The following is a 57671-nucleotide window of genomic DNA, read 5'->3' on the forward strand; positions in this document are numbered from 1 at the left end:
CACGGTTCGCCAACGCAGAACACGTCCATGTTGCCGACTTTCATGTTGGCGACCATCTGCGGCGGCGGCACGACAATGGTCGAGACGTCCTTGTCGGGATCGATGCCGCCGGCGGCCAGCCAGTAACGGAGCCACAAATCATGGGTCCCGCCCGGGAACGTCATGGCGGCCTTGATTTCCTTGCCGACCGCCTTCTTGGCGGCGAAGGCGTCCTTCAGCTTGGAGGCGTCGAGGCCGACACCGGTGCCGGCGTATTCCTGCGCAACCGAAATGCCCTGGCAGTCGTAGTTGAGCCGCGCCACGATAGCCATCGGCATCGGCTGGTTGTTCTGCGTCACCTTGCCGATGTGCATGAGATAGGGCAGCGGCGTCAGGATGTGAGCGCCGTCGATGCCGTTGGCTTCGCCGCCGAGCATCAGATTGTCGCGCGTCGCGCCCCAGGAGGCCTGCTTGAGCACCTCGACGTCGGGCATGCCGAACTTGGCGAACAGCCCCTTCTCCTTGGCGATCATCAGCGGCGCCGCGTCGGTCAGCGCGATGAAGCCGAGCTTGGCGCCGGTGACCTCCGGAGCGGTCGTGGCGGCATAGGCGCCCGAGGGGAAGAGCTTGCGGGCCGCCACGAACAGGCCGGCCGTCATGGCGCTGCTGACAAGAAAATCGCGGCGCGTCACATCCTTGAGCGATGTTCCCGTCCCGATCCATTTCCCTATTTTTTCTTTCATCGTGATCTCCGGTTGAACGCTTCGTCGAGTGGCCCAAAACAAAAAAGCCGCCGTCCAGGCCTCGCGCGTCCGTACATCCGGGATCGCGTCGTTGACCTGAGCGGCAGCTTTGCCTGTGGCGCCCGCCATTGGACGCCTGTTCCGTGACCCGGGAAGGGCCTGGCTAATTCAAAGCAGGAACCGTGCCAGTTCTGAGTGAAACGAAAAACCTAAATGAAATCAACATTACGCGCCAGACGCCGGCACGCGAGGCGACATCGCAAGCAGGTCAAAGATTGTTCATTACAGCAATCGCACGCACATTTTTTGTGCAATGCACAAGAATGGCGCGAGAATGATCAGGCTTCCGCGCGAGCGGCTTTCTGGCGCGCTATATAGCCGTCGATCTCGTCGGGGTCGAAGGTCTGACCGTCGAAGAAGCCGTCTGGCCCAAGCACCAAGCCTGCCCCGGTCGCACCGACAGCCGTGGCGACCTTAAGCGCGCCCTCGACCTTCGCATTGGCGCCGGGAAGTGCAACGCCAAGCGGCTTTAGCGCCGAGCGGTAGAGGTCGGGACGGTAGCAGTCACGGGCGATAGCAAGGTTTTCCGGCGTGTGCTCGACATGCCCCCAGCGCACCATCTGCGTATAGAACCACAGCGCATGGCTCTTCCACGGAAAGTTCGCCGCCTTGTCGAAGGGCAGGAAGAAGTCGTCGACATCCAGTTCGGCGCCGCCGCCCAGTTCAAGATGGCCGGTCAGGATCGGCATCTGGACAGCTGGTGGCAGGCCGAGGAAGCCAGCTTGAGCCATCACACCAGCCAGTTCGGCGTGGTTGCCCCGATCCTGGCACCAGCGCGCCGAATGATGCAGCGCGCGCAGCAATGCTGCCAGCGCGACCGGGTTCTCCTGCGACCAGGCCTTGCGCACGCCGATCACCTTCTCCGGACTGTTGCGCCACAGCAGCGCCTTGACGGTGACGATATGGCCGGTGCCGGCAGCGACCGAGGCGCTGTTCCAGGGCTCGCCGACGCAGTAGCCGTCGATCCGCCCAGCGGCCAGCGCATCGGCCATGAAGGGCGGCGGCACGATGACGATCTCGATCTCGCGCTCCGGATCGATGCCGCATCCGGCAAGCCAGTAGCGCAGTTCGTAATTATGCCCCGAATGCGGGTGCACCACGGCAAAGCGCAGCGGATCGCCGCCAGCCCCGGCGCGCTCGCGAATGAAGGCACGAAGGGCTGCGCCCGCGCGCGCGGGCTCGAGATCGGGTATGGCGCCGTGTGCCGCCATGCCTTCCCAGACGGCGTTGGAGATGGTGACGCAATTGCCGCCAAGCCCGAGCGAAAACGGCACGATGGTCTCGGAAGCAAGCGGCGTCAGCCCGAGATTGCAGGCGAGCGGCATCGGCCCCAGCATGTGCGCCAGGTGGAAATGGCCGATGGCGATGCGGTCGCGGATGTTGGCCCAGGAGGTCTCGCGGTGCAGTGTGAGATCGATGCCCTCGCGCGCGGCAAATCCAAGCTCACCCGCCGCAACCAGCACGGCACTGTCGAAGAGCGGCATGAAGCCGGCGGTGATCTGGTGCTCGGCGCTCATGCTCATTCGTCCTCCGACGGCCCGAGCAGCCCGGCGGCAGTCACCAGGCTCTGGGCAATGTCGCCGATCTTGCGGTTCTGGTTCATCGCCGTCTTGCGCAGCAGCGTGTAGGCGGCCTCTTCGGTCAGGCCGCGCGACTTCATCAGGATGCCCTTGGCACGGTCGATCACCTTGCGGCTCTCAAGCTCCCCTCGAACCTCTTCCAGCTCGCGCGCCATGCGCGAGAAAGCGTTGAAGCGGCTGACCGCCATGTCCAGGATCGGCTTGACGCGCTCTTGCCTGAGGCCGTCGACGACATAGGCCGAAACGCCGGCATCGACCGCCGCTTCGATCGATGCCTGGTCCGATCGGTCGACGAACATGGCGATCGGCCGCTTCACCGCACGCGACAGCTGGAACATGTTTTCCAGCATGTCGCGGTTCGGGTTTTCCAGGTCGATGACGATGACGTCCGGCTCGATCTCGGCGATGCGCCGCGCAATGCCGGTCACGTCGTGGATGACGGTGACCCGCTCGTGGCCGGCCTCGCGCAAACCTGCCTCGATGATCGCGGCGCGGATACGGTTTTCGTCGATGACCAGGACGGCGAGTGAGCTGCGGACCATGCGTGCATTGTGGGCAAGGTCGCAAAATTGTGCAATGCGGCATGGTCACAGGCTCCCGCCGCGGAGCAACCGACGACCGACAACGACCCGGTCTAGGTGGTCGGGACAAGGAATGCAGCGCAACGCTGGCACTGGTGATGACAGCCTTGCCGGTCGCCTGGTGCCCTACCCAACGGTCTAGGTGCGATGAGACTTGCACCGCAACATCGGCTTGTTAAAGGTGGGGGCAACGACGGACATAGCTGTCCTTGCTCGCCGATCTGACCGGAAGGTTACCGCACGATGCTGCTCATGAAACGACGATTGGGGGCCAGGGAGCCGGCGCGCCCAGCACGGCGTCCCGGGAACCTGACGGCGATGTTCGTCCTGATAGCCGGGCCACTCGTCCTTGGCATCGCCCTCCTGTTGGCTGGTCCGGCACAGGCCCAGGCACCGGCCGCCGTCACGCCCGACAAGGTCAAACAGCTGTTCGAGCTTCTCGACGATCCGTCGGTGAAGGCCTGGGTGGCCGAGCAACGAAATCAGGGCGCAGGATCGACGGAAGCGCCTGCCGAGACTAGCGCTCCGCCGGCCGACGCCGTGGCCGCACCGGGCCAGATGAATACTATGGCGTCCTCGACGCTCGATCGGATCAAGCATCACATCGAAAAGATCGTGCGAACCTTGCCTTCGCTGCCGGACCAGTTCGCGCGCGTCCGGGCCAATACCATGGACGATATGTCCAGCAAGGGCCCCGTCAGCATATTGGTGCTGATTGCGATCTTTATCGCTGCCGGCCTGGCGCTCACCTGGGCAATATACAAGCTCACCCGTCCATTTCGTCTTTGGATCATCGCGCAACCCAGAGATACGCCCATCGGGCGGGCCAAGAAGATCGGCGGCCGCACGCTTTATTCCAGCATGATGATCGGCTCGTTCGCGCTGGGCAGCGCCGGTGCGTTCATGCTGTTCGACTGGCCAGCGCTCATCCGCGAGATTGTGCTGACATTTCTGATGGCTGCGGTCTTTACGTGGGCTGTGCGCCTATACGTGATGGCCACACTCGTCCCTTCTTTCATGGAGGTCGAGCACGCCATCGAGGTTCGTGCCCTGCCGATCACCAACGGAGCTGCTGACCATTGGGCTTATTGGCTGCCCCGGATCGTCGGCGTTTTCGCCTTCTTCGCCGCCGCGTTTGTCCTCTTGCCGGGTCTCGGCATAGACCAGGACGGAATGATGGTCCTGTCCGTCGGCGCCGATTTCATATTGCTGTTGCTCTTCCTGCTGGCCATTTGGCGTCGGCCAAGAACGCAGCGAGACGGCGCGCGCCACAGCGGTCACACGGCAGTGACATGGTTGTTGACGGCTTATTTCGTCGTTCTGTTCCTCGAACGCATTGCCGGCCTCTACACATTCTTCTGGTTTACCTTCACCGCATTCTTCCTGCCTTTGGCAATTGTGCTGACAGAGCGCGGGGTTAATTTCGTCCTGCGGCCCGGTTCGGAAGATGCGGGCCGGCCGACGATCCCGGCGGTGACGATCGCTGTCATCGATCGCGGTATCCGGATGATTTTCATCCTCGCGGCGGCTTACCTTCTCGCACGCGTACTGGGCCTGGACATGCAATCCATGCGCGGCAGCGATACGACCACCATGCTCATATTGCGCGGCTTGATCAACGTCGTGGTCATTGCCCTTGCTGCCGATTTCGGCTGGTCGATCATCAAAGCCTTGATCGAACGAAAGCTGGGCGTCGCGATACCGCAAGCGGTGATGGGCGAGGAGGACATCCTCACCCTCGATCCGCATCAGGCGCGGCTGCACACGCTGTTGCCGATCATCCAGAACATTCTGCTAGCAGTGATCATCGTGATGGCGGTGCTGATGATGCTCGCTTCGATCGGAATCCAGATCGGCCCGCTGATCGCCGGCGCCGGCGTCGTCGGCGTCGCCGTGGGTTTTGGCGCGCAAACCATCGTCAAGGACGTGATCTCTGGCGTGTTTTATCTGCTCGACGATGCTTTCCGTGTCGGCGAATACATTTCATCGGGCAGCTACAGGGGTACGGTGGAGAGCTTTTCGCTGCGCTCGGTGAAGCTGCGCCACCATCGTGGTCCGCTGTTCACGATACCTTTCGGTGAACTCGGCGCCGTGCAGAACCAGAGCCGTGACTGGGTCACCGACAAATTCAACATCACCGTTGGCTATGACACCGATATCGACTTCGCCCGCAAACTGATCAAGCGAATTGGCCTGGAACTGGCGGATGATCCGGAGTTCAAACACTGGGTGATCGAACCGATCAAGATGCAGGGGGTGCAGGAGTTCGGCGAGTACGGCATCGTCTTGAGGGTCAAGGTCACGACCAGACCTGGAGGCGCCTTCAGCATGAAAGGCAGGTTCTTTTTGCGCCTCCGCCAGGCCTTCAAGGAGCAGGGCATCGAACTCCCATTCCCGACCGTCCACGTCCAGGGGCTGCAAGACCCGCATGGGACAGAGAATGCGCCTTTGGAGATCACACCTGAATTACGAATGGCCGTCGCCCAGTCGCACACCAATCGGCGCAGAAAAAAAGCGAGCACAACGGAGTAGGACGCTGTGATACCGGCCGGTCGCAACACGGCTTTCCGCGCGAGGCGTGGACCCACGACACCACGCTAGTCGGAACTGCCGATAGCGGTGACGCGATCGCCGCCAACCAGCACCAGCGTGGCGTTCCTGAGGCCAGGCTTAACGAAAAGGGCAGATACGTTGGCCTTTCCGCGAGGCTCAAAGCGCAATCCAGGCGGTCTTGAGGTCGATATATTTTTCCAGCGCATGCAGCGACTTGTCGCGACCGAAGCCGGACTGCTTGACGCCGCCAAGCGGCACGGTGATATCGGCTCCGCCATAGGTGTTGACGTGGACGACACCGGCGTTGATGGCGCGCACCATGCGATGGGCCGTGGAAAGATTGGCGGTCCACACCGCCGAGGCAAGTCCGTAGACGGTGGAGTTGGCGAGATGCACCGCCTCCTCCTCGGTCTCGAAACGCATCACGCCGAGCACAGGTCCGAACACCTCCTCGCGCGCCAGCTGCATCTCTTGCGTCACGTTCTCGAAGATCGTCGGCGCCATGTAGCTGCCGCCGGTCTCGGTCAGTATCCGTTTGCCGCCGGCGACGAGACGGGCGCCTTCGGCTTGCGCCATGGCGACGAAGCCGAGATTCTTGTCCAGCTGTTCGGCGCTCGATACCGCACCGACATCGCTGGCGAGATCGAGCGGGTCGCCGACCTTCAGCAGCGTGGTTGCCGAGACAAGTTCGTCCATGAAACGATCATAGACCGACGACTGGACGAGCAGACGCGAGCCGGCAACGCAGACCTGGCCTGAATTGCGAAAGATTCCGTTGGCCGAGACGACCGCCGCCTGCTTCAGGTCCGGAGCGTCGGCAAAGACGATGTTGGGCGACTTGCCGCCAAGCTCGAGGAAGACCCGCTTCAAATTGGAACGGGCGGAGTATTCGAGCAGCCGCCGGCCGACCGGCCCCGATCCGGTAAAGGCGATGGCGTCGACATCCATGTGGAGGCCAAGCGCTTCGCCGGCGACAGCACCATGCCCGGTAACGACGTTGAACACGCCTTCGGGAAGTCCAGCCTCGCTTGCGAGTTCGGCCAGCCGCAGCAAGGTCAGCGAGGCGATCTCCGGCGGCTTGACGACGACGCTGTTGCCGGTGGCCAGTGCGGGCGCAATCTTCCAGGCGCCGATCATCAGCGGGAAGTTCCACGGCACGATGACGCCGACGACACCGAGTGGCTCCCTGTGGATCAGCCCGAGCACATTGTCGGCCGTCGGCGCGATCTCGCCATAGACCTTGTCGATCGCCTCGGCGTAGTAGCGGATGGTGCCGGCCGCCGACAGCGGCTCGGCCTTGTAGGCCATGCCGATCTCGGTGCCGTTGTCGCGCACGCCAAGCACCGCCAGCTCATCGACATGTTTTTCGATCAGTTCGGCAAATTTCGTCAGCACCTTCTTGCGAAAGGCAGGGGCGGCGCGCGACCATGAACCCTTCTCGAATGCTTTTCGCGCCGATCGGACCGCGCGATCGATGTCGGCGGCATTGCCGTCGGCGATGCTGGCAAAAGGGCGGCCGTCGATCGGCGAAATCACCGCCAGCGTCGCGCCGCTCGTCGCTGCGGCCTGTACGCCGTCGATAAACAAGCCCCGCTCGCCGATCTCCGTCTTGCGCAGCGCGTCGATGGCATTCTGGCTGATCATTGGTGGCGGACTCCCAGGGAAACATACAACGTGGTTGGCGCGCGGAATTCCCAGCCGCGAAACACCGGCACCTTGCCCGGCACCAGGCTGAGATCGGGGAAGCGCAGGAGCAGCAGCCTTAATGCAAGGCACATCTGCTCGCGCGCGAAAAACCGGCCCGAACAGAAATGATGACCAAAGCCGAAGGCGGCATGATTGCCTTCCCTGCGGTTGATGTCGAAGCGGTCTGGATCGGCAAAGCGGCTCTCGTCGCGGCTTGCCGAGGAGACAAGTGCAGCGACCGCGGCGCCGGCAGGGATGGTTACGCCGCCAAGCTCGACCGCCCGCGTCGTCTGCCGCGTCTGGGTGCCGATCGGCGCCACCCAGCGCAAGCCTTCATCGACAGCCCTGGGCACAAAGGTCTCGGGATCGGCGAGCACCTGCCGCAATTGTTCGGGATGCGCAAGCAGGCCGGCGAGGATCGAACCGGCACCATGTCCGGGCTCCTGCATGCCGCCAAGCAGAATGACCTTGATGCTTGGCATCAAGAAATCGATCGGCCGCGTCGTGCCTTCCGGCATGCCGTCATGCAGCATATGCGATAGCGCCGAGTCGTCGGGTGCGCGCGCAAATCTATCCAGAGTCGGCCGGATGGCTGCGCCGACCTCGGCGCTGATCGCGTCGGCGATCTCTTGCCGCTTCGGGTCGTTCTCGAAATTGATGGCGCCCTGCGCAAGGCCATAGAACCAGCGGCGCAGCGTCGGCATGTCGATGTCGGCAAGGCCAAGCGAGCGCGCCAGGCTGAGCGTCGACACCGGCTCGAAATAATCCGCCATCAGCTCGGCGGAGCCTTGTTCGGCGATCCGGTCGAGAAAAGGTTCGGCAATCGACCGTACGAGATCGCCGGCATAGGCGGCGACGGTGCGCGGCCGGTATTTCGGATCGACGCCTTGGCGCAGCTGTCTATGCGTTTCGCCGTCGGTGGTCAGGATGGTCGGCTTGCCGAACGAGCGTTCGACCGGAGACGTACCGACGACGGCGGAGAAGATGTCGGGTGACTTTGCGACGGTCTCGACGTCCTTCCAGCGGGTGACGAACCAGAGATTGACCGCCGGCACGAAAGCGACAGGCGCGCTGCGCCGCAGTTTCGCATAGATCGGATACGGATCGGCTTCCAGCGCCTCAACGGTGATGCTCTCGGCAAAGCTCAACGCCGTTACTCCCTTGCGATGGAAAGGGGCGGCGCCGAACGCGCTACCCCCTTGTCCTTTGTCCTAGTCCTTCAGCGGCACGCCGAGATTTTCGAAGGCAACCGGATCCCGGCTCTTCAACGCACCGGCAAGCAGCAGGCCGACCACCGCGGCAATCAGCACCAACCCCGGCAGCAACGCGCCGAGGAAGCCGCTGGCGCCCGACAGGCCACCGAAATTAATGACGATCAGGTAGATGATGACGACGAAAGCGATGAAGGCCAGCCCAGGCAGGATGGTGGTCTTCAGCGCATTCTCCTGCGTCGACGGGTTGGCGCGGAAGTACATCACCACGGCGAGCGAGGCCACCGCCATCATGACGATGACTCCCAGCGTCGCGACATTGGTCAGCCAGGAAAACAGCGCCAGAACCGGATCGAGGCCGAGTATCGCGAACAGTCCGATGACGATCGCTGCCAACACGCTCTGGATGACGGAAGCGACATGCGGGCTCTGGTGCACTGAATGCGTCACGCCGATCGCTTCAGGCAACAGCTTCTCGCGGCCCGAGACGTAGATGTAGCGGGCAACCGCGTTGTGGAACGCCAGCACGCCGGCAAACAGGCTCGACACGAACAGGATGCCCATGGCGTGCGACAGCATGGTTCCGGCGTAGCGGTCGGACAGGCCGAACAGGAAAGTCGTCGGATCCTGAAGCGCCTGCAGTGCCGGCAACAATTTGTCGACGCCGGCGCCGACCGCCATCAGCCAGGCCGTGACCATGTAGAAGACGCCGATCAGCAGCACGGAGAAATAGGTGGCGCGCGGAATGGTCACCTTGGGGTCGCGGGCTTCCTCGGCGTAGATCGTCGTCGCCTCGAAACCGATGAAGGCGGCGAAACAGAACAGGATGGCGATGGCGGGCGAGCCGCTGACGATCTGGCTCCAGCTGAACGGCGCCGCAGAGAGACCACTGTCGCCACCGGTCTTGAGGATGGCGAGGTCTAGCACCAGCACAACGATGTATTCGCACAGCACCAGCACCGTCAGGATCTTGGCCGACAGGTCGACCTGGCGGTAGCCCAACACCGCGACGATGGCAACGGCGATGAAGCTCCACACCCACCAGGGCAGGTCGATGCCCCAGCCGGCGAACAGGCCGGCGGTCGCGGCCCCCAGCAGGCCCATGACCCCGATCTGCATGGCGTTGTAGGACAGGATCGCGATGATTGCGGTTGCGCCGCCGGCAAAACCGCCCAGCCCGCGCGCGGCATAGGCATAGAAGGCGCCGGCATTGCCGACATGGCGCGACATGGCGACGTAGCCGACCGCAAACAGCAGCAGCAACACGGTCACGATAAGATAGGTGCCGGCAAAGCCCGCCCCATTGCCCATAAGCATGCCGAGCGGCGTGCCGCCGGCGACCGCGGTGAGCGGCGCCGCCGCCGAAATCACCATGAAGGTGATAGCGCCGACGCCAAGACTGTTCTTGCGCAGCCTGTTGGCGGGCACCTGTTCCGAAACTGCTGACATTTGTCCCTCCAGTCTTACGAACCCCTGGGTTCGCGGCCGCTCGGCCTGTTGCCTGAATGCCATCGGTTCATTATTTGAACCCTTATTTTGAATATAGACTTGCAAAGAATGCGGATGCCTGTCAAGGTAATTCACACATTAAGTTTCTATCCGAGCGGGAGGCAGGATGGGTACGGTCGGCAAGGCGATTTCACTTCTGGAGCTGTTCACGGCGGACGAGCCCGAGCTCGGACTTTCCGATCTCGCGCGGCGGTGCGCCTTCGACAAGGCGACGACGCGGCGGCTGCTGATGGCGCTGGGCGGCCATGGCTTCGTCGAGCAGGATGCCGGCACGCGGCACTATCGCCTCGGCGCCGGCCTGTCGCGGCTGGCGCGTATCCGCGAAGCCTGCTTCCCGTTCCTGCAAACGGCAATTCCCGTGGCGCAGGATCTGGCGGGTTCGACAACCGAGACGGTGCATCTGTCGGAATTCGGCGTCGACAGGCTGATCACCGTCCATGTCGAGCATTCAAGCTGGGCAAACCGGGTGAACATCGATGTCGGCCAGCTTCTGCCGCTGCATTCCACCGCCTCCGGCATCGCCTATCTCGCCTTCGCCGACAACGCGACCGTGAAAGCATGCCTGACAGGTTCGCTTGAGGCCTTTACCGATCATACCCTCGTCGAGCCGGCCGCCATTTCAAAGTCGATCGGCGAGGCGCGCGACCGCGGCTATTCGATCTGCGACCAGGGCCATGAGGACGGCGTGATCGGCGTCGCGGCTGCAATCCGCGCCGCCAACGGACTTGCGCTGGGGACAATTGCGGTGGCAGCCCCGAAGGCCAGGACGACACCGGCTGCGATCGTGGAACGAGGGCTTGCGGTTGTGACCGCGGCACGGGAGATTTCGATGCGCCTCAATGGCGAAAACCTGCAAACCCTGAGGAGGCAGGCCTGATGTCTGTAAGTATGGCAACGCCCCGCATCCTGGTCATCGGCACGGGCGACACCAAGACCGACGAACTGCTGTTCATGAAAGCGTGCATCGAGGCATCGGGTGGCCGCGCCGTGATGATGGATGTCAGCGTGCTGGGCGACCCCGCCTATAGTCCCGATCACGACAAGCATGCCGTTGCGCGGGCCGCTGGCGTGACGATGGCCGAAATCGTCTCGAGCGGCGATGAAAACACCGCCATGACATTGATGGCAGTCGGCGCCGTTCAGCTCGTGCGCCAGCTTCATCAGCGCGGCGAGATCGACGCCTTCATCGCCATCGGTGGTTCGATGGGAACCGATTTGGCGCTCGATGTCGCGCTGTGCCTGCCGCTCGGCGTGCCGAAATTCGTCGTCTCGACCATCGCCTACTCGCATCTCATTCCGCCCGAGCGTGTCGCGCCCGACCTGATGATGATCCTGTGGGCAGGCGGGCTCTACGGCCTCAACACCATCTGCAAGCTGGTCCTTTCCCAGGCCTGCGGCGCGGTCGTCGGTGCGGCGAGGATCGTGCTTGCATCCCGTGCTTCCGCCACGGCGGTCGGGCCGACCATCGGCATGACTTCTCTGGGCAGCAGTTGCCTGCGCTATATGAAGACGCTGAAGCCGGCGTTGGAGCAGCGCGGCTATGATGTCGCGGTCTTTCACACCACCGGGATGGGCGGCCGGGCCTTCGAATCGATCGCCAGCCAGGACCATTTCTGCGCGGTGTTCGACTTCAGCCTGCAGGAGATCACCAATCATCTTGCCGGCTCGGTCGTCAGCTCCGGCGCCGACCGGCTCGAGAATGCCGGCGCCCGCGGCATTCCGCAGATCGCAGCCCCTGGCGCCGTAGACATGGTCGATTTGCCGACCTGGCAGGCGCTGCCGACAAAGTTCGCGCAGCGGCCATTCCATGCTCATAACAGGTTGATCGCCTCGATCACCGTCGATGCCGACGACCGCCGTGAAGTCGCCAGGACCATCGCCGCCAAACTCGGTGCGTCGAAGGGGCGCTCCGCTTTCATCCTGCCCTCCGGCGGCATCCAGGAATGGGATGCGCAGGGCGAGCCGCTGTACGAACCCGAAGCCCTCGCGGCGTTCACCGATGAGATGCGCAAGGCCATTCCCGCCGGCGTCGAGTTCCACGAGATCGACGCCCACATCAACAGCGACGAGTTCGTCGGCAAGGCGCTCGAAATCTTCGACCGCTGGGTCGAGGAAGGCATCATCCCGCGCGGCATGCCGGCCAAGGGAGTGGCTGCGTGAGCGCTGTTCCTGCCCAGGCGCTCGTCCTCGATTTCGGCGGCGTCGTCACCCGGACCCTTTTCGAGACCCATGCCTTGACCGAACAGGCGCTCGGCCTCGCGCCGGGAACGCTGCAATGGCACGGGCCGTTCGACCCGGATTCAGATCCGCTGTGGCGCTCCATGCAGGCCGACGAGATCAGCGAGCGCGATTATTGGCGCACCCGCACCAGCGAAGTCGGCCGGCTCGTCGGCGAGGACTGGCAGGCGATGGAGACATTCGTCCAGCGCGCACGCGGAGCCGAGCCGGAAAAGATCGTGCGGCCCGAAGCCGTCCGCGCCATCCGGACCGTGCATGCGGCGGGATTTCGCCTGGCGATCCTGTCCAACGAGCTAGATCTGTTCTATGGCGCCGGCTTCCGTCAGCGGCTGCCGCTGCTCGAGCTGTTCGACACCATCGTCGACGCCACCTATACCCGCATCCTCAAGCCCGATCCGCGCGCCTATGCCTTGGTGACCGAGGCGCTCGGCCTGCCTGCCGGCGCCTGTGTGTTCGTTGACGACCAGCAGCGCAATGTCGATGGCGGCCGTGCCGCCGGCATGCGCACCGTTCATTTCGACGTCGCGCGGCCGGCACTTTCCTATGCCGAGGCCCTCGGCCATTTCGACCTCATCCCCTGAGACATTTGCGGAGCCTTGCGATGCGCGACATCAATTTCCTCACCGAGAAAAACGCCAAGCCGATCTGGCATCCGATGGCACACCCGGCCGAGATGCGGGCCAACCCGCCAAAGGTGATCATGAAAGGCGAAGGCGTGATGGTCACCGACATCGACGGCAACACCGTGCTCGATGCGGTTGGCGGACTGTGGAACGTCAATCTCGGCTACTCCTGCGACCCGATCAAGAAGGCCATCGCCGACCAGCTCAGCGCCCTGCCCTACTATTCCGGGTTTCGCGGCACGTCGACCGGCCCGTCGATCGAGCTCGCTTACGAACTCAGCGAATGGTTCGAACCGGAAGGCATGGTGCGGACCTTCTTCACCTCGGGCGGCTCGGATTCGGTCGAAACCGCACTGCGGCTCGCCCGCCAATACTGGAAGATCCGCGGCCAGGGCGACCGGACAAAATTCCTCGCGCTGAAGAAGGGCTATCACGGCACCCATTTCGGTGGCGCGTCAGTCAACGGCAACGCCAATTTCCGCCGCAACTATGAGCCGCTTATGCCCGGCGTCTTCCACATTCCCGCACCCTGGACCTTCCGCAATCCGTTCGATGAGACCGATCCGGCGCGGCTGGCCAAACTGTGCGCCAAAGCGCTGGAGGATGAGATCGCCTTCCAGGGCGGCGACACCATTGCCGCCTTCATCATGGAGCCGGTTCTCGGCGCCGGCGGCGTCATCGTTCCGCATGACAGCTTCATGCCGCTGGTGCGCGAGATATGCGACCGCCACGAAATCCTGCTGATCGCCGACGAGGTGGTCACGGGCTTCGGTCGCACCGGCGCCTGGTCGGGTTCGCGGCTATCCGGCGTGAAGCCGGATTTCATGACCATCGCCAAGGCGATCACCTCGGGCTATTTCCCGCTCGGCGCCACCTTGATCGGCGCCAAGGTCGCCGACGTCTTCGAGGCCGACAAGACCAGCTTCGGGGCGATCGGTCATGGCTATACCTATTCCGGCCATCCTGTCGGCTGCGCGGCAGGGCTGGCTGCACTTGCCGAGACCAAACGGCTTCGCCTGGACGAGAACGCAGCCGCGCGCGGCATCGAGCTCGCGGCGACGCTGGAGGGGCTAAAAGCCAAGCACGCGATCGTCGGCGACATCAGGTACAAGGGCCTGATGGCTGCGCTAGAGCTGGTCTCCGATCGCACGACGAAAAAGCCGGTGGACAAGAAGACCATGGCCGTGGTTTCGGAAGCCACTTACGACGCCGGCGTCATGCTGCGCGTGTCCGGCAACAACATCATCCTGTCGCCGCCGCTGATCATCGGCGCCGCCGACGTGGCAAAGATCGGCGAGGCCATCGATGCAGGTCTGTCGAGAACCTGATGGACCCGCTGACGCAATGGAGTTTGGTACGCAATGACCCAATCTGAGAAGAACCCGAGCGAGGAAGCGCTCGTCAAGCGGCGTGCCCGCCTGCTCGGCGCGAAATCGCAATTGTTCTACGACGAGCCCGTGCACCTGGTGCGCGGCGAAGGCGTCTGGCTCTACGATGCCGACGGCCGCAAGTATCTCGATGCCTACAACAACGTCGCCCATGTCGGCCATTGCCACCCGCATGTGGTCGAGGCCTTGTGCCGTCAGGCAAGCCTGCTCAACACCCACACACGCTATCTGCACACCGCAATTCTCGACTATGTCGAGCGGCTGACGGCGACCTTCGATGCAAGCCTCGCCACCGCAATCCTGACCTGTACCGGCAGCGAGGCCAACGACATCGCGCTGCGCATGGCGCAGGCCGCCTCCGGCAATATGGGCATCATCGCCACCGACGCCACCTATCATGGCAACACGGCGGCGGTTTCGCAGCTCAGCACGCGCATGCCTCCGATCCGCGGCCGCGCCCCCCATGTCAGGCTGGTGCCGGCCCCCGACAGCTATCGCCATCCCGATGCGATGGCCAATGGCAAGGCCTTTGGCGACGCCGTGCGTCAAGCAATCGCTTCGCTGGCACAGGACGGCATTGGCCTGTCTGGCATCATCTTGTGTCCGCTGCTCGCCAATGAAGGTTTCCCGGCTCTGCCCACCGGATTTTTCGACGACGCCTTGGCGGCCGTGCGCGAAGCCGGTGGTCTGGTCATCGCCGACGAAGTGCAGCCCGGCTTCGGCCGCACCGGCAGCCATTTCTGGGGCCATCAGCGCGCCGGCTTCGTCCCCGACATCGTCACCATGGGCAAGCCGATGGGCAATGGCCATCCGATCGCGGCCGTGGTCACCACCAAGGAGATACTGGCGACCTTCCGCGACGCTTTCCGCTACTTCAACACCTTTGGCGGCAACCCGGTCTCCTGCGCGGTCGCCAATGCCGTCCTCGACGTCATCGAACAGGAAAACCTTGTCGCCAACGCGCAAGACGTCGGCGCCTATGCGCTTGGCCTGCTGCGCCCGCTGGCCGATCGGCATGAGTGCATCGGCGAGGTCAGGGGGGCCGGACTGTTCTTCGGCGCCGAGCTGGTCCACGACCGCGACACGCGCGAACCGGCGCCCGACATTGCCGAGCAGGTCGCCAATCGCATGCGCCATCGCGGCGTGCTGATGGGCAAGACCGGCATCCACGGCAATGTGCTCAAGATCCGCCCGCCCATGCCGTTCTCGCGTGACAATGCCGACTTCCTGATCGGCCTGCTGGACGAGGTGCTGGGCGAAGTCGGCGGAGTGCCGGCGTGAATTCTGTTTCCACCCAATCCGAGCCCGAAACGGCAGCCGATGTCACGGAGCTCGCCAGGCGTGCGCTCGAACATTGGGGCGTCCGCAACTCTGAGCCGGAACTTCTGAAGCACCGCGAGAACGCCGTCTTCCGCGTGCGGCTGCCGGATGGCCAGCCGGCAGCCATGCGCATCCACCGGCTCGGCTACCACACGGACGCCGCGCTGCGTTCGGAACTGCAATGGATGGGCTTCCTGCAATCCGCCGGCGTCGCCACGCCGTCTTGCGTCGCAACACAGGCCGGCGATCCGTTCGTACTTGTCAGCACGGCCACCTCGGCGCAGCCCCGGCAGGCCGATTGCCTGAGCTGGCTGGAGGGCCGCGCCGTGGGCGCACGCGGCGTGCCACTGGTCTACACGGCCGACCAGTCGATCCAGATCTTCACGGCGATCGGGCGGACCATCGCCCATATGCACAATGTCACTGCCTCGTGGGCGCCGCCCGCGGGCTTCGCCCGCCATGCATGGGACTTCGACGGCTTCTTCGGTGCGAACCCGGTCTGGGGCCGGTTCGAGACCTCGCCCTTTCTCGATGGTCCTCGCCGCGCGCTGGTCTTGCAGGCGCGCGAGAAGGCAGTGAAGGCGCTGTCGGAACATGAGCGCAGCGCGCGCAATTTCGGCATCATCCACGCCGATCTGGTGCGCGAAAATGTGCTCATTCATGATGGTGCGGTGCGCATCATCGACTTCGATGATTGCGGCCATGGCTGGCACATGTACGACCTTGCCGTCGCCCTCTACCAGAACCGCGAGGAGGCGATCTACCCGCTGATCGAAACCGCTTTGCTTGACGGCTACCAGCAAGAGCGTGCGCTGATCCCGCAGGACATCGCCGCATTGCCTCTATTCGCCGCCTTGCGTGCCTTCGCGTTTCTTGGCTGGGTGCAAAGCCGCGTCGAAGGCGACATCACCAGGGATGTCGGCTTGCGCATGTCGACCATCGCAGCCGATGTGGTGATTGACTACTTGCGCGGCGAACAGCCCAACTGACGAGCTGATGAGAGCCATCAGCTCTTGGCGAAATGGATGCTGACCGTTCCCGAGCTGCCGAAGTCGGCGACGATCGTATCGCCGGGCCGCGCCTCGACCGGGCGCACAAACGATCCGGACAGCACCACCTCGCCGGCCGCGATGGACATGCCGTAGCGGGCGAGCCTGTCCGCCAGCCAGGCAATGCCCATCGCCGGATGGTTGAGCACGCCGGCGCCAAGCCCGGTCTCCTCGACCTCCGCATTGCGCGAGACGATGGCGCCGATCCAGCGCATATCGGCTTCATCGGGTCGTTGCGGCCGGCCGCCGACGACAATGCCGGCATTGGCGGCGTTGTCGGAAATCGTATCGAAGAAAGTGCGCGCCTTCTTTGTCTCGGCATTGACGCGTTCGATGCGCGTGTCGAGGATTTCGAGCGCCGGCGTGATATAATCGGTGGCGTTGAGCACGTCGAAGATGGTCACGCCTGGGCCCCTCAGCGGCGCCTTCATGACGAAGGCTATCTCGGCCTCGACGCGCGGCTGGATGAAGCGGCCGACGGGTATCGTCGCGCCGTCGTTGAAGAACATGTCGTCGAACAGCACGCCCGAATCCGGCGTGTCGATTGCGAGCGCATATTGCATCGCCCTCGATGTCAGGCCGATCTTCCAGCCCTTCGGGGTCAGCCCGGCATCGGTCTTGCGTTTCACCAGCGCTGCCTGGACGCGATAGGCGTCCTCCATCGTTGCCTCGGGAAAGTCGAGGCTGAGCAGACGGATCTGGCGGCGCGAACGCTCGGCTTCGAACAGCCTTGCCGCGGCATCTTCAACTTGCTCGGGGGTCACGATGCTACCTCGTCGACGACGCCGTTGCGGAGCACGCCGATGCCGTCGGCTTCGACTTCGATCACGTCGCCCGGCTTCAGCCAGATCGGCGGGTCGAAGCGGGCGCCGGCGCCGGTCGGCGTACCGGTGACGATGATATCGCCTGGCACCAGCGTGGTGAAGGTGGAGACATAGGCGATGATCTTGCGGAACGAGAAGATCATCCGGCTGGTGCGGTCCTGCTGGCGCAATTCGCCATTGACGCGGGTGGTCAGCGCGATGTCGGCAATCTGCGCCTCGTCGGTGAAGGGCACCAGCCACGGACCGAGCGAGCCGGTGCGATCGAAATTCTTGCCCTGCGTGACGTTGAACTTGGCGTGCCGTACCCAATCGCGAATGGTGCCTTCGTTGCACAGGGATAGTGCCGCGATATGGTCAAGCGCATCCCTCTCGGCGATGCGTCGTCCACCCTTGCCGATGACGATGACGATCTCGCCCTCATAGTCCAGCTGGGGCGATTCCGGCGGCCGCACCAGCGGCGCGTCGTGGCCGACGAAGGAGCGGGGGAAGCGGATGAACAGCGACGGGTTGGAAGGCGCGGCCTGGCCGTCCTTGTACTCTTCGTTGCGGTCCGGGTAGTTGACGCCGACGCAGATGATCTTTTCCGGCGACGGCACAGGGATTTCATAAGCGATGGCGCCGACTGGAAAATCGACGGCGTAGGCTTCGGCCTCTTCCGCCAGCCGCCGTAGCACGCCGGCCTCGATCACTTCGCGCAGCGTCGGCCACTGGCTGTGCCGCGCCGACAGGTCGACGACGCCCTTATCTGTGACCACGCCATAGCGCGTCTTGCCGCCGACGGTGAAGGTGGCGAGCCGCCCATGTGCAGTCATCCCGGTCTCCGTCAGGTTCGCGTCTGTGGTCACGGTGCGATGATCGGCGACGCCGTCAAATCCGGTTGGCGTGCGGCCGCGCCGGCAAAGGTGCTGCCCTCCTCGAACCAGCTTTTCGGCGCCGGCGCGCCCCATAGCGTCTGGCGCTGCGGGTCCTTGAGGTCCCATTTGATCGGCTCCAGATCCGGATCGACCGTCTGGTAGTCCGAGCAATAGATCTCGATGCGGTGATTGTCCGGGTCGCGGACATAAAGGAAGAAGGCGTTGGAAATGCCATGCCGGCCTGGGCCGCGCTCGATGTTTGCGAGGTAACCGGTCGTCGCCATCAGATCGAGCAGGTCGATGATGTTGAGCGGTGTCGGCACCCAGAAGGCGACGTGATGCAGGCGCGGACCCACACCGTTGGTGAAGGCGATGTCGTGGACACCGCCCTTGCGGTGCGTCCAGGCCGCCCACAGCTTTCCGCTACTGGCATCCTCGGTGTATTCGGTGACGCGGAAGCCAAGCTCGTTGTAGAAGGCGACGGACTCGTCGACATTGGGCGAGAAGCAGTTGAAGTGGTCGATGCGCAGCGGCTTCACGCCCTTGTAGAGCGCATATTTCTGATGAATCGGCGGCAGCCTTTCCATTTGGGCAAAGAACTCGAGCGGAATGCCGTGCGGGTCGCGGGTGCGGAAGGTGCGCGACTGGTACGGTCGCTCGACCCACTCGACCGGCAGGCCTTTTGCCTTGAAGAAATGCTCGGCCTTGTCGAGATCCTCATCCGAAAAAACCTTGAAGCCGAGATCGCGGGCTTCGGCGCTGCCGGCCTTCTTCAGCACGATGCAGTGGTGTCCGCGCTCTTCCAACGCCCTTAGATAGATGGCTTCCGATGTCTCGTCGGTAACCTGCAGGCCGAGCGTGTCGACATAGAAGGCGCGGGATTTCGCAAGGTCGGTGACCGCCAGTTCGACATGGCTGAGGCGCACGATGTTGAAGGCGGGATAGAGGTTTGGTTTGGGCAGTGGCATCCGATGTCCTCCGGTCAGCCGCCGAGTTTCTGGATCGCGTGCGCTGAAGTGGCGAAGGCGATGTTCTTCGTCTCCATGTAGAAATCGAAGGAATGGTCGCCGCCGTCGCGGCCGATGCCGGAATTCTTGACGCCGCCAAACGGCGTCGGCAAATGCCGCACATTCTCCGAATTGACCCAGATCATGCCGGCGTCCAGCGCATCGGTGAAGCGGAAGGCGCGGGTAACATCCGACGTCCAGAGATAGCCGGTCAGGCCGTATTGGGTGTCGTTGGCCAGCGCCAGCGCTTCGGCCTCGTCCTTGAAGGAAATGGCGGTCAGCACCGGCCCGAAAATCTCTTCCTGGGCAATGCGCATCCTGTTGGTGGCGCCGGTAAACAGCGTCGGGCTGACATAGCAGCCACCGCCCGGACCGGCGAACTTGCCGCCGCCGGCGGCTACCACCGCGCCTTCCGATTTGCCGATCTNTAGCAGCCACCGCCCGGACCGGCGAACTTGCCGCCGCCGGCGGCTACCACCGCGCCTTCCGATTTGCCGATCTCGATATAGGAAAGCACCTTTTCCTCGTGCACCGGATGGATCAGCGGGCCAACCACCGTTTTGGGATCGAGCGGATGGCCAACCTTGATGCGCTTTGCCTTCTCCGCAACCAGATCCGTGAATGTGTCGTAGACCGAGGCTTCGACCAGAAGCCGCGACGATGAGGTGCAGCGTTCGCCGTTGAGCGAGTAGATCATGAACACGGCCGCATCCGCCGCACGTTCGAGATCGGCGTCGGCGAAGACGATCACCGGGTTCTTCCCGCCCAGTTCGAAATGCACGCGCTTCAGCGTATCGGCGCCTTGTTTCATGATCATCGAGCCGGTGCGGCTCTCACCGACAAAACCGATCGCCTTGATGTCAGGGTGCTCGGTCAGCGCCTTGCCGGCGTGCTCGCCGAGGCCGTTGACCAGGTTCCACACGCCTTTCGGCAGGCCGGCCTCCTCCGCGATCTCGACCAGCAGGCGAGCGGTCAGCGGCGAAAATTCGGCCGGCTTGTGGACGACGGTGCAGCCTGCCGCCAGCGCCGGCGCGATCTTCCATGTCGACAGCATGAACGGCGTGTTCCACGGCGTGATGATGCCGACCGGGCCGATCGGCACGCGCGTGGTGATGTTGACCTGGCCTGTCGTGCGCAGCGTCTCGCCGTCGCGCGCTTCCGGCGCGCGGTCGGCGAAGAAGCGGAAATTCTCGGCGCCGCGCAGCGCGGCCTTGGCCATGAATTTCAGCGCCTGGCCGGTGTCCATGCACTCGACGAAGGCGATCTCCTCGGCGCGCGCTTCGATCGCATCGGCTATCTTGTGCAGCAGCTTCTTGCGCCCGTCGCCCGGCATGGCGGCCCAGGCCGGGAACGCCGCCTTTGCCGCCTTGGCGGCGCGGTCGATATCGGCGGCACTGCCACGCGCGACCTTGGCCAGCGGCTTGAGATCGACCGGCGACATGCTCTCGAAGGTCGAGCCATCCACCGCCGGCACCGCTTCGCCGCCGATCTGGTTCAGCACGCCGTCGCGCTTGAAACGGGCCAGATAGGCCTCGGCCTTTTTCAGATTGCCTTCGAGGTCGGACATATCAGCTTCCGTCACTTGCCGCGCAGTCGCGGATGGATTGCGTTTTTCTTCCAGCTCAGTACCGGGTCGATCTCCCTGATCTCCAGGGAAAGAGCGAAATGCGGGGTCTCGAACAGGGGGCCAAGGTATTCGCTCACCGCGGCGAAGACCGCCTCCCCGGTTCGTTTCTTGTCCTGGGCGCTGCGCCCGGTTCCAATGCGAAACGACATGTCGAGGAAAGCGTTTTCCGGCAGGCTGTCGGCGACGGCATAGGCTTCCGCGCGGAAGGCCCGCACCCGCACCGCGCCGGTTTCGAACAGCCCGGTGCCGAGCACGGTGCGCAACACCAGCGCGCACAATTCGCTCATGTCGACCTTGGCATCGAGGTTGGCCGAATACTCGATGGAAAAGTGAGGCACCGCGTCTCGTTCCCCGGATTGTTCCACTGTTGTAGTTAACGCGTTAATTACATGCAGCATCACTGAAGTCAAGCCTTGCATCCAAGTTGAGGCGACGATACGGGATGGAAAGGTCAGGTTTTGGCGTGCGGTCCCGCCGACCGCCCGCATCATTGGGGACGCTGCTTCTTGCTGCCTGAAAACACCCGTCGTTCTCTGCCGATGGCGCTGCTCCATGCCCGCGAAGTGGTGATGGCGCGGTTTCGCCCTATGCTGGCGGCGCATGACGTGACCGAACAGCAATGGCGTGTGCTGCGCGTTCTGAGCGAGGCCGGCCCTGTCGAGGCGACGGAACTTGCCGATCGCGCTTCGGTGCTGCCGCCCAGCCTGACACGCATCATCAAGACGCTCGAGGGCCGAAAATTCATCACCCGCAACAAGGCGGAAGGCGATGGCCGCCGTGTCGTGCTGACGATCGCCCCGGCGGGCTCCACCCTTATCGATGCCTTGTCGCCGGAACGCCTCGTCATCTACCGCGACATCGAACAGCGCTTCGGACATGAGAGGCTGGAGCAATTGCTCGATCTGCTGGAGAGCCTGATCGCCGGCGAGAACTGACTGCTCCCGCTCAGCCGCCAAAACTGCCAAGCCGCGTCGGCTGCGTGTAATTGCGGTCGACATAAAGCAGCGCCGAGCCGCCGCTGCCGTGCCTGACGTCGATAACGCGGCCGATCATGACATTATGTGCCGACTATGTGCACATCCTCGATCTCGCAATCGAAATTGACGATCGCATCGGACAGCGCCGGCGTGCCTGAGGCCAGCGTTTGCCAGCGCGCCGCCGAATAGCGTGCCTCCATGTCCCTGGTCGCGCCGGCGAACTTGCCGGCCAGGTGCATATGGTCATGCGTCAGCACGTTGACGCAGAAGCGCCGGTTGGCGAGGAACATGGCGGCCTGCGTCGAGCGGCCGTTCATGCACACCAGCAGTGTCGGCGGTTCGTCCGACACACTGCACATGGCGGTGGCGGTGAAGCCGCCGCGCCCAGCCGGACCATCTGTCGTGACGATGTTGACCGGCGCGCAGACCCTTGCCATGGCGTCGCGGAAATCGGCCTTCGAAATCTGCGTGGCCATCTGACTCACCCAGCCGATGAAGCGAGCGGATTGAGCCAGGTATCTCCCGTCCAGCCATTCTCGTCATAGTCGGCCATGCAGGTATCGACCAGTTCTTCCATGGCCTTCAGCCGGCCGCCGCGTTCGGCGCCCTTCAGCACCTGCAGCCGCACCTCTTCCGGCGCACCGGCATAGTTGAGTTCGTAGAGCGCGTGGCGGCCGCCGAACTCGGTGCCGGTCGCGTCCCACAACAGTTTCATGATCTTGATGCGCTCGACATGGCCCATGTCGTTGGAACCGCGCACATATTGCGCGAGGTATTTGTCGATCTCGGGATTGTTGAAGTCGCGCACCGATGACGGCAGGTAGATCAAGCCGGAGGCGATCACCCGGCGCACCGTGTCGATGACGCGCGGATAGACTTCCGACATTAAAGTCCGGTAGGCAAGGGCTGCTTCCAGGTTGGGCAGGACAGCGCCATTCGCCCAGGGGATCGGATTGTAGGCCATGGCGTTGGAAAAGCTCCAGAACATGTGCCTGAGCGCGATGACCTCGCCCAGCGCCGCCTGGTTGCCTCGGAAGGCATCGCCGCCAGTGGCGCGCAACGCCTTGGCCAGCAGGCCGGCGAGGAAGTCGAGCTTGACGGCAAAGCGTGTGCAGCCCTGGAAGCAATAGCCATGCATGAAGCCCGAAGCCGGATGGAAGGACAGGATTTTCTGCGCGTCGCGCAGCACCAGCACGTCCTCCCAGGGGATGAAGACATTGTCGAGCACCAGGATGGCATCGTTCTCGTCGAAGCGCGACGACAACGGATAGTCGAACGGAGCCGCCGCCGTGTTGGCCGTCTGCTCATAGGAGACGCGGCAGAACATCTTTACCCCCGGCGCATTCATCGGCACGATGAACATGACCGACAGCGACGGATCTTCGGTGACCGTCGCCGAACTCTGCGCCAGGAAATTGTAGTGGGTCAGCGCCGAGGACGTCGCCACCACCTTGGCGCCGGAGACATAGATGCCGGCGTCGGTCTCCTTGGTGATGTGGACGAAGACATCCTTCACCTGTTCGGCCGGCTTGTGGCGGTCGATCGGCGGGTTGACGATGGCGTGGTTCATGAACAGCACGGCTTCCTGCGCACGCTTGTGCCAGGCGAGCGCATTGTCCTTGAACGGGCCGTACCAGTCGGCATTGGCGCCGAGCGTGTTCATCAGTGCCGCCTTGTAATCGGGCGTGCGGCCCATCCAGCCATAGGACATGCGTGACCACTCGGCGATCGCGGTCTGCTGGGCCGCGAGTTCGCCGGAGGATTTGGCGACGCGGAAATACTTGTGGGTGTAGCCGCCCGAACCGGTATCAGTCGGCGAGGTCAGCGTGCCCTGCCGCTTGGGATCGTGCAGCGCATCATAGAGGCGCGCCAGCGACCGCGCCGAATTGCGCATCGCCGGATGGGTGGTGACATCGGCAATGCGCTCGCCGTTGATGTAGACCTCGCGGCCGTCGCTCAGGCTCTCCAGATACTCGGCCCCGGTGAACGGGCGCCCATTGTCGGCACGAAAGTCTTCCGATCGCATGATGTTCCTCCACTTATGGCATCAACTCTAGCGCTCCTGGCAAGGATCGGTTAGGACGTAACGGCAAAACCGATTGGACTTTTTCCGGCGCCATGAGCCTCAATTCCATCCCTGATTTCTTTGTCTATGGCGAGCCGGTGCGGCCGGTTGATGTCGGCTTCCTGCATGTCGAGACGGTGCTTGCGCGCAGCAATATTCATCTCGGCCAGGTTGCCGCGCACAAGCATCCGCAAATGGGCCAGATCACCTACTGGACCAGCGGCTCCGGCACCTACCGCATCGAAGACCAATCCTGGGACTTTTCGGCACCGGCCGTCAGCTTCGTGCCGAGCACCATCGTGCATGGCTTCTCGATCGGGCCCGGCACCGACGCCATCGTCGTTTCGGTCGCCGATGATGCGCTTGCGGCAATAGCCGCTCACAGCCTGCTGCCATTGGACCGGCCGGTCTTTGCCGATAGCCTTCCTCAGCACGTCGCGTGGAAAAGGCTTGCGGCGGTGCTGGAGATGATCGCCACGGAATATGCCGAGGCGCAGGCCGGGAGTGACAAGACCCTGCCGGCGCTGATTGCCGTCGCGCTCTCCCACGTCGCGCGTCTTGGTCCCGAGGTAATGGAAGCGACTGGCTCTTCCGATGCTGCATTGGCGCGCGGCTTGCGCCGTCTGGTCGATGCGCATTTCCGCGACAAGTGGCCCGTCGACCGCTACGTCGAGGCGCTGGCCACGACACCGCATCTTCTCGACAAGGCCGCCCATACGGTGCTTGGCAGCGGCGTCAAGCGACTCATCGGCGAGCGACGGTTGCTGGAGGCCAAGCGCTTGCTGCTGTTCACCGTGCGCACCGTCGAGGACATCGCCTACGAAATCGGCTTCGAAGATCCGGCCTATTTCTCACGCTTCTTCCGGGAGCGGGTTGGCCAGGCGCCCGCCGCCTGGCGCCGCGCGCAGCTGGGGCAGAGTTGAAGCTTCCGCGCCGGCCAGGATCAGGCGTTTGGGCCGACACGCCGGCCAGGCACGGCGCCGCCGAGTTGATCCACCTGTTGATAGGTGTTGCCGCGCAGCATCACCCCGCGCACGGCGCGGCGCATCGAGATTGATGTCGCCGCGAAACTTGCTGGTGTTTTTTGTCGCTTCCAAACGGTTCGTTATTTGAACCACCATTTTATGTGCTATGAGCGGACTGCAAGGTGGATTGGCTTCCGTCCCATGCGAAGTATTTTGAGGATGCACGATGAGCACAGTCGGCAAAGCGATATCGCTGTTGGAGCAGTTCACGCTCGGCGAACCGGAGATCGGCCTGTCCGAGCTCGCCCGCAAAACCGGCCTCGACAAGGCGACGGCGCGGCGCCTGCTGATGGCGCTGGCCGACCACCGCTTGATCGAACAGGAGCCGGCAAGCCGCCGCTACCGGCTCGGCGCCGGCCTGTCGCGGCTGGCCCGCTTTCGCGACGCGCATTTTCCCTTCGTGCGCGTGGCAGCACCTGTGGTTCGCGAGCTGGCGCTGGAAACCGGCGAGACGGTGCATCTGTCGGAATTCAGCGCCGGCGCACTGCTGACGGTCCATGTCGAGCTGTCGGCAAAGGCCAACCGGGTCAATGTCGATGTCGGCCAGGTGCTGCCCTTGCACGGCACCGCCTCCGGCATCGCCTTTCTCGCCGCTTCGCCTCGGGAAGCGGCCGAGGCCTATGTCGACAAGCCGTTGCCGACCTTCACGCCACACACGGTGACGCAGCCCGACAGGCTGATGAAGGCGATCCGGCTTGCCGCCAAGCGCGGCTATTCCTCGAGTTCCCAAGGCTATGAAGAAGGCGTGCACAGCATAGCCGCGGCAATCCTCGGCTCCGATGGGCGTCCTCTCGGTGCGCTCGCGGTGGCCTCGCCTGTGTCACGCGCCGATGACAGCATGGCAGCCAGCCAGGGCGAAGCGGTGATCCAGGCGGCGCGGCTGATTTCAGCGCGCCTGGCCGGCGAAGCCTGACATCTCTACCGTCGCAGGGGAGATGATTAGCGGGTTAAGTTCCCAGCGGCGCACCGGCCTTGCCGCGAGACCGGAATGCTTCGTCTGGGACAGGCGGCTGGAGCGCAGCAAGGAAGAATTGTTGTCGCCCGCCCGAGCGTCGCCCACGATCTCGGAAATCGCCTTTGCTTGCGGGTTCAATTCGAGTGCGCATTTTTCGCGCGCGTTCGAGAGCCGGTATGATGTGGCCCGCGGGAGTTGCGCCAGAGGCTGAGGGCGGGTGCATTAAGGGGTGGGCCGTTTGCCGATCTCGGAGAGCGCCCTAGCTCGCCGAAAGCCGGCATCCGGCAGCAAGTTCTACATATTGGCAGCGGTTGGCCGCACGATCACTTCGTTGACGTCGACGCCATCGGGTTGATCAAGCGCAAAACGGATCGCCCGTGCAATGGCGTCCGGTGTGAGCGACTTCTGCCGCCATTCTTTCAGAGCCGTGGCGACCTGAGGATCGCTGATATCGTCGCCTAGTTCGGTTGCGGTCACTCCGGGGGAGATGATCGTGGCGCGGATGTCGTCATGCTCCTGCCGCAGCCCCTCGGTGATTGCCCAGACGGCATATTTCGTGCCGCAATAGACCGCCGCGGTGGGCAGCACGATATGCGCACCGACCGAGGCGACATTGACGATATGCCCATTCTTCTGGGCGACGAAGCGCGGCAGCACCGCGGCGATCCCGTTCAGCACGCCGCCGATGTTGACATTGATCATGCGAGACCACTCATCGCGCTTCAGCGCGGCAAGCGGCGACAGCGGCATGACGCCGGCATTGTTGACCAGCACATCGATCTGCCCGAATTCGGCATGAGCGGCATCGGCAAAGGCGTCGAAATTCGCCGCGTTAGTCACGTCGAGTTCGCGCCACGCGACGCCTTTGCCTATTTCTGCGGCCAGCGCCTTGAGCCGCTCGGTGCGGCGGGCCCCGATGAACAGTCTGGCGCCGGCACCGGCAAGTTCCCGAACCGTCGCTTCGCCGATGCCGCTGGAGGCGCCGGTGATGAGTACAACCTTGTCTTTAAGTCCCGTCATGATCGTTCCTTTTTCGCTGCGGTGACGGGGAGATAGATGGCGCGAACCGGCAAAGGCCGGTAGCGTGATCGTCCAAAGAGTTTGCACGATCCTCCAAATGAACTCGAAATGCCTTGCAACATTTCGCGCCATGAAGATTTATGCGGCATGGAAAAAATCAATGAACTCGCCGAGCTGATCACCCGCTTTGCGCCGAAGTCTGGCATGGCCGGCACTGCGGTGCCGCGGCTGTCGCTCATTCGCGCCAACCAGCCCAGTGCACCCGTGCCTGCGGTCTACGAGGCGTCGCTTTGCATAATCGCCCAAGGATCGAAGCGCGTCTCGCTGGCCGACCAGAGCGTGGTCTATGACGCATCGAGCTACCTGCTCGTCTCGGTCGACCTGCCGCTGGTCGGGCATGTGTTGGAGGCGAGCCCGGCGGCGCCCTACCTCTGTTGCAAGATAGATTTTGATTCCACCGCGCTGGCCGAACTGCTTGTGAAAGAAGGACGTGCATCCCCCAGCAGGGATCTGCCGGTGTTAGCTGCCTATCCAAGTGACCCCGACCTGATTGATGCCGCCTGTCGGCTTGTCAGGCTGCTCGATCGCCCCGAGAGCATCACCGTGCTGGCGCCGCTGATCGAACGCGAAATCCTTTACCGGCTCCTCACCGGACCGCACGGTGACACGCTTCGCCAGATGGCGTCGGTGGACAGCCACCTGAACCAGGTCAGCCGCGCCATCGCCACGATCCGCAATCATTTCCAGGCACAACTGCGCATCGAAGAGATTGCGGCGGCATCGGGCATGAGCGCGTCGTCCCTTCATGCCCATTTCAAGGCGATTACGCGCATGACCCCGCTCGAATACCAGAAGCAGCTGCGCCTGCAGGAGGCGCGAAGGATTATGCTTGCCGGCGGCGCAAACGCAGGCACGGCCGGGTTCGCGGTGGGCTATGACAGCCCTTCGCAGTTCAGCCGAGAATATCGTCGCCTGTTCGGTGCGCCGCCCCGGAAAGATATTGACCGCCTTCAGGCGACACCCAGTTCGGCTGCGGCTTATTGAGTTTTCCGAGCGGCATGCGCCAGCCATGGCTGGTCAGGAGCCAGCCGCCTCCAGGTGGCGAAGCGTCCGATCATGCTCGGTAGAACTCCCGGTACCATTCGACAAAGCGCGGAACCCCCATTTCAATCGGGATTTTGGGCTTGAAGCCGGTCGCCTCCTCGAGCGAGCTGACATTGGCGAAAGTTGCCGGAACGTCGCCTGGCTGAAGTGGCCTGAGGTTGCGGTTTGCCTTGCGTCCCAGCGCGTCTTCGAGCACCTCGATCAATCGGTTCAGTTGAACGGGCGAATTGCCGCCGATGTTGTGAATCCTGAACGGGGCGTTGCTGGTCGCTGGGTCTGGCGCGACACTTTTCCACTCAGGATTGGGTGTCGCGGGTTGCTGCATGACGCGGATAATACCTTCGACAATGTCGTCGATATAGGTGAAATCCCGCTGCATGTTGCCATAGTTGAAGACCTCGATCGGCTCGCCGGCGAGGATAGCCTTGGCGAAGATGAACAGCGCCATGTCCGGCCGCCCCCACGGACCATAGACGGTGAAAAAACGCAGCCCGGTGGTCGGCAGTCGAAACAGATGGCTGTATGTGTGCGCCATCAGCTCGTTCGCCTTCTTGCTTGCGGCGTAAAGGCTGAGCGGATGGTCCGCCGGATCGTGCACGGAAAACGGCATGCGGGTGCTGCCGCCATAAATCGAACTCGACGATGCATAGACCAGATGGCCGACGGAGGCCTGCCGGCATCCTTCCAGGATGTTGACAAAGCCGCTGAGGTTGCTTTCCACATAGGCGTGCGGATTGCTGATCGAATAGCGTACGCCGGCTTGCGCCGCGAGATTGACGACAACCTCCGGCGCGGCCGAAAGGAAGAGCTCCGAAATACGGTCCCGCTCCGTGAGATCGGCATGCTCGAAACAAAAATTCGAAAACGCTTTCAGCCGCTCGAGACGAGCCTGCTTCAGGCTGACGTCATAATACTCGTTCATGGAGTCGAGGCCGATAACCTGGCGTCCTTCGGCAAGCAGCCTCAGGCAAAGATGAAACCCTATGAACCCGGCTGCGCCGGTGATCAGTATCGGCCTGCTTGATGTCACTGCATATCCTAGCGTTAATTTCAGGCGAGCTTTACAAGCTCCAGTATTTTATGTTGTCGGGAACTTCATTGGGCTTGATGGCCGACTTGACATCGAACAGTGTCCCCCCCGGCCTGATCATTTGAAAAAGACGCGCTCTTTCGTTGGTGAGATATTGCCTGTGAGGCACCGCCAGAACAAGCGCCTGCAAATCGTTTATCTCATCGAGCGGCAGGATTGTTTCGCCGTGATCACGCCGAGCGGTTTCGACATCGGCAAGGGGATCATGGACTTTGGGGACAATTCCGAACTGCCTTAGTTCCTTGACCATGTCGAAAACGCGGCTGTTGCGCAAATCCGGCACGTCCTCCTTGAATGTCAGCCCGAGAATGCCGACAGAAGCCCCTTTGACGGGCGTGTCAGAACCAATCAGCCGTTTGACAACCTGCTGGGCGACGAAGGCCCCCATGCCGTCATTGATGCGACGTCCGGCGAGGATGATCTGCGGATGGTAACCTTCGGCCTCGGCCTTGGCGGTCAAATAATATGGATCGACGCTGATGCAGTGGCCGCCGACGAACCCCGGTTTGAAGGGAAGGAAGTTCCATTTCGTCGACGCAGCATCAAGAACATCCTGCGTCCGGATATCGAGCCGCTCGAAGATCATTGCCAGTTCGTTCATCAGCGCGATGTTCAGATCGCGCTGGGTGTTCTCGATAACCTTCGCTGCCTCGGCCACCTTGATCGACGGGGCGCGGTAGACGCCGGCATCGATGATACGGCCATAAACGTTCGCGACGCGCTCCAGCGTCTCGTTATTCTCGCCGGAGACGACTTTGACGATCTTTTGCAGCGAGTGTTCTCGATCGCCGGGGTTGGCGCGTTCGGGCGAATAGCCGAGGGCAAAGTCGCGGGGATGTCGCAGGCCGGAAACCTGCTCGATGATCGGCCCACAGAAATCTTCGGTCACACCTGGATAGACTGTCGACTCAAAAACGACGACGGCGCCTTTGCTCACCGCCTCGCCGGCGAGTTCGGACGCCAGTTTCAAAGAAGCTAGATCGGGAGCGCGATTTGCGTCGATAGGGGTTGGCACGGCGACGATGAAGAAAGTAGCGCCTTTCAACATCTCCCGGTCGGTGGTCAGCCCTATCGAGGTCTCCTTGAGCGCCGTTGCGTCAACTTCCCCCGTACGATCGACGCCGCCACGCAATTCCCCGATCCGACGCTCGCTGATGTCAAAAGCTATGGTGCCGGGGAAAACCTTCCCAAAGGCAATGGCTACCGGCAGGCCGACATAACCCAGGCCGATAACTGCAATGCGTTCGGACATCCGTGGGGTTCCTCGAGCCACCTGTTGAGCCGACGTGCTTGTATGGCAGGCTGTTGGCCAATTCAACGATGCTCTATCGCGAAGAGGAATGTCTCACGAAAAATGGTCGTTGCCATTTTCATGTTGCCATCCGCCGATGCCATCGATGTTGTGGATAAAATCCAGCAGGACCGGGTTTCGAGCCACTCTCTGCTGCGGATTGGGGTGAACCGTCAGGTTCTGCCGGCCATCTACGCAGCGGCGGCCCTGACGACAGGGCTGATATTCTCTGCTGCCAATCCATAGGCCACTATCGGCCTCAATCGTGCCTTCTGATCAAACCAAATGCCCGGATCGGAATTCGCATCGGCACCGAGCGGATCTGCGAAATTTCAGTTTGGTCCTTGTGCATTGGCTGCGGACACGTCGTATCCTGCGTGTGGCGACCGATATCTGGTCGATCAGCATTTGCCTGGGAGCAGAAATTGGCCAGACTCTATGACAGCCGCAGACGCATTCTCGTTACCGGGGGCGCAGGGTTTATCGGCTCGCATCTTATTGACCGCCTGTTGGAACGAGGCGACGAAATCTTGTGTGTCGACAACCTTTTCACCGGATCAAAGCGCAATATCGACCATTTGGCCAAGCATCCCCGCTTCGAATTCATGCGCCATGACGTGACCTTTCCGCTCTACGTCGAAGTCGATGAGATTTACAACCTGGCGTGTCCGGCCTCGCCTGTTCACTACCAGTACGACCCGGTTCAGACGATCAAGACCGCCGTGCACGGCGCCATCAATGTTCTTGGATTGGCAAAGCGGCTGAAATGCAAAGTCTTTCAGGCCTCCACCAGTGAGGTCTATGGTGACGCGTCTGTGCATCCGCAGCCCGAGAGTTACTGGGGCAATGTAAACCCGATCGGGCCGCGCTCATGCTACGATGAAGGCAAACGCTGCGCCGAAACGCTGTTCTTCGACTATCACCGACAACATGGCTTGTGGGTCAAGGTCGCGCGGATTTTCAATACGTTCGGGCCGCGCATGCACCCGGCAGACGGCAGGGTTGTCTCAAATTTCATCGTGCAGGCGCTTCGTGGTGAACCGATAACCATTTTCGGCGACGGCTCACAGACAAGGTCGTTTTGCTACGTCGACGACCTGGTGAGCGGCATGCTGCGCCTCATGGATACGGGGCCGGAGGTGACCGGTCCAGTAAACATCGGCAATCCAAGGGAAGTAACGATCAGGCGCTTGGCCGAACTGACGACGCAGATGACCGGATCAGGTTCGGATATAATTTACCGCGATCTTCCGCAAGACGATCCGCGGCACCGCCAGCCCGATATCACCCTTGCCAAAAGGCTTGTCGGCTGGGAGCCGACGGTGACTTTAGAAGCCGGGCTGCAACAGACGATCGACTATTTCAAAGCCCTGCTGCCGAAGGTTTCCACAAACTCGCCTTGACCCGGCACCGCAGTGCAACCGTCAAGTCTGACCGATCACCGTCGTGGTAGCGACGCCTTTTGCAGTCGACTCCGGTAGGCTTGAAGTTTTTCGAATTCTAATTATTTTAAGCTTGAAATTATTTTGAAGATGCATGGCGCTTCATCCGTCCGAGCCGGGACACCGGCATTTGGCGGAGAGCAGAAGGAGGAGGAAGATTTGCCGTTGTTCCGGAATAAAACTCCATGAACACAGCACGATTTTCCGAGAGTGTCACAGGCAAGATCGTCGATGGCGTTCTCGTCGTCACGATCGAAAATCCGCCGGCCAACGCGCTGTCCTTCCATGTCAGGGCCGGACTGATGGCTGCGCTTGGGCGTGCGGCGTCGGATGAAGTGTCTGCCGTGGTGCTGACCGCCATTGGGCGCACCTTCATCGGTGGCGCCGATATCAAGGAATTCGGCAAGCCCGCTATCGAGCCCACACTGCCTGAAGTGATCGAAGCGATCGAGAGCTTCGCGAAACCGTTCGTCGCGACAGTTGGCGGCGCGGCGCTCGGCGGCGGCTGCGAGATTGCGCTGGCCTGCCACTACCGGGTGGCCAGCAAGGCGGCCAGCTTCGGCCTGCCCGAGGTCAAGCTCGGGTTAGTGCCTGGGGCCGGCGGAACCCAACGCCTGCCCCGCCTCATCGGCACGGTCGCCGCAATCGACCTGATCGGCACGGGTCGGCCCGCGAAAGCCGACGAAGCGCTCACTCTCGGTCTGATCGATGCCATTGCAGACGATCTTCCCGAAGGCGCGCTCGATGTCGCCCGCCGTCTCGTTGGCCAACCGTTGCGGCGCACGGGCGCGCTTTCCGTCCCACGCTCGCAACCCGAAGCCGAAGCGGCAGCCGCAAGAAAGGTGCTTTCCCGCAGCCGTGGACAGATCGCGCCTGCAGAAGCCGTGAGATTGGTCCAGGCCGCGTCCACGGCCAAACTTGAGGACGGTCTTGCGGACGAACGCGCGACCTTCCTGCGCCTCCGGGATACTCGCGAAGCGGCAGCGTTGCGCCACGTCTTCTTTGCCGAGAGGCAAGCCAGCAAAGTCGACAGGCTGGAGGGTGTCACGCCTCGCAAGGTCGAGACCGTCGGTATCGTCGGAACCGGCCTGATGGGTGCAGGCATCGCGGTCTCGGCCTTGAATGCCGGCTATCGCGTAATCGGCATCGAGCAGAACGACGACGCCGCGGCAAAAGGATACGAGCGTATCGCCGGGCTTCTCGACAAGTCGGTCCAATCCGGCCGTCTCACCGATCATGCGCGCAGGGAGGCGCTGAGCCGGTTTGAAGCGGCCAGCGACGCCGGCAGGCTGGTGCAGGCCGATCTGGTCATCGAGGCAGTGTTCGACGATCTCGCGGTAAAAACCGAACTCTTCCGGAAGCTCGAACGTATCGTCCGCCCGGACGCCATCCTTGCGACCAACACCAGCTACCTCAACCCCGACGAGATCGCCTCTGCAACCGCCCGGCCCGAACGGATCGTCGGCCTGCATTTTTTCTCCCCGGCCAACGTCATGCGGCTAACCGAAGTGGTGGATTGCGCGGCGACGGCGCCCGATGTGCTCGCCTCGGCGATCGCCTTCGTCAGGAAGCTTGGCAAGCTGCCTGTCGTGTGCGGCGTTACCGAGGGTTTTATCGGCAACCGCATCTATTCGGCCTACCGCCGCGAGGCGGAGTTCATGGTGGAGGATGGCGCAGCACCCGATGAGGTGGATGCCGCGCTGGAGGCCTGGGGCTTCCCGATGGGGATCTTCGCGGTCAACGATATGGCTGGGCTGGAGATAGCCTGGGCGCGGCGCAAGCGACAGGCGGCGATGCGCGATCCGCAAGCACGTTATGTCGAAATCGCCGACCGGCTGTGCGAGGCCGGCCACTTCGGCCGCAAGACCGGGCGCGGCTGGTACGATTATTCGGACGGCGAACGCCGGAGCGACCCGCAAGTAACGGCGCTGATCGAGGCCGTGCGAGCGGCCAAGGGCATCGTGCCGCGCCGCTTTTCGCCCGATGAGATCGTCACGCGCTTGCTGGCGGCAATGGCCGACGAGGGCAAGGCATTACTCGCCGAAGGCATCGCGGCGCGTGCCTCCGACATCGATCTGGTGATGATCAACGGCTATGGCTTCCCGGCCCACAAGGGCGGGCCGATGTTCCGCGCCGGAGACATCTGACGATCGAGCTAAGACAGCTTGGCGATGACGGCGCGCAGGGCTTCGCCGAAACGCCTGACCTCGTCGACCGTGTTGTAATGAACCAGCGAGGCGCGGATGGCGCCGCTGTCCATCGACAGGTTGAGACGCTTCATCAGCCGGGGCGCATACATATGGCCGTCGCGGATGCCGATCTGCATGTCAGCCATTTCCTCGACGATCCGCTGCGGCGACAGCTTGCCGATGTTGAAGCAGAATGTCGGCACGCGTTCGTTGATGCGGGCTTCCTCGGCGACGCCGTAGATCGTGGCATTGCATCCCTTGAGCACGGCGAGCATCTCACGCGCCAGGAGCACTTCGTAATCGCGGATGGCGCCCATGCCGGCAACGATGTTGTCGCGCCGCGAGCGGTTGTTGGAGGGCGCCAGATTGCGGCCGATCAGTTCCAGGTACTGCACTGCGGCATCCATGCCTGAGACGTTCTCGTAGATGAAGGTGCCTGCCTCGACCTTGTAAGGCGGCTCGTCGGGGATGAAATCCTCGCGGAAGGTCGGCAGCCGCTTCAGCGTTTCGAAGCGGCCCCACAGAAAGCCCATATGGGGCGAGAAATTCTTGTAGCCGGAGCAGACGAGATAATCACAGTCCCAGGCCTGCACGTCGATCAGCCCGTGCGGTCCGTAGTGCACGCAGTCAAGGAACACTTCGGCGCCGGCCGCATGCGCGATCGCGGCCACCGAAGCGACGTCGACGATCGAGCCGATCGAATGCGCGGTCACCGTGCAGGCGACGAGACGGGTGCGATCGGAAACCAGCGGCTTGAGGTCGTCGACATGCAGGTTGCCGTCCTCGCGCATGCGCCACCATTTGAACTTGGCTCCGGCGGGCTCCAGCGCCAGCCACGTGGCGATGTTGGCGTCGTGGTCCATATCGGTGATGACGATCTCGTCGCGCTCTGTGTCCTTGGTCAGCATTTGGCCGATGCCGAGGCTGACCAGGCGAATGAACGAGGTGGCGTTCATGCCGAAGCAGATTTCCGACGGACTGTAGGCGTTGATCAGCAAGGCCACGCTCGTCCGAGCATCCGCAACCGATTGGTCGACCGTGACCGAGCGCCCATAGCGACCACCACGCTGCACATTGTGCGAGACCAGGTGATTGGTCACCGCGTCGAGCACGCTCTGCGGGATCTGCGCGCCGGCGGCGTTGTCCATGAAGATGAAATCACCGGCGCGCTGCAAGGCCGGAAACATGGCGCGGATGGTGTCGACCGGAAAGCCGCCGGCGGCTTGGGAATTGCTCAACTGTATCTCCTGCGAATGGCTTGGGAAGCGGGACGGTTGATGAGGTCAGCGCGTCTTCTCGGTCTTGAAGCGGTCTTCGAGCAGGCTGACGAGGCGGACCATGGGCCAGAGGAAGATGAGATAGACCAAAGCGGCGCCGATCAGCGGCGAGGGATTGGCATAGAGCGATTGCGCGTTGGTCGCTTCCTTCAACAGTTCCGGCAGCGCAACGGTGGAAGCGAGCGACGTGTCCTTGAACATCGAGACGCAATTGCTGGTCATCGGCGGGATGACGACGCGGATCGCCTGCGGCAGCACCACCTTGCGCAAGGTCAAAAGGAAAGGCAGGCCGAGCGCCTGTGCTGCCTCGAATTGGCCTTTCGGAATGCTCTCAATGCCGGAGCGGAACACTTCTGCTGAATAGGCCGACATGATGATGGCGAACGCCGTCACGGCGGAGGCCCAGGACGACAGACGGATGCCGAGGAAGGGCAGCGCATAGTAGATCAGGATCAGCACCACCAGCACCGGCAGGGCGCGGAAGATGTCGGTGTAGCCGACCGCCAGCCAGCGCAGCGGCTTCGGCGCATAGAGCCGCAACAGGCTGATCCCCAGGCCAATGGGAATGCCGATGCCGATACTCAAAATGCCGAGCAGCAGCGTGTTCAGGAAGCCACGCAACAGCGCCGGCAGGCTGGACATGATCACGTCAGGATTGAAGAAGGTGTCGATCAGCGACATGGGAGCGTTCCCGAACCCCAGAGCAAAGGATGCTCAAGTTAAAACCAATCGACCTTGCCTCCGATGAGGCTATCCGTGTGGCAGCAGGCGCCGGAGCGTGAAATGAATCGTGCCGGCCTGGGAGCCGGCACGATTTAAGTGCATTGCCGGTCAGGCCTTGGGCAGCGGCATTTCCTTGACCGTCGAGGAATCGGCTGGCGCGTCGCTGCCGAACCACTTCTTGTGGATCGCGGCCAGCGTTCCGTCCTTCTTCATCGCGGTCAGCGCGTCGTTCAGCTTACCGAGCAGCGGATGGTCCTTGCTCATCATCAGGCCGTACTGTTCGCCGGTCTTGATGCGCTGCTTGACCTTCAGGTCCTTCATCTTGGTGAAGGAGTATTCCATGCCCGGAATGTCGCTGACGGCGGCGTCCACGCGGCCCGCGCTGAGGTCGAGCAGAAGATTCTGCTGCGTGTCATAGCCCTTCACGTCGCTGTAGCCGTCAGCCTCCTGATGCGCCTTGACCCAGGTCTCGCCGGTCGAGCCTGAAAGCACACCGACGATCTTGCCCTTGAGGTCGGCCTCGGTGTTAACAGCGCTATCGGTCTTCGTCGCAATGCCCATGTCGGAGTCATAATAGGGCTGGGTGAAGGACAGCGTTTTCAGTCGCTCCGGCGTGATGGTGATGGAGGAGATCGCGACATCGATGCGGTTGGAACTGACAGCCGCGAACAGCGCCTGGAAGCCGAGGTCGGCAATGTCGGTGGTCATGCCGGCACGCTTGGCCGCTTCGTTGACGATGTCGACTTCAAAGCCCTCGAACGTGCCGCTCTCGTTCTTGTATTCGAAGGGCGGATTGGTCGGGTAGGCGCCGACATTGAGCACATCGGCGGCAAAGGCGGTGGCCGGGCCGGCAGCGATGCCGATCGTGGCGGCGAGAAGAAGCAGGTTGCGACGAGTGAAGCTCATTTTGTGTTCCCTCTGGTTGTGATCGGGCGGGTTAGCTCCCGCACGGTTTGTTGCCGTCCCACCTCCCAGCGGGGCGTCAATTCATGGCGGCGACCATGCGCTCGAGCGCGGTCGCTATCTGGTCGCGTTCACGGCACACGCACATCCGCAGGAAGGCCGCTGCCGAATTTCCAAAGAGGTGGCCGGGAGCCAGCCCGACGCGCGCCGTCTCCAGTATCCTGGCGCAGGCCTGCCGGGCGTCGCTTTCGCCGTCCATGGCAAAGAAGGCATACATGCCTCCGCGCGGTTTCGTCGGCAGGATGATGCCGGGAATCTGGGCCAGCCTGTCATAGGCAAGGTCGAGGCCGGTTTTGATCCGCTGTCTGATCTCCTCGACCAGCGGCTCGCCTTGGCGAATGGCGGCGACAGCGCCGGCCTGGATCGGCGCGGCGGTGCCGCTGTTGATATACTGCGTCATGGCGCCAAGCTGGTCGGCTACCCCCGACGGATGCGTCAGCCAGCCGATGCGCCAGCCGGTCATCGCCCACGCTTTCGAAAAACTGTTGACCGACAGCACCCGGTCGCCATCCTCGGCGATCTGCAGGATGGAAGGCGCAACATTGCCGTCGAAATAGAGCCGGCCATAGACCTCGTCGGAAATGATCCAGATGCCGGTGCGCCGGCTGAAGTCGAGCAGCGCCTGCATCTCATCGCGCGAAGCGGTCCAGCCGGTCGGATTGGAAGGCGTCGACAGGAAGATCGCGCGTGTGCGCGCATCGCAAGTGGCGAACAGCCGGTCGAGATCGAGATGCCAGTCGCCCTTGAAGTCGAGCGAAAACGGCCTTGGCTCGCCGCCGATCAGATGGATGGCGTTGTGGATGTTGGGCCATTGCGGCGCGACATAGACGACGTTGCTGCCGGTATCGACCAGCAGTTCCAGCGCCAGGTACAGCGCCTGCATGCCGCCGGGCGTGACGGTGGTGCGCGCAATCGGGATCGACCGGCCGTGAATGCGCGTCTGATATTCGGCCAGGGCTTCGTTCAGTGGCCCATGGCCACGCATGTTAGGGACGTAGAACGTCTGGCCTTCATCGAAGGCGGCCTTCGCGGCATCGCGGATGAAGGCCGGCGTCACCATGTCGCCTTCGCCGTACCAGAGCGCGATCACGTCGCCCAGTTCTCGGGCGCGCACGGCAAGGTTGGCAATGTTTTCGGTGTGCAGGTCACGGATCTGGGCACGTACGCCGTCGAAAGCATAACGCGCGCTGGACGATGACTGGGGCAGTATGAACGACAAGGACTGAAACCCCTCCCACCCGGAGCACCGCGACGGACTGCCCGGCAAGCCCCACCGGCACGACAGTCGCCATCGAGTTTGGATGCTATCCAATGTGCTGCGCTTTTCAAGGAAAAAGTTTTAAGCTTAAAAAGTTTTTGCCCGATCCCGCCCGTCTACCGCAGCTCGGCGCGCGCAGCGGTGCAGTTGGCCGCAGCGCCGGCGCCAAGAAACATCGTATCGCTGGCCAGCACGAAGAAGCTCGCGCCGATAGCGGCCCACTGGCTGATCGTCTGTGGGCTGGCGCAAAATATGCCCGATGTCCTGCCATGCGCGACGGTCGCGCGGATGATCCTTGTGATCGCCTCATCGAGCTTGTCCACGCCTTTCGGCCCGATCGCATCGATCGACACGGAGAGATCGCCGGGGCCGACGAAGACCACATCGATGCCGTCCATGGCCGCGATCGCCTCGATGTTGGCCAGCCCCTCCGATGTCTCGACCTGGACCGCGACGACCACCCTGTCATTGGCCGCGGCCAGATATTCGGGAATGCGATAGCCATAGCCGGCCGCGCGGCCAGGCCCGACGCCGCGCTCGCCCAGCGGCGGATAGCGCGAGGCTTTCACCGCCGCCTCGGCCTGAGCAGCGGTCGAGACGCGCGGCACGAGCACGCCTTGTGCGCCGCTGTCGAGCGCCGCCTGGATAGCTTCCGGCGCATGACCGGGAACACGCACCATGGCCGGCACGCGATGCACGTCGGCCGCCCGCACCATGGTTTCGATCGTGTCGCGCGCGATCTGGGCATGTTCCCAGTCGATGCAGACGAAGTCGAGGCCGGTGAGCGCCATCACTTCGACGGCGACGGGATGGGGAATAGCGGCGAAGGAGCCGACGAGATTGGTCTTGCCGATGCACTTCTGACGGAACGCGCTCATATCCATCCCCTTTTCCCCTCCAAATTCATATCCGCAATCGGCGGCGCGGCGAAGCTATTTCAGGCTTGAAATATTTTTGCGCGGGCCTAGCGTGTCGGTCTCCCGCCACGAGTTCCCATGATGATCAAAACGCATCCCCTGCACGGCTTGAACAAACTGAAGCTCGGCGTCTTTTCGACCAATGCCGATGGCGGTCTGGCCATCACCGATGTGGGGGAACGCTGGACGGCAAGCTGGCAGGACAATCTGACGGCGGCGCAGATCGCCGACCGCGCCGGGCTGGAATTTATGCTTCCGATCGCGCGCTGGCGTGGCTTTGGCGGCCGCAACAAGGTGCGCGAATGGTCGTTCGAGACCTTCACCTGGGCAGCAGCTCTGGCGGTGGCCACCGAGCAGATCGGCCTGTTCATGACCGTGCATGTGCCGCTGGTGCATCCGCTCTATGCCGCCAAGGCGCTGGCAACTGTCGACCATATCAGCCAGGGCCGCGCCGGCTTGAACATCGTCTGCGGCTGGAACCCGAAGGAATTCGGCATGTTCGGCACGCCTTTGGTCGAGAAGGGCTACGACCAGGCCGCCGAATGGATCGAAATCCTGGAAAAGCTCTACGCCTCGGACCAGCCTCTGGACTATGAAGGCACCTACTATCGCCTCAAGGAGGCAGTGAGCCGGCCGGCGAGCCTGCAGGTTCCACGCCCGGTGACCATGAACGCTGCTTTCGGTGGCCCGGGCCGGGATTTCGCCGCCCGATGCGATTATCTGTTCACGACCTTTTCGGAAATGAGCGATGCCGGCAAGCATGTCGCCGACATCAGCGAGCGGGCCGACAAGGTTGGCCGCAACGTCGGCGTCTACACGGTGGCGCATGTCGTCTGCCGTCCAACCATGGAAGAGGCGCAGGCCTACTACACGCGCTATGCCGTCGATCTGGTCGACCACAATGCGGTCGATGCTCATATGGCAGGCAAGAAGGAGTTCTCGCAGTCGCATGACCCGCATGCCTATGACCGCTACCGGCAGCGTTTCGCCGGCGGCGCCGGCACCTACCCGCTGGTTGGAACGCCGGAAACGATTGCCGCCGAGATGGCGGCAATAGCCGGGCATGGCTACCAGGGCATCGCGCTGTCGTTCGTCAACTACACCCAGGAACTGCCCTATTTCTGCGACCACGTATTGCCGCTGCTGAAGCGGGCGGGGCTGCGCTGCTGATCAATCCGGGAATAGCGAATTCGTTAATCCGGAATGACGGCGGTTGCCTGAATCTCGATCTTGGCGCGATCTTCCACCAGCGCCACCACCTGCATGGCGGCCATCGCTGGGAAATGCCGGCCGATCACCTCGCGATAGGCCTCGCCTATACCCTTGAGATTGCCGAGATATTCGGCCTTGTCGGTGAAATACCAGGTCATCGCGGTGATGTGCCGTGGCTCCGCGCCGGCTTCCGCCAGCACGGCGACGATGTTTTGCAGCGTCTGCCGCACCTGGCCGGCGAAATCGTCGGTCTCGAACTGGCACTGCCCGTTCCAGCCGACCTGTCCGCCCACGAAGACGAGCCTGCCGCGCGCAGCAATGCCGTTGGCGTAGCCGACCGGTTTCGCCCAGCCCTCCGGCTGCAGGATCTCGTGCATTTTCAAGCCTCCCCGGTATTCTTAAAGATCAATCTCAAATCAAATACATCGCCGTCAGGCCGCGCCCATCACCTGCCGTGCGATCACCACCTTCTGCACATCGGATGCGCCCTCGTAGATGCGTAGCGCGCGGATCTCGCGATAGAGGCTCTCGACGATATGGCCCTTGCGGACGCCGTCCCCCCCATGCAGCTGCACAGCCTTGTCGATCACCTCTTGCGCCTTGTCGGTGGCGAACAGCTTAGCCATCGCCGCCTCGCGGGTGACACGCGCCGCGCCCATGTCCTTGGTCCAGGCAGCGCGGTAGACCAGCAGCGCCGCGGCATCGACGTCCAGCGCCATGTCGGCGATATGGCCTTGCACCATCTGCAGCTCTGCCATCGGAGCGCCGAAGAGTTTGCGCTCGGCCACCCTGCTGATGCTTTCGTCCAGCGCCCGGCGGGCAAAGCCGAGTGCCGCCGCGCCGACCGTCGAGCGGAACACGTCAAGCACCGACATGGCGATGCGGAAGCCGTCTCCCGGTTTGCCGATCAGCGCCGAGGCCGACACCCGGACCTGATCGAAGGAAAGCCGCGCCAGCGGATGCGGCGCGATCACTTCAAGGCGCTCGGCGATGCCAAGCCCCTTGGTATCAGCGGGTACGAGAAAGGCGGAAAGTCCCTTGGCACCCGGTGCCTCGGCGGTGCGGGCAAAGACGACGTAGAGATCGGCAATGCCGCCATTGGAAATCCAGGTCTTCTCGCCGCTGAGGATATAGAAGTCGCCATCGCGGCTCGCCATCATTTCGGTGTTGGCGACATCCGACCCGGAGCGTGGCTCCGAAAGCGCGAAGGCGGAAATCGTCTTGCCGGCCCTGGTCTTTGCCAGCCATTGCTGCTGGTCGGGCGTGCCGAACAGGCTGAGCGCGCCGGTGCCGAGCCCCTGCATGGCGAAGGCAAAGTCGGCCAACCCGTCATGGCGCGCCAGCGTCTCGCGGGTGATGCACAAGGTGCGGACATCGAGCGGTCCCGGATTGTCCGTATCGAGCGCCGTCGGCTTCAGCCAGCCGTCGCGGCCAAGTTTCGCCACCAGCTCGCGGCAGGCGGCATCGACGTCATGGTGATCGACGGGCAGGTTCCTGACGCACCATGCTTCCAGCCTTTCGGCCAGTTCGCGGTGGCGATCTTCAAAGAACGGCCAGCTGAGGAAGCTCCTGTCTGCCATCAATTCCCCTCGAACACCGGTTTTTCCTTGGCGACGAAGGCCTTGTAGGCGCGCTCGAAGTCACGCGTCTGCATGCAGATCGCCTGCGCCTGCGCTTCCGCTTCGATTGCCTGGTCGAGGCCCATCGACCATTCCTGGTTGAGCTGCGTCTTGGTGATGCCGTGCGCGAAGGTCGGGCCGGAGACGATGCGCGCCGCCATCTCGAGCGCGTCGGCCTCGAGCACTGCGGCATCGACCAGCCTGTTGTAGAAGCCCCAGCGCTCGCCTTCCGCCGCCGTCATCGTGCGGCCGGTGTAGAGCAATTCGGCGGCACGGCCCTGGCCGATGATGCGCGGCAGGATCGCGCACGCGCCCATATCGCAGCCGGCAAGCCCGACGCGGGTGAACAGGAAAGCGGTCTTGGCCTCCGGCGTGGCGATGCGGATGTCGGCGCTCATGGCGATGATGGCGCCGGCGCCGACCGCGACCCCGTCGACCGCCGCGATGATCGGCTTGCCGCAGTTGAGCATCGCCTTGACGAAATCGCCGGTCATGCGGGTGAAGGCGAGCAATTCCTTCATGTCCATCTTGACCAATGGGCCGATAATGTCGTGGACATCGCCGCCCGAGCAGAAATTGCCGCCATTGGGCAGGAACACCACGGCGTCGACGTCGTCGGCATAGACGAGATCGCGGAACGTGTCGCGCAGTTCCGCATAGCTGTCGAAGGTCAGCGGATTCTTGCGCTCCGGCCGGTCGAGCCGCACCTTGGCGATCCTGCCTTCGACTTCCCAAAGGAAGTGCTTCGGCTTGAGGCCGGCCATCGAACTCATTCGCGTCCCTCCCAGTTGCTGCGGAACGAGGTCAGCATGCCGGTCAGCCGGCGCGCATCCTCCTCGCTGACCTTGGCCAGCAATTCTCCGATCCAACCCTCATGCGCCGCGGCCATTGCGGCAAAAGATTTGGAACCCTCGTCGGTCAGTCGCACCATGGATGTGCGGCGATCGCCATTGCGGCGCGCGCGCGCGACCACCCCTTCCGAAACCAGCCGGTCGACGATGCCGGTGACATTGCCGTTGGATACCAGCAGGAAGCGCGACAGATCGCTCATCAGCATGCCTTCCGGCGCGCGGTAGAGGGCGGCCATGACGTCGAAACGCGGCAGCGTCGTATCGAATTCCTTCTTCAGGCGCTCGCGCAGCTCCGCTTCGATCGTGCGCGAGGCGCGCAGCAGCCTGATCCAGAGACGCAGCCGGTCCTTGCCGGGTCCCGACGGCGCGGGCAATGGGCCGGCTACCATGTTTCGCCTCCTGAGATCGAAATTGCTTGTCCGGTAATCGACGCAGCCGCATCGCCGCACAGCCAGAGCACCGCCGCGGCAACTTCCTGCGGCTGGATGAAACGGCCTTGCGGGTTGGTCGAGGCAAGGCTCGCCCGCGCCTGCTCGACTGAGCGGCCGGTCTTTTCCACGACGCGCTGAATGGACTCCTCCAGCATGCCGGTCTCTACGAAGCCCGGGCAAACGGCGTTGACGGTCACGCCGGATTTCGCCGTCTCGGCGGCCAGCGCCCGCATCAGCCCGACGACGCCGTGCTTGGCCGCCACATAGGGTGCGACATAGGCGTAGCCTTTCAGCCCTGCGGTCGAGGCGACGAAGACGATCCGGCCCGCCTTGCGCGCGGCCATGCCGGCCAGCGCCGGCTTCACCGTCAGGAAGGCGCCGGTCAGATTGACGTCGAGCGTGCGCTGCCAGTCGGCAAGCGAGGTCTTGTGCGCCGGCGTGCTGCCGGCAATGCCGGCATTGGCGACGACGATGTCGAACGGGCCGCGCACGGCTTCCGCTTGCGCGTAGAGCGATGTCACCGCCGCCTCGTTGGCAACATCGGCTGACATGGCGTGGATGCGGTCGTTCTCGCCAGCCACCTTGGCAAGCTCGGCCTCGCGCCGCCCGCATATGGTCACCTCTATGCCGGCCTCGGCCAGCACGAGTGCTATGGCCCGGCCGACGCCGGAGCCGCCGCCAGTGACCAGCGCATGTTTGCCTGAAATCGCCAAGGCCGTCGTCATACTTTCAGCCCCGCCGCCGCATCGCGCTCGGCCAGCCGGTAGATCTGGTCGCGTCCGGGAAGATAGGGATCCGGCCATTTGACCCCACGGTCAGTGAGCCTCACCGCCGCATGCAGCGTCCAGTAGGGATCGGCGAGATGCGGCCGTGCCAGGGCCACCAGGTCGGCGCGGCCTGCCATCAGGATCGAATTGACATGGTCCGGCTCATAGATGTTGCCGACCGCCATCGTCGCCATGCCGACCTCGTTGCGGATACGGTCCGAGAATGGTGTCTGGAACATGCGGCCATAGACAGGCTTGGCGGCAATCGAGGTCTGACCTGCCGAGACGTCGCAGATGTCGACGCCGGCTTCGTGCAGCATGCGCGCGATCTCCACCGCATCGGCCGGCGTCACACCCTCGATGCCGACCCAATCATTGGCCGAAATGCGCACCGAAATCGGCTTTCGCCCCGGCCAGGCGGCGCGCACCGCATGGAAGACTTCCAGGGGATAGCGCATGCGATTTTCCAGCGAACCGCCATACTCATCCGTGCGCTGGTTGGTGACCGGCGTGATGAAGGACGACAGGAGATAGCCGTGCGCGGCGTGGATCTCCAGCATGTCGAAGCCGCAACGATCGGCCATTTCGGTGGAGGCCACGAACTGGTCGCGCACCAAATCCATATCGGCGCGGTCCATGGCTTTCGGCACCTGGTTTTGCGGCGACCATGCAATCGCCGAGGCCGCCATGACCGGCCAATTGCCCGAGGAGAGCGGCACGTCGGTGCCCTCCCAGCCGACACGGGTCGAGCCCTTGCCCCCGGAATGCCCGATCTGGGCGCAGATTTTAGCCTCGGTCTCGGTGTGGACGAAATCGACCAGCCGCTTCCACGCCACCTCATGTTCGGACGCATAGAAGCCGGGACAACCGGGCGTGATGCGTCCTTCCGGGCTGACGCAGGTCATCTCGATATAGACAAGCCCGGCGCCGCCCTTGGCACGCTCGGCATAGTGGGCGAAATGCCAGTCGGTCGGGCAGCCATCGACTGCCTTGTACTGCGCCATCGGCGAAACGACGATGCGGTTGTTGAGCTGCATGTCGCGCAGTTTGAACGGCGCGAACATCGGTGCCCGGCGTTGCCTGTTGCCGCCTGCCCCCGCCTGGCGCTGGAACCATTCCTCGGCGCTTTCAAGCCATTTGGCATCGCGCAGCCGCAAATTCTCGTGGCTGATGCGTTGCGAGCGGGTCAGCAGCGAATAATTGAACTGCACCGGATCGAGGCCGAGATAGCGCTCGACCTCCTCGAACCACTCCAGCGAATTGCGCGCCGCCGACTGCAGCTTCAGCACCTCGGTGCGGCGCGCATCCTCATACTTGCGGAAGGCGGCGTCGAGGTCCGGTTCGGTTTTGACATATTCGGCCAGCGCCACCGCGCTTTCCAATGCGAGCTTGGTCCCGGAGCCGATCGAGAAATGTGCCGAGGCCGCCGCGTCGCCCATCAGAGCCAGGTTCTTGTAGGACCAGCGTTCGCACAGCACGCGCGGGAAATTGATCCAGGCCGAACCTCTGATGTGATTGGCATTGGTCATCAGCGCGTGGCCGCCGAGATGTTTCTCAAAGATGCGCTCGCAGACGGCGATGGATTCCTGCTGCGACATGGCGCCGAAGCCGAAGGCAGCCCAGGTCTGTTCGCTGCACTCGACAATGAAGGTCGCTGTCTCGCTGTCGAATTGATAGGCGTGCGCCCACACCCAGCCATGATCGGTCTTCTCGAAGATGAAGGTGAAGGCGTCGTCGAATTTCTGGTTGGTGCCGAGCCAGACGAATTTGCATTTGCGGGTGTCGATGTCGGGCTTGAAGACTTCGACGAAGGTGTTGCGCGCCCTTGAGTTCAGCCCATCGGCGGCGACGACCAGATCATGCGTCTCCATATAGTGCTGAGGGTCGGCGATATCGCTCTCGAACATCAGCCTCACGCCAAGTTCGCGCGCGCGTCGCTGCAGCAGGATCAGAAGCCGCTTGCGGCCGATGCCACAGAAACCGTGGCCCGACGAGACCGTGCGCACGCCGTCATGGATGACGGCGATGTCGTCCCAATAGGCGAAATGCTTCTTGATCCATACAGCGCTGACCGGGTCGTTTTTGGCAAGGTTGTCGAGTGTTTCGGCCGACAGCACGACGCCCCAGCCGAACGTATCGTCGGCGCGGTTGCGCTCAAACACCGTGACCTCGTGGGCGGCGTCCCGCAGCTTCATTGAAATGGCAAAGTAGAGGCCGGCTGGTCCGCCACCGAGAACCGCAACCTTCATCCGTGCGATCTCCTCTTCGCTTGCTGCATATCAAGTATCGCGCCGGAGATAAAATATTTCAAGCTTAAAGTTTCATGTTGGAACGATTGCTGGACACGGGTGGCGCGCCTGCGGGCTGGCCCCGCAAGCGCGCTCTGGAAATTACTTGTCCGGGTTCTTCGGGCTCCACAGCACAGTCTCGGCACCCTTCTCATAGGCCATCCCATCGGGATAGCTGATCGCCTCCAGTTGCAATCCCCATGGCGCCTGGAAATAGAGGATGGTCTGGCCGGCCGCCGGACCTTCCTTGACCGGCAGCGGACCCAACCGCGTCTTCACCCCCTTGCCGTCGAGATAGGCTTTCGCCGCGGCGACATCATCGACATACATGGCAATGTGGAAGCCGCCGATATCGCTGTTCTTCGGAGTCAAATCCTTCTGGTCAGGCGCGGTGTACTTGAACAGCTCGATGTTCGATCCATAACCGCAACGCACCATGGTGACCTGCTCGATGACAGCCTTCGGATCGACGCCCAGAAGATCCTGCATGAAGGTGCCCTTGTCATCGGCGAACGGACCGAACGACATCGCCTTCTTGCAGCCGACGACTTCGGTGAAGAAGTCGACCGCCTGCTTCATGTCGGGCACCGTGATGCCGGTGTGGTCGTGGCCGCGCATGCCGGGGATCGCATCGGCCGAAGCCGTTCCCATCGAGCAGAACAGGATCGCGGCAAGCATCGTGCCGCGGGCTGCGTAATTCATATTACCCTCCGTTCGCGGGCTGATTTTGCCCTCATGCACGTCCGAAGCCCGCTGTTCGGCGTGGGGGGTGAACAGTCCTATGCCGGCGCTTTCGTTGCTGGCCGCAACCAGTCCGCGTCGATCTCAGGCAGTGGGATGGCGGCAAGCAGGTCGCGCGTGTAGGTCTCCTTGGGATTGTCGAACAGCGCATCGGTGGCGNGTGGCGCTCGCCTCGACGATCCTGCCCTCGCGCATGACGATCACTTGTTGGCACAGCCGCCGGATGACCGACAGGTCGTGGCTGATGAAGGCGACCGTCAGCCCCATCTCCGCGGCCAGTCTCTCCAAAAGGGTGAGGATCTGCGCCTGCGTCGATACGTCGAGGCCGGAGACGATCTCGTCGGCCAGCACGAATTTCGGCGAAAGCGCCAACGCGCGCGCAATTCCGACGCGCTGGCGCTGCCCGCCCGACAGTTCATGACGATAGCGACTAGCGAAGCTTTGCGGCAGGCCGACGCGATGCAATGCCTCGGCGACGCGTTCCCTAAGCCTGTCGCCAAGCCCATTCTGCTTGAGCGGCGCGGCAATGATGCCGGCGATGGTGCGACGCGGGTTGAGCGACGACATCGGGTCCTGGAAGATCATCTGCAGGTGGCGGCGCAGAGGTCGCAGCTCGGCATCCGGCAGATGGGCGATATCGCGGCCCTCGAAATGGATGCTGCCGACGCTCGGCTCCAGAAGTCTGACAAGCGTGCGGCCGAGCGTCGATTTTCCGGACCCGGATTCACCGACGATGCCGGTCACCAAGCCCCTCGGCAAATCGAAATCCAGGCCTCTCAAAATCTCGGCCAGCGGCGCGCGCCCGATCAGCGGCTTGCGGGTCATGTCGGGCAGCGCCACCTTCAGCCCGCGCACGGAAAACAGCGGCTCAACCATGCGGCCGCCTCCACGCCTGGTCTGCCGCGCCGATCTCGGCGGCAAGCCCGGCCAGCACGGTCTCGTCCACCGGCTTCAGCGAGGCAAAGGGATCCGTATAGCGCGGCGTAGCGGCCATCAATGCCCGCGTATAGGGATGCTCAGGCGCGGCGAAGAGAGCGGCTGTGTCAGCCTCTTCCACCACCTTGCCGGCGTAGAGCACAGACACTTGCTGGCTGATCTTTGCAACGACGCCGAGATCGTGGGTGACGAACAGGATCGCGGTGCCATGCTCGCGCTGCAGCTCGGCGATCAGTCGCAGGATCTGCTTTTGCACGGTAACGTCGAGCGCGGTTGTCGGCTCGTCGGCCACGATCAGCCGTGGCTCGGCGGCGAAGGCGGCGGCGATCAGCACGCGCTGGCGCATGCCGCCGGACAGCTCGTGCGGATAGCATTTCAGCACCCGGTCGGGATCGCGGATCTGCACCTCATCCAACAATTGCCGGATACGCTTGTCCGCCTTGTCACCGTTCCAGCCGAGAATGCGCACCAGCCGGTCAGTCATCTGCGGACCGATGCGGCGCGACGGGTTGAGCGCAGTCAACGGATCTTGCGGGATCAGCGCCGTGCGAGCGCCGATCAGCGTGCGCCTTGCCTTGGGCTGCAGCCTGCCGAGCTCTTGGCCTTCGAGCTGCATGGCGCCTTCGACGATGCGCACGCTTGACGGCAGCACACCGAGCACCGCCTTGCCGATCATCGTCTTGCCGGCGCCGCTCTCGCCAACAAGGGCACGCACCTCACCCGGCTGCACGGAGAGCGACACCGACCGCAGCACGCGCTGGCCGTTCGGCAGCACGGCGCTCAGATTGGCAATATCCAGGCAAGCGCTCATCGCAGCACCGGATCGAAGCGTGTCTTCAGCGCCTCACCGAACTGGCTGAACGACAGCACGGTGAGGATCAGCGTGACAAGCGGAAACACCAGCACCCACCAGGCCTGATGGATCGACAGCCGGCCCTCGGCGATGATGCCGCCCCAGGTCGGATCGTCGGTCGAGATCGACAGATTGACGAAGGACAGGATGGCCTCGACGATGACGGCGATGCCCATCTCCAGCGACAGCAGTGCCACGATCGACGGCACCACATTGGGCAGCACCTCGCGCAGCATGATGCCGATGCGGCCATAGCCGGCGATGCGGGCGTTCTCGACATAGTCCATGCGCGACTGGCCCATCGCTTCGGCGCGGATCACCCGGCAAAAGCGCGTCCAGTCGATTATGACGATGGCGAGGATGACGGAACTGAGGCCGGTGCCGAGCACCGCGACCAGCAGGATGGCGAACAGCACCGGCGGGAATGCCATCCAGACGTCGACGATGCGTGAAATGATGCGGTCGGCCCAGCCGCCGAAATAGCCGGCGACCAGTCCGAGCGTCGAGCCGACAAGGCAGGCGGCGATCGCCGCCGCGAAAGCGACGATGAAGGCGATACGGCCGCCGAAGATCAGCCGGGAGAGGAGATCGCGGCCGAGGCTGTCGGTGCCCAGCCAATAGCCGGATTCCGCACCACTCATCCAGAATGGCGGCAGCCGTTCCAGCATCAGGTCTTGCGCCAGCGGGTCCTGCGGTGCGACCAGCGGCGCGAAGATCGCGGCCAGCAGCGCCAGCAGCAGCCAGCCGCCGGCCAGCCACAGCCTCGGGCCCAGTCCGCGCCGGGCGATGCGTGCCTCATCCATGGCGCAGCCTCGGATTGAGCAGCGCGTACATCATGTCGACGCCAAGATTGATCAGCACGAACAGCAGCGCGAACACCAGCACGATGCCTTGGATCAGCGGCAGGTCGCGGTTGATGACGGCATCGATCGCCATGTTACCGAGCCCTTCGTAGGAAAACAGCCGCTCGACGATGACCGTGCCGCCGATGAGGAAGGTGAACTGGACGCCGACGAGAGTCAGTGTCGGCAAGGCAGCGTTCTTCAGCGCCTCGCGTAAGATAACCTGCGTTTCCGAAAACCCCTTCACCCGCGCCAGCACGACATAGTCGAGGTCCAGCACTTCCTTCAGCGACTGTTTCAGCAACTGCGCGATGATTGCGGCCAGCGGCAGCGCCAGCGCCACAGCCGGCATCAGCATGTGCTTCAGGAGATCCCAGGTCAGGTCGAGGCGCAGCCGAAGCAAGCTCTCGAAGAAATAGAACTGGGTGACGAAGGGCAGGTCGAGCTGCGGCGACACGCGGCCGGAAATGTCGAAGATCGGCACCAGCACGCCAAACAAAAGGATCAGCACGAGGCCCCACAGGAAATCGGGAATGGAAAGGGCGGCACCGCTGGCGATATCGATGCCGGCTTCGACCGCCGTGCCACGTTCGCGGGCGCCGAGGATCGCCGTCGTGCCGCCGAGCCCAACCGCCATGATCAGCGCGACGATGGCGAGTTCCAGCGTTGCCGGCAAGCGGTTGAAGACGAGGCTGAGCACATCTTGCCTGAGCGAAATCGAGGTGCCGAAATCGCCCCTGACGACGCCGGACAGCCAGATGAAGAATTGCTGCACGATGGTCTTGTCGAGCCCGTAGAGTGCACGCAGCCGGTCGATGTCGGCATCTGTCGCACCGGGGGGCAGCATCATGGCGATCGGGTCACCAGGCGCGACGCGGATCACGACGAAGACGACGACAGCCACGCCGAACAGCGTGATCAGCATCGTCAGCAGACGGATCAGGAATCGTTGCAGGAGCATTCTGGTGTTGGCCCAGTGCGTTTCTAACGAAGAGCCCCCTCATTCGTCCGCTTCGCGGCCACCTTCTCCCCGAGGGGAGAAGAGGTCACGGACAGCTGAGCTGGTCTCTTCTCCCCAGCGGGGAGAAGGTGGCCCGAAGGGCCGGATGAGGGGGCCGCTCAGCGAAGGGTGGCGCCCACAAGCCGATATCAGGCCGGGGTCATCAGCGCCGGCAGCAGCGCGCCGGACACATGCTGCACCACGTTGACGCCCTTGGCATGCACGATAGGTTGCGCATACTGAATCAGCGGCAGCACATAGGCCTGCTCGGCGATATACTTGTCGACAGCCTTCCAGCCGGCGATGCGCTTGGCCTCGTCCTTCTCGCCCCAGAGCGGATTGATCATGTCGATCAGATCCTGGCTGTCCCACACCGAGTGCGGGCTCGGCCCATACATGGCAAAACCCGTCGACGTCGTCGGGTCGCCGATGGCGTTGCCCCAATTGTAGAAGGCGGCCGGCGCCAGCTTGTCGGCGGCGCGCAGTTCATAGTGCTTGGCGATCTCGTAGACCTCGATCGTCGCCTCGATGCCGACCTTACGCCACATGCCGACGATCGCCTGGATCATCTCATAATCCTTGGGCTTGAAGCCCTTGGTCGTCTGGATGGTGAACTTGACCGGTTTTTCCGGCGAATAGCCGGAAGCCGCGAGCAGCTCCTTGGCCTTTTCCGGATTGTGCTCGACCTTGATCGAGGCGTCGAAGGCCGTGTACTCCGGGGTCTCCAGCGTAGCGATCGGTTGGCCATAGCCGCGCAGCAGCCGCTTGACCAGAAGCTCCTTGTCCACAGCCATGACGGCGGCCTGGCGGACGTTCTTGTCCAGCATCGCTTCGATGTCGTTGAAGAAGATCATGCCGATGTCGGAAACGGGCTTGCACGAGCCGGCAAGCCCGTCCTTGGCGATCAGCCGGTCATACTCTTCATAGGGGACCTCCAGCGTCACCTGCGAGGAACCGGATTCGATTTCGGCAACGCGGCTCGCCGCATCAGTGACGAACTTGATCGTCACATTCTCGAAGGCCGGCTTGTCGCCCCAATAGTGCGGGTTGGCCTTCAGTCGGAGGAAAGCATTTCGCTCGAATTTTTCCACCATGTAAGGGCCGGTGCCGATCGGCGCCTTCTCGAAACCTTCGGCGCCGACCTTCTCATAATAGGCCTTCGGCAGGATGTAGCCGGTCAGGAACGACATCCATTTAAAGTAGACCGGATCGAACTGCACGACGTCGCCGGTGATCTTGTTGCCGTCGATCTTGAAATTGTTGACGTTCTTCCAGACGAACTGGATCGGATTGCCGGTCTTTTCGTCGCCCGCCCGCTGCAGCGACCAGACCACGTCCTCGGGCGTGAAGGGCGAGCCGTCATGCCAGGTCACGCCTTCGCGCACCGTCATCGTCACCTTGGTGCGATCCTCGTTCCAGCCCCATTCGGTGAGCAGGCCAGGCGCAAAGGACAGGTCCGGCTTTTGCGGAATGAACTGGTCGAACACCGACTGGTAGAGGCCCTGGATCGTCGGGTTGACGGCCGAGGGTCCGGTGGTCGGATCCCAGGACGGCAGGTTGACGTTATAGGCGATGGTCAGTTCGCCCGCTGCCTTGGCGATCTGCGGCAGGCCGATTGCGGCCGCACCAAGTGCCGCGGCACTGTATCCCAGCAATTCGCGTCTGTTGATTGTCATGGTCGTTCCCCTTGTTGTTTGTTGTCTTTGCGCGGCACTACCAGTTCATAGCTTCAGGCTTCGTGGGCAGCAGCGCCTTGCCTCTCGTCGCCCTCCTGAAATCTTCCGAGCTACCTCCCGCCAAGCTGTTGCGCGAGCATGTAGCCCGAGGCCGCGCCGCTGCCGGCGCCCGGCCATGTCGCGGCGCCCGTGAGGTGCAGATTGGCGACCGGCGTGTTCCAGCCGGCATAGCCGCGCGCCGGGCGAAACAAGAAGTTCTGCGCCAGATGATGGCTGCCGCAGACCTGGTCGCCACCGACGAGATTGGGGTTCTCACGCTCGAGGTCGATTGGCGAGAACACTGCACGGCCGAGGATTTTCGCGTGCAGTCCGGGTGCGTAGATCTCGATGGTGTCGAGCACGCGTTCGGCATAGACGTCCTTGACCTGATCCCAATGCGCGGGCGCGATCTTGCCGGCCGCCTCGCCCAGGATTTCGGCGGGCAGCATGCGCACCTGCACCCACAGCACATGCTTGCCCTGCGGCGCGCGTGACGGATCGACCGCGGTCGGCTGGCCGACGACCAGCACCGGTTCGTCCGGCAGCATGCCCGCCATCGCCTGCTGATAGGTGCGCGACATCGCGTCGAGCGACGGCGACAGATGCACATAAGCGAACTGCCGCAGCTCGGCCCCGGCGCGCCAGTCCGGCAGGTCGTCGAGCGCCAGATGGATCATCATCGTGCCAGGCGCGTGCCGAAATTTCTGCATAGCCGTGTCGAAGCCGGTGTCGCCGGAACCGTTGGGCAGCAACTTGCCGGTCAACGCCTTGGGCGCGACGCCGGCAATCACCGCCTTGCTTGCCGTATGCGTCTCACCGGAGGCGAGCCGGACGCCGGTCGCCTTGCCGCCGGAAACGGTGATTTCGGCAACCTCTGCCCCGGTAACGATCTTGCCGCCCGCCGAGGTGACCATACCTGCCAGCGCCCGGATGATCGTGTCGGCGCCGCCCTTGCCCAGCACCATGCCAAAGCTCTGGTTGGCCATCGATTCCAGATAGGGGAACACGGCGCCGCCGGCGATGTCGGGTGCAAAGTCGAGATGCATGCCCCAGGTGGCGAGCGTTGCCCGCACATGCGCAGACTCGAAATTTTCCTCCAACCAGGCGCGAGGCGATGACAGCAAAAGCCGACCGGTGTCGAGCGCGCCTGAGATACCCTTCTTGCGCCACAGGTTCCAGGCGGTGCCGGCAAGCGCACGCACACTCATCGGCGAGCCCAGCAGCCGGAACAGATGCTCGGCCTCATCAGGGAATGCGGCAACGAGCTTGCGCCACGTCTCGGCATCGGCAGCGGAGAACGCGGCCATGCGGCTGGCAGTCTTTTCCAGGTCATTGCTGACGCCAAACCAGCGTCCGTCCGGAAAGGCGCTGGCGAAACAGTCGGCGACCGGCGCGAACGCCAAACCCTGCGCTTTCAATTCATTTGCATATTTCCGGTGGAAGGCGGAGCCGGCGAACAGGCTCAGATTCATCGCACCGAAATCGTGGCGGAAGCCGGGAAGCGTATATTCGTGTGTCTGGACGGCGCCGCCGATTGCTGCACTGCGCTCGAAAATCCCGGTTTTCCAGCCCTTGAGTGCCAGATGCGCAGCGCATGCCAGACTGTTGTGGCCCGCCCCGACAAAGATGGCGTCGAACTCGCTCACGCCCCGTTCCCATTTCCTTTATGCTTAAAGATAATTGCAGATGCATATGTTTTCGTCTAGTAGGATATTAAGGGCCGAGACGAGCCTTGATCATCACCGACAAGAGGGAACTTCAGACCATGGACACGCAAAAACTCCTCGGCGAAGTCGCCGGCCAACTGCTTTCAGGCGCCATCAAGGTGGTCGACCTCTCTGCGCCGCTCGGACCCGACACGCCGCTGATCAAGCTGCCGCCGGAGCTTGCCGTCGACACGCCGAAGGTCGAGATCCACAACATCTCCCGCTACGACAAGAACGGTCCGTGGTGGGCATGGAACTGGCTGAAGCTCGGCGAGCATTCGGGCACGCATTTCGATGCGCCGCAGCACTGGATCAGCGGTAAGGACTATCCGGACGGCGCCACCGACACCATTCCGGCGCAGAATTTCGTCGGCCCGGTCAACGTCATCGACTGCTCGAAGGAAGCCGCCGCCGACCACGATTTCCTGCTCACCGTCGACCACATCAAGGCATGGGAAGCCAAGCATGGCACGATCAATGCCGGCGAATGGGTGGTGATGCGCACCGACTGGTATAAGCGCAATGGCTCGGAAGCCGAGTTCCTCAACGCCAACGAGACCGGCCCGCACACGCCAGGTCCGACGGCCGAAGCCATCCAATTCCTGATCAGCAAGGATATCAAGGGCTGGGGCTCGGAGACGATCGGCACCGATGCCGGCAAGGCCGGCGGCATGGAGCCGCCATTCCCGGCGCACACGCTGATGCACAAGGCCAACCGCTATGGCCTTGCCAGCCTCTGCAACCTCGACCAGTTGCCGCCAAAAGGCGCCATCCTGATCGCCGCACCGCTCAAGATCGAACATGGCACCGGCAGCCCGATCCGCGCGCTGGCACTGGTGTCGAAAGGCTGAGAAAGCACGCTGAGGTGAGCCAGCCGGATCACATCATCGTCGGCAGCGGCATCAACGCGCTGGTCTGCGCGGCGATGCTTGGCGGCAAGGGCGCGAAGGTGCTCGTCCTCGAGCGCAACGACCGCATCGGCGGCTGCATGCGTACCGAGGAGATCACCGCGCCCGGCTTCATCCATGACGTGATGGCGACCACCTTCGTGCTGTTCATCACCTCGCCGGCCTTTGCGGCGTTGGGCGGCGATCTCGCGCGGCACGGGCTGGAGTTCTGTCACACCGGCACGCCAACCGGCGTGCTGCGGCCGGACGGCAGCCATGCCGTGCTCACCACCGACCGCGCCGCCAACGTCGCTGCAATCAATGCGATCGCCCCCGGCGATGGCGACCGGCACGCCGACGATGTCGGCAGCATCGAGCGCAATGCCGGCCTGCTGTTCGGCCTGCTCGGCGGCAGCCTGTGGTCTTATCCGACAGCCAAGCTGTTGGCCGGCGATGCCTGGCGGCGAGGCCCGCGCGGGCTTGCCGCCTTTCTCGGTGAAGCACTGGTGCCGGCGCGCAGCTGGCTGGAAAGCACCTATCGGTCCGAGACAATCCGCGCGCTGTGGGCGCCCTGGGTGCTGCACGCCGGGCTCGGACCGGAAGACGCCTTCTCAGGGCAGATCGCCAAGGTCATTGCCTTCGCGCTGGAAGCGGCCGGGGCGCCGATCGTCAAGGGTGGGGCGAAGACCCTGCTCACTGCCTTCGAAGCTCTGATAAGGGAACGTGGTGGCGACATCCGCACCGGCGCCGATGTCGCCTCGATCGTCCAGAGCGGTGGCCGCGCGACCGGCGTACGGCTCGCCTCGGGCGAAACGATTACAGCAAACAAGAGCGTCATCTGTTCGGTCACGCCGACGCAGCTTTACCACCGGTTGCTCGGCAGCGAGGCTCCCAAGGCCGATGTCGAAGCGACACAGAAATACCGCTACGGCAAAGGCAATTTCCAGATTCACTATGCGCTGAACAAGCCGCCGGCATGGCGCGGTGATGGCCTGGACCAGGTGGCATTGTTGCACCTGACGCCAGGGCTCGACGGCGTCTCGAAAGCCTGCAACGAAGCGGCGCGCGGCATGCTGCCGGACGTGCCGACCATCTGTGTCGGCCAGCCACATGCGCTCGACCCATCGCGCTGCCCGCCTGGCAAAGCAATACTGTGGCTGCAACTTCCCGAGGCGCCCCGTCACATCAAGGGCGATGCTGCCGGCACGCTCCAGGCATCCACCGACGGGCAATGGACCGAGGCGTTGCGCGAAGCCTATGCTGATCGTGCCGAAGCCATCCTGGCCAACCACATCGATGGTTTCAAGGACAGCGTGATTGCGCGACGCGCCTATTCGCCGGCCGATCTCGAAGCGATGAATATCAATCTGGTCGGCGGCGACCCCTATGGCGGGTCCTCGACCATCGACCAGTCGTTCCTGTGGCGGCCGTTCAAGACCAGCCGCAACCATCAGACCGGCATCAAAAACCTCTATCACATCGGCGCGTCCACCCATCCGGGCGCGGGCCTCGGTGGCGGTTCCGGCTTTCTGCTGGCGGGGAGGCTGTGATGGAGCAGAAGGTTCCGGAAAAGCGCCAGCGCATTTCGACGCTTGGCCAGATCGGCCTGCAGCAATTCGCGCCCTATCTGATGAACCGCATCATGGGGCGCTACAACGCCACCTTGCGCGACGATTTCCGCAAACAGGGCCTGACCATTCCGCAGGTCCGCACGCTGGCCGTGCTGTCGGTCACCGACGGCGTCACCGTCAACGACCTCTCGGTCTACACCGTCATCGAGCAGTCGACCTTGAGCCGCACGCTCGACACGCTGGAGGGGCAAGGCTTCGTGCGGCGCGAGCAAGGCGTTACCGACAGCCGCATCCGCCATGTCTTCCTGACCGACGAGGGCCGCGCCGAGTTCACGCGCGCCTGGCCGGCAATGCATGACGCGTTCGAGGCGATGTTCGACGATGTCGACGACGCCGAATACACGGCGCTGATCGCCACATTGCAGAAGATGCTGAAGAACATTCGCAAGCACGACATCTAGACGTTAGGCGCCGGCCGCACCGCCGGCAACGGAAGGTTGGAAAAATGGCCGAACGGTCTTTTGCCAAGGAAGTCGAAAAACTCAGGCTCGGCGCCGGCGAGGAATTTGCCGGCGAAGGCATTCTCGCCATCACCAAGGCGCTGCTGCAATGCGGCGTCGGCTATGTCGGCGGCTACCAGGGCGCGCCGATCAGCCATCTGATGGACGTGCTGGCCGACGCGCAGGACATTCTGGGCGAACTCGGCGTGCATTTCGAGGCGAGCGCCTCGGAAGCCACCGCCACCGCCATGCTGGCGGCCTCGGTGCATTACCCCATCCGTGGCGCGGCGACCTTCAAGTCGACTGTCGGCACCAATGTCGCTTCCGACGCGCTCGCCAATCTCGCCTCCGGCGGCGTCACCGGCGGCGCGCTGATCATCGTCGGCGAGGATTATGGCGAGGGCTCCTCGATCATGCAGGAGCGTAGCCATGCCTTCGCCATGAAAAGCCAGGTCTGGCTGCTCGACCCGCGCCCGAACCTGCCTTCGATCGTCAAGGCGGTGGAGGATGGTTTCGAGCTGTCCGAAGCGTCCAATACTCCGGTGATGCTGCAGGTGCGCATCCGCTGCTGCCACGTCCACGGCCACTTCATAGCCAAGGACAACAAGCGCCCGCCGATGACGG

At 63.2% G+C, this 57671-nt stretch carries 51 protein-coding genes and 3 pseudogenes (2 of these 54 cut by a window edge); 20 read left to right on the forward strand and 34 right to left on the reverse strand.

Annotated elements, in window-relative coordinates; all coding sequences use genetic code 11:
- The 3 genes from X728_RS164545 to X728_RS164535 form a co-directional block, all read right to left on the reverse strand.
- On the reverse strand, positions 1-722 hold the 5' portion of the coding sequence (locus tag X728_RS164545; protein WP_031194619.1) for a CmpA/NrtA family ABC transporter substrate-binding protein. The gene continues 607 nt to the left of window position 1, outside the view; only the first 722 of its 1329 coding nucleotides appear in the window; the start codon lies at positions 720-722; the stop codon falls past the left edge of the window.
- 338 nt (positions 723-1060) lie between these two features.
- Positions 1061-2299 (reverse strand): CmpA/NrtA family ABC transporter substrate-binding protein, encoded by a 1239-nt coding sequence (locus X728_RS164540; RefSeq protein WP_023699831.1) that lies wholly within the window; start codon positions 2297-2299, stop codon positions 1061-1063.
- A gap of 2 nt (positions 2300-2301) precedes the next feature.
- A complete protein-coding gene (locus X728_RS164535) occupies positions 2302-2904 on the reverse strand; it encodes an ANTAR domain-containing response regulator (protein WP_023667842.1) in 603 nt (200 codons plus the stop codon).
- A 282-nt stretch (positions 2905-3186) separates the two neighbouring features.
- On the opposite strand from X728_RS164535, the gene X728_RS164530 reads away from it, so the two are divergent.
- Complete coding sequence (locus X728_RS164530) at positions 3187-5475, forward strand: mechanosensitive ion channel family protein (protein ID WP_245266055.1); 2289 nt, start codon at positions 3187-3189, stop codon at positions 5473-5475.
- A 177-nt stretch (positions 5476-5652) separates the two neighbouring features.
- On the opposite strand, the gene X728_RS164525 is transcribed toward X728_RS164530, so the two are convergent.
- From X728_RS164525 to X728_RS164515, 3 genes are all read right to left on the reverse strand, one after another.
- The gene (locus tag X728_RS164525; RefSeq protein ID WP_023699835.1) at positions 5653-7140 is read right to left on the reverse strand and encodes an aldehyde dehydrogenase; all 1488 of its coding nucleotides are present in this window, start codon (positions 7138-7140) and stop codon (positions 5653-5655) included.
- Positions 7137-8330 (reverse strand): cytochrome P450, encoded by a 1194-nt coding sequence (locus X728_RS164520; protein WP_023699836.1) that lies wholly within the window; start codon positions 8328-8330, stop codon positions 7137-7139. Before X728_RS164520 ends, X728_RS164525 begins: the two co-directional genes overlap by 4 nt.
- A 63-nt stretch (positions 8331-8393) precedes the next feature.
- A complete protein-coding gene (locus X728_RS164515) occupies positions 8394-9842 on the reverse strand; it encodes an APC family permease (protein ID WP_023699837.1) in 1449 nt (482 codons plus the stop codon).
- Positions 9843-10008: 166 nt separating this feature from the next.
- Between X728_RS164515 and X728_RS164510 the strand changes: the two genes are divergently transcribed.
- Genes X728_RS164510 through X728_RS164485 form a run of 6 tightly spaced genes read left to right on the forward strand, consistent with a single transcriptional unit; the run spans position 10009 to position 16460 of the window.
- Positions 10009-10779 (forward strand): IclR family transcriptional regulator, encoded by a 771-nt coding sequence (locus X728_RS164510; protein ID WP_023699838.1) that lies wholly within the window; start codon positions 10009-10011, stop codon positions 10777-10779.
- Complete coding sequence (locus X728_RS164505) at positions 10779-12062, forward strand: Tm-1-like ATP-binding domain-containing protein (protein WP_023830397.1); 1284 nt, start codon at positions 10779-10781, stop codon at positions 12060-12062. Before X728_RS164510 ends, X728_RS164505 begins: the two co-directional genes overlap by 1 nt.
- Positions 12059-12721 (forward strand): HAD-IA family hydrolase, encoded by a 663-nt coding sequence (locus X728_RS164500; RefSeq protein WP_023699840.1) that lies wholly within the window; start codon positions 12059-12061, stop codon positions 12719-12721. Before X728_RS164505 ends, X728_RS164500 begins: the two co-directional genes overlap by 4 nt.
- A gap of 20 nt (positions 12722-12741) precedes the next feature.
- Positions 12742-14091, forward strand: a complete 1350-nt coding sequence (locus X728_RS164495) for an aminotransferase class III-fold pyridoxal phosphate-dependent enzyme (RefSeq protein ID WP_023738351.1) — start codon at positions 12742-12744, stop codon at positions 14089-14091.
- Between the two features lie 33 nt (positions 14092-14124).
- Positions 14125-15432: an aminotransferase class III-fold pyridoxal phosphate-dependent enzyme gene (locus X728_RS164490; protein ID WP_023738350.1), complete on the forward strand. Its 1308-nt coding sequence runs from the start codon at positions 14125-14127 to the stop codon at positions 15430-15432.
- The gene (locus X728_RS164485; RefSeq protein ID WP_023830398.1) at positions 15429-16460 is read left to right on the forward strand and encodes a phosphotransferase; all 1032 of its coding nucleotides are present in this window, start codon (positions 15429-15431) and stop codon (positions 16458-16460) included. The genes X728_RS164490 and X728_RS164485 overlap by 4 nt, the downstream gene beginning before the upstream one ends.
- A gap of 17 nt (positions 16461-16477) precedes the next feature.
- On the opposite strand, the gene hpaH is transcribed toward X728_RS164485, so the two are convergent.
- The 5 genes and pseudogenes from hpaH to X728_RS164465 form a co-directional block, all read right to left on the reverse strand.
- Positions 16478-17287, reverse strand: a complete 810-nt coding sequence (gene hpaH, locus X728_RS164480) for a 2-oxo-hept-4-ene-1,7-dioate hydratase (protein WP_023830399.1) — start codon at positions 17285-17287, stop codon at positions 16478-16480.
- Positions 17281-18156, reverse strand: coding sequence for a fumarylacetoacetate hydrolase family protein (locus X728_RS164475; protein WP_023823570.1), 876 nt, complete (start codon positions 18154-18156; stop codon positions 17281-17283). Before X728_RS164475 ends, hpaH begins: the two co-directional genes overlap by 7 nt.
- 29 nt (positions 18157-18185) lie before the next feature.
- Positions 18186-19166: a 3,4-dihydroxyphenylacetate 2,3-dioxygenase gene (gene hpaD / locus X728_RS164470; RefSeq protein ID WP_023667829.1), complete on the reverse strand. Its 981-nt coding sequence runs from the start codon at positions 19164-19166 to the stop codon at positions 18186-18188.
- Between the two features lie 14 nt (positions 19167-19180).
- Positions 19181-20772: pseudogene (locus X728_RS01000000166085) on the reverse strand (aldehyde dehydrogenase family protein).
- An 11-nt stretch (positions 20773-20783) separates the two neighbouring features.
- Entirely contained in the window at positions 20784-21170 is a 387-nt protein-coding gene (locus X728_RS164465; protein ID WP_023825932.1) for a 5-carboxymethyl-2-hydroxymuconate Delta-isomerase, read from the reverse strand.
- Positions 21171-21371: 201 nt separating this feature from the next.
- Here X728_RS164465 and hpaR point away from each other — a divergent pair, with 201 nt between their 5' ends.
- Positions 21372-21767 (forward strand): homoprotocatechuate degradation operon regulator HpaR, encoded by a 396-nt coding sequence (gene hpaR, locus X728_RS164460; RefSeq protein ID WP_245266059.1) that lies wholly within the window; start codon positions 21372-21374, stop codon positions 21765-21767.
- A gap of 10 nt (positions 21768-21777) precedes the next feature.
- On the opposite strand, the pseudogene X728_RS01000000166090 reads toward hpaR, so the two are convergent.
- Both X728_RS01000000166090 and X728_RS164455 read right to left on the reverse strand, forming a co-directional pair.
- Positions 21778-22285 (reverse strand): annotated as a pseudogene (locus X728_RS01000000166090) (flavin reductase).
- Positions 22286-22290: 5 nt separating this feature from the next.
- A complete protein-coding gene (locus X728_RS164455) occupies positions 22291-23835 on the reverse strand; it encodes a 4-hydroxyphenylacetate 3-hydroxylase N-terminal domain-containing protein (protein WP_023830401.1) in 1545 nt (514 codons plus the stop codon).
- 92 nt (positions 23836-23927) lie between these two features.
- Between X728_RS164455 and X728_RS164450 the strand changes: the two genes are divergently transcribed.
- From X728_RS164450 to X728_RS1000000168190, 3 genes are all read left to right on the forward strand, one after another.
- Positions 23928-24797, forward strand: coding sequence for a helix-turn-helix domain-containing protein (locus tag X728_RS164450; protein WP_023830402.1), 870 nt, complete (start codon positions 23928-23930; stop codon positions 24795-24797).
- Between the two features lie 268 nt (positions 24798-25065).
- Positions 25066-25812, forward strand: coding sequence for an IclR family transcriptional regulator (locus X728_RS164445; RefSeq protein ID WP_023695200.1), 747 nt, complete (start codon positions 25066-25068; stop codon positions 25810-25812).
- Between the two features lie 22 nt (positions 25813-25834).
- The gene (locus X728_RS1000000168190; RefSeq protein ID WP_081727322.1) at positions 25835-26065 is read left to right on the forward strand and encodes a helix-turn-helix domain-containing protein; all 231 of its coding nucleotides are present in this window, start codon (positions 25835-25837) and stop codon (positions 26063-26065) included.
- Positions 26066-26148: 83 nt separating this feature from the next.
- Here X728_RS1000000168190 and X728_RS164440 read toward each other — a convergent pair whose 3' ends face one another.
- Positions 26149-26874, reverse strand: coding sequence for an SDR family oxidoreductase (locus X728_RS164440; RefSeq protein ID WP_023815155.1), 726 nt, complete (start codon positions 26872-26874; stop codon positions 26149-26151).
- Positions 26875-27021: 147 nt separating this feature from the next.
- On the opposite strand from X728_RS164440, the gene X728_RS164435 reads away from it, so the two are divergent.
- On the forward strand, positions 27022-27918 hold the full coding sequence (locus X728_RS164435; protein ID WP_023686927.1) for an AraC family transcriptional regulator: 897 nt from the start codon (positions 27022-27024) through the stop codon (positions 27916-27918).
- Between the two features lie 70 nt (positions 27919-27988).
- On the opposite strand, the gene X728_RS164430 is transcribed toward X728_RS164435, so the two are convergent.
- Complete coding sequence (locus X728_RS164430) at positions 27989-29008, reverse strand: NAD-dependent epimerase (protein WP_032897113.1); 1020 nt, start codon at positions 29006-29008, stop codon at positions 27989-27991.
- 31 nt (positions 29009-29039) lie between these two features.
- Positions 29040-30320: a nucleotide sugar dehydrogenase gene (locus X728_RS164425; protein ID WP_023830404.1), complete on the reverse strand. Its 1281-nt coding sequence runs from the start codon at positions 30318-30320 to the stop codon at positions 29040-29042.
- Between the two features lie 102 nt (positions 30321-30422).
- Between X728_RS164425 and X728_RS1000000170890 the strand changes: the two genes are divergently transcribed.
- From X728_RS1000000170890 to X728_RS164410, 3 genes are all read left to right on the forward strand, one after another.
- Positions 30423-30605 carry a hypothetical protein gene (locus tag X728_RS1000000170890; protein ID WP_023667816.1) on the forward strand — a complete coding sequence of 61 codons (183 nt, stop codon included), beginning with the start codon at positions 30423-30425 and terminating at the stop codon, positions 30603-30605.
- A 179-nt stretch (positions 30606-30784) separates the two neighbouring features.
- On the forward strand, positions 30785-31762 hold the full coding sequence (locus X728_RS164415; RefSeq protein WP_023667815.1) for a UDP-glucuronic acid decarboxylase family protein: 978 nt from the start codon (positions 30785-30787) through the stop codon (positions 31760-31762).
- Between the two features lie 224 nt (positions 31763-31986).
- A complete protein-coding gene (locus X728_RS164410; RefSeq protein WP_023830405.1) occupies positions 31987-33948 on the forward strand; it encodes a 3-hydroxyacyl-CoA dehydrogenase NAD-binding domain-containing protein in 1962 nt (653 codons plus the stop codon).
- An 8-nt stretch (positions 33949-33956) separates the two neighbouring features.
- Here X728_RS164410 and X728_RS164405 read toward each other — a convergent pair whose 3' ends face one another.
- The 5 genes from X728_RS164405 to X728_RS164385 all read right to left on the reverse strand — a co-directional run bounded on the left by X728_RS164405 (position 33957) and on the right by X728_RS164385 (position 39089).
- Entirely contained in the window at positions 33957-35228 is a 1272-nt protein-coding gene (locus X728_RS164405; protein ID WP_023830406.1) for a cysteine desulfurase-like protein, read from the reverse strand.
- A gap of 45 nt (positions 35229-35273) precedes the next feature.
- The gene (locus X728_RS164400) at positions 35274-35948 is read right to left on the reverse strand and encodes an amino acid ABC transporter permease (RefSeq protein WP_023667812.1); all 675 of its coding nucleotides are present in this window, start codon (positions 35946-35948) and stop codon (positions 35274-35276) included.
- 150 nt (positions 35949-36098) lie between these two features.
- Positions 36099-36896, reverse strand: a complete 798-nt coding sequence (locus tag X728_RS164395) for an ABC transporter substrate-binding protein (protein WP_023682726.1) — start codon at positions 36894-36896, stop codon at positions 36099-36101.
- A gap of 76 nt (positions 36897-36972) precedes the next feature.
- Positions 36973-38172 (reverse strand): pyridoxal phosphate-dependent aminotransferase, encoded by a 1200-nt coding sequence (locus X728_RS164390; RefSeq protein WP_023830407.1) that lies wholly within the window; start codon positions 38170-38172, stop codon positions 36973-36975.
- A 155-nt stretch (positions 38173-38327) separates the two neighbouring features.
- Positions 38328-39089 carry an HpcH/HpaI aldolase/citrate lyase family protein gene (locus tag X728_RS164385; RefSeq protein ID WP_023830408.1) on the reverse strand — a complete coding sequence of 254 codons (762 nt, stop codon included), beginning with the start codon at positions 39087-39089 and terminating at the stop codon, positions 38328-38330.
- Positions 39090-39209: 120 nt separating this feature from the next.
- Between X728_RS164385 and X728_RS164380 the strand changes: the two genes are divergently transcribed.
- Positions 39210-40298, forward strand: a complete 1089-nt coding sequence (locus tag X728_RS164380; protein ID WP_023830409.1) for an LLM class flavin-dependent oxidoreductase — start codon at positions 39210-39212, stop codon at positions 40296-40298.
- A 23-nt stretch (positions 40299-40321) separates the two neighbouring features.
- Here the strand turns inward: X728_RS164380 and X728_RS164375 are convergent, their stop codons facing one another.
- The 13 genes and pseudogenes from X728_RS164375 to X728_RS164320 form a co-directional block, all read right to left on the reverse strand.
- A complete protein-coding gene (locus X728_RS164375; RefSeq protein WP_023667806.1) occupies positions 40322-40717 on the reverse strand; it encodes a RidA family protein in 396 nt (131 codons plus the stop codon).
- A 54-nt stretch (positions 40718-40771) separates the two neighbouring features.
- Positions 40772-41920: an acyl-CoA dehydrogenase family protein gene (locus X728_RS164370; protein WP_023714921.1), complete on the reverse strand. Its 1149-nt coding sequence runs from the start codon at positions 41918-41920 to the stop codon at positions 40772-40774.
- A complete protein-coding gene (locus X728_RS164365; protein ID WP_023818601.1) occupies positions 41920-42732 on the reverse strand; it encodes an enoyl-CoA hydratase family protein in 813 nt (270 codons plus the stop codon). The genes X728_RS164370 and X728_RS164365 overlap by 1 nt, the downstream gene beginning before the upstream one ends.
- Positions 42729-43199, reverse strand: coding sequence for a MarR family transcriptional regulator (locus X728_RS164360; protein ID WP_023667803.1), 471 nt, complete (start codon positions 43197-43199; stop codon positions 42729-42731). Before X728_RS164360 ends, X728_RS164365 begins: the two co-directional genes overlap by 4 nt.
- Positions 43193-43966 (reverse strand): SDR family NAD(P)-dependent oxidoreductase, encoded by a 774-nt coding sequence (locus X728_RS164355; protein WP_023830410.1) that lies wholly within the window; start codon positions 43964-43966, stop codon positions 43193-43195. The genes X728_RS164360 and X728_RS164355 overlap by 7 nt, the downstream gene beginning before the upstream one ends.
- Positions 43963-46257 (reverse strand): bifunctional salicylyl-CoA 5-hydroxylase/oxidoreductase, encoded by a 2295-nt coding sequence (locus X728_RS164350; RefSeq protein WP_023830411.1) that lies wholly within the window; start codon positions 46255-46257, stop codon positions 43963-43965. The genes X728_RS164355 and X728_RS164350 overlap by 4 nt, the downstream gene beginning before the upstream one ends.
- 141 nt (positions 46258-46398) lie before the next feature.
- Positions 46399-46998 carry a VOC family protein gene (locus X728_RS164345; protein ID WP_023682735.1) on the reverse strand — a complete coding sequence of 200 codons (600 nt, stop codon included), beginning with the start codon at positions 46996-46998 and terminating at the stop codon, positions 46399-46401.
- 77 nt (positions 46999-47075) lie between these two features.
- A pseudogene (locus tag X728_RS01000000166095) lies at positions 47076-47913 on the reverse strand (ABC transporter ATP-binding protein).
- Positions 47906-48784, reverse strand: a complete 879-nt coding sequence (locus tag X728_RS164340) for an ABC transporter ATP-binding protein (protein ID WP_023830412.1) — start codon at positions 48782-48784, stop codon at positions 47906-47908. The pseudogene X728_RS01000000166095 and the gene X728_RS164340 overlap by 8 nt, the downstream one beginning before the upstream one ends.
- Positions 48781-49629 (reverse strand): ABC transporter permease, encoded by an 849-nt coding sequence (locus X728_RS164335; RefSeq protein ID WP_023714925.1) that lies wholly within the window; start codon positions 49627-49629, stop codon positions 48781-48783. Before X728_RS164335 ends, X728_RS164340 begins: the two co-directional genes overlap by 4 nt.
- Positions 49622-50629: an ABC transporter permease gene (locus tag X728_RS164330; RefSeq protein WP_023699867.1), complete on the reverse strand. Its 1008-nt coding sequence runs from the start codon at positions 50627-50629 to the stop codon at positions 49622-49624. Before X728_RS164330 ends, X728_RS164335 begins: the two co-directional genes overlap by 8 nt.
- Positions 50630-50817: 188 nt before the next feature.
- On the reverse strand, positions 50818-52344 hold the full coding sequence (locus X728_RS164325) for an ABC transporter substrate-binding protein (protein WP_023667795.1): 1527 nt from the start codon (positions 52342-52344) through the stop codon (positions 50818-50820).
- A gap of 110 nt (positions 52345-52454) precedes the next feature.
- A complete protein-coding gene (locus tag X728_RS164320) occupies positions 52455-54029 on the reverse strand; it encodes an NAD(P)/FAD-dependent oxidoreductase (RefSeq protein WP_023830413.1) in 1575 nt (524 codons plus the stop codon).
- A 119-nt stretch (positions 54030-54148) separates the two neighbouring features.
- Between X728_RS164320 and X728_RS164315 the strand changes: the two genes are divergently transcribed.
- The 4 genes in view from X728_RS164315 to X728_RS164300 are tightly spaced (at most 44 nt apart) and all read left to right on the forward strand, a layout consistent with a single transcriptional unit that may run on beyond the window.
- Entirely contained in the window at positions 54149-54940 is a 792-nt protein-coding gene (locus X728_RS164315) for a cyclase family protein (protein ID WP_023830414.1), read from the forward strand.
- Positions 54941-54954: 14 nt separating this feature from the next.
- Positions 54955-56526 carry an NAD(P)/FAD-dependent oxidoreductase gene (locus X728_RS164310; RefSeq protein WP_023830415.1) on the forward strand — a complete coding sequence of 524 codons (1572 nt, stop codon included), beginning with the start codon at positions 54955-54957 and terminating at the stop codon, positions 56524-56526.
- Positions 56526-57008 (forward strand): MarR family transcriptional regulator, encoded by a 483-nt coding sequence (locus X728_RS164305; protein WP_023830416.1) that lies wholly within the window; start codon positions 56526-56528, stop codon positions 57006-57008. The genes X728_RS164310 and X728_RS164305 overlap by 1 nt, the downstream gene beginning before the upstream one ends.
- Positions 57009-57052: 44 nt before the next feature.
- Positions 57053-57671, forward strand: the 5' portion of a protein-coding gene (locus tag X728_RS164300) for an indolepyruvate ferredoxin oxidoreductase subunit alpha (RefSeq protein ID WP_023830417.1). 1535 nt of this gene lie beyond the right edge of the window; the window shows 619 of its 2154 coding nt (coding positions 1-619); it begins with the start codon at positions 57053-57055; the stop codon falls past the right edge of the window.

The sequence above is a fragment of the Mesorhizobium sp. L103C119B0 genome (genome assembly GCF_000502235.1).
In the GTDB taxonomy this organism is placed as follows: domain Bacteria; phylum Pseudomonadota; class Alphaproteobacteria; order Rhizobiales; family Rhizobiaceae; genus Mesorhizobium.

Coding starts and splice junctions, on each gene's coding strand:
- X728_RS164540 (WP_023699831.1), bottom strand. CDS start 2,299: ATGAGCGCCGAGCACCAGATCACCGCCGGCTTCATGCCGCTCTTCGAC.
- X728_RS164535 (WP_023667842.1), bottom strand. CDS start 2,904: ATGGTCCGCAGCTCACTCGCCGTCCTGGTCATCGACGAAAACCGTATC.
- X728_RS164530 (WP_245266055.1), top strand. CDS start 3,187: ATGCTGCTCATGAAACGACGATTGGGGGCCAGGGAGCCGGCGCGCCCA.
- X728_RS164525 (WP_023699835.1), bottom strand. CDS start 7,140: ATGATCAGCCAGAATGCCATCGACGCGCTGCGCAAGACGGAGATCGGC.
- X728_RS164515 (WP_023699837.1), bottom strand. CDS start 9,842: ATGTCAGCAGTTTCGGAACAGGTGCCCGCCAACAGGCTGCGCAAGAAC.
- X728_RS164510 (WP_023699838.1), top strand. CDS start 10,009: ATGGGTACGGTCGGCAAGGCGATTTCACTTCTGGAGCTGTTCACGGCG.
- X728_RS164505 (WP_023830397.1), top strand. CDS start 10,779: ATGTCTGTAAGTATGGCAACGCCCCGCATCCTGGTCATCGGCACGGGC.
- X728_RS164495 (WP_023738351.1), top strand. CDS start 12,742: ATGCGCGACATCAATTTCCTCACCGAGAAAAACGCCAAGCCGATCTGG.
- X728_RS164490 (WP_023738350.1), top strand. CDS start 14,125: ATGACCCAATCTGAGAAGAACCCGAGCGAGGAAGCGCTCGTCAAGCGG.
- X728_RS164475 (WP_023823570.1), bottom strand. CDS start 18,156: ATGACTGCACATGGGCGGCTCGCCACCTTCACCGTCGGCGGCAAGACG.
- hpaD (WP_023667829.1), bottom strand. CDS start 19,166: ATGCCACTGCCCAAACCAAACCTCTATCCCGCCTTCAACATCGTGCGC.
- hpaR (WP_245266059.1), top strand. CDS start 21,372: ATGGCGCTGCTCCATGCCCGCGAAGTGGTGATGGCGCGGTTTCGCCCT.
- X728_RS164455 (WP_023830401.1), bottom strand. CDS start 23,835: ATGCGATCGGAAGACTTTCGTGCCGACAATGGGCGCCCGTTCACCGGG.
- X728_RS164450 (WP_023830402.1), top strand. CDS start 23,928: ATGAGCCTCAATTCCATCCCTGATTTCTTTGTCTATGGCGAGCCGGTG.
- X728_RS164445 (WP_023695200.1), top strand. CDS start 25,066: ATGAGCACAGTCGGCAAAGCGATATCGCTGTTGGAGCAGTTCACGCTC.
- X728_RS1000000168190 (WP_081727322.1), top strand. CDS start 25,835: ATGATTAGCGGGTTAAGTTCCCAGCGGCGCACCGGCCTTGCCGCGAGA.
- X728_RS164440 (WP_023815155.1), bottom strand. CDS start 26,874: ATGACGGGACTTAAAGACAAGGTTGTACTCATCACCGGCGCCTCCAGC.
- X728_RS164435 (WP_023686927.1), top strand. CDS start 27,022: ATGGAAAAAATCAATGAACTCGCCGAGCTGATCACCCGCTTTGCGCCG.
- X728_RS164425 (WP_023830404.1), bottom strand. CDS start 30,320: ATGTCCGAACGCATTGCAGTTATCGGCCTGGGTTATGTCGGCCTGCCG.
- X728_RS1000000170890 (WP_023667816.1), top strand. CDS start 30,423: ATGGTCGTTGCCATTTTCATGTTGCCATCCGCCGATGCCATCGATGTT.
- X728_RS164410 (WP_023830405.1), top strand. CDS start 31,987: ATGAACACAGCACGATTTTCCGAGAGTGTCACAGGCAAGATCGTCGAT.
- X728_RS164400 (WP_023667812.1), bottom strand. CDS start 35,948: ATGTCGCTGATCGACACCTTCTTCAATCCTGACGTGATCATGTCCAGC.
- X728_RS164395 (WP_023682726.1), bottom strand. CDS start 36,896: ATGAGCTTCACTCGTCGCAACCTGCTTCTTCTCGCCGCCACGATCGGC.
- X728_RS164385 (WP_023830408.1), bottom strand. CDS start 39,089: ATGAGCGCGTTCCGTCAGAAGTGCATCGGCAAGACCAATCTCGTCGGC.
- X728_RS164380 (WP_023830409.1), top strand. CDS start 39,210: ATGATCAAAACGCATCCCCTGCACGGCTTGAACAAACTGAAGCTCGGC.
- X728_RS164375 (WP_023667806.1), bottom strand. CDS start 40,717: ATGCACGAGATCCTGCAGCCGGAGGGCTGGGCGAAACCGGTCGGCTAC.
- X728_RS164370 (WP_023714921.1), bottom strand. CDS start 41,920: ATGGCAGACAGGAGCTTCCTCAGCTGGCCGTTCTTTGAAGATCGCCAC.
- X728_RS164365 (WP_023818601.1), bottom strand. CDS start 42,732: ATGAGTTCGATGGCCGGCCTCAAGCCGAAGCACTTCCTTTGGGAAGTC.
- X728_RS164360 (WP_023667803.1), bottom strand. CDS start 43,199: ATGGTAGCCGGCCCATTGCCCGCGCCGTCGGGACCCGGCAAGGACCGG.
- X728_RS164355 (WP_023830410.1), bottom strand. CDS start 43,966: ATGACGACGGCCTTGGCGATTTCAGGCAAACATGCGCTGGTCACTGGC.
- X728_RS164350 (WP_023830411.1), bottom strand. CDS start 46,257: ATGAAGGTTGCGGTTCTCGGTGGCGGACCAGCCGGCCTCTACTTTGCC.
- X728_RS164345 (WP_023682735.1), bottom strand. CDS start 46,998: ATGAATTACGCAGCCCGCGGCACGATGCTTGCCGCGATCCTGTTCTGC.
- X728_RS164340 (WP_023830412.1), bottom strand. CDS start 48,784: ATGAGCGCTTGCCTGGATATTGCCAATCTGAGCGCCGTGCTGCCGAAC.
- X728_RS164335 (WP_023714925.1), bottom strand. CDS start 49,629: ATGGATGAGGCACGCATCGCCCGGCGCGGACTGGGCCCGAGGCTGTGG.
- X728_RS164330 (WP_023699867.1), bottom strand. CDS start 50,629: ATGCTCCTGCAACGATTCCTGATCCGTCTGCTGACGATGCTGATCACG.
- X728_RS164325 (WP_023667795.1), bottom strand. CDS start 52,344: ATGACAATCAACAGACGCGAATTGCTGGGATACAGTGCCGCGGCACTT.
- X728_RS164315 (WP_023830414.1), top strand. CDS start 54,149: ATGGACACGCAAAAACTCCTCGGCGAAGTCGCCGGCCAACTGCTTTCA.
- X728_RS164305 (WP_023830416.1), top strand. CDS start 56,526: ATGGAGCAGAAGGTTCCGGAAAAGCGCCAGCGCATTTCGACGCTTGGC.